This is a genomic window from Streptomyces sp. NPDC054765 (assembly GCF_053612065.1).
On the sequence record NZ_JBSHBP010000009.1, the window covers coordinates 1 to 57,304 of the forward strand.

General features: G+C 69.6%; 52 protein-coding genes (1 of these 52 cut by a window edge). 39 read left to right on the forward strand and 13 right to left on the reverse strand.

What is annotated here, in order from left to right:
- Nucleotides 1-88 precede the first annotated feature (88 nt).
- The 18 genes from ACWGJY_RS08375 (at nt 89) to ACWGJY_RS08460 (ending at nt 22,835) form a co-directional block, all read left to right on the forward strand.
- Nucleotides 89-805, forward strand: a complete 717-nt coding sequence (locus ACWGJY_RS08375; RefSeq protein ID WP_453259999.1) for a CPBP family intramembrane glutamic endopeptidase — start codon at nt 89-91, stop codon at nt 803-805.
- A gap of 190 nt (nt 806-995) precedes the next feature.
- Entirely contained in the window at nt 996-3,017 is a 2,022-nt protein-coding gene (locus ACWGJY_RS08380) for a glycoside hydrolase (protein ID WP_453260000.1), read from the forward strand.
- A 223-nt stretch (nt 3,018-3,240) separates the two neighbouring features.
- On the forward strand, nt 3,241-5,916 hold the full coding sequence (nirB, locus tag ACWGJY_RS08385; RefSeq protein WP_453260001.1) for a nitrite reductase large subunit NirB: 2,676 nt from the start codon (nt 3,241-3,243) through the stop codon (nt 5,914-5,916).
- An 86-nt stretch (nt 5,917-6,002) separates the two neighbouring features.
- The gene (gene nirD / locus ACWGJY_RS08390; protein WP_453260131.1) at nt 6,003-6,455 is read left to right on the forward strand and encodes a nitrite reductase small subunit NirD; all 453 of its coding nucleotides are present in this window, start codon (nt 6,003-6,005) and stop codon (nt 6,453-6,455) included.
- 147 nt (nt 6,456-6,602) lie between these two features.
- Entirely contained in the window at nt 6,603-7,133 is a 531-nt protein-coding gene (locus ACWGJY_RS08395; protein WP_453260002.1) for an SRPBCC family protein, read from the forward strand.
- A gap of 119 nt (nt 7,134-7,252) precedes the next feature.
- Entirely contained in the window at nt 7,253-7,558 is a 306-nt protein-coding gene (locus ACWGJY_RS08400) for an ArsR/SmtB family transcription factor (RefSeq protein ID WP_453260132.1), read from the forward strand.
- Nucleotides 7,559-7,677: 119 nt separating this feature from the next.
- A complete protein-coding gene (locus ACWGJY_RS08405) occupies nt 7,678-8,622 on the forward strand; it encodes an oxidoreductase (protein WP_453260003.1) in 945 nt (314 codons plus the stop codon).
- Nucleotides 8,623-8,828: 206 nt separating this feature from the next.
- Nucleotides 8,829-10,880, forward strand: coding sequence for an APC family permease (locus ACWGJY_RS08410; protein ID WP_453260004.1), 2,052 nt, complete (start codon nt 8,829-8,831; stop codon nt 10,878-10,880).
- 36 nt (nt 10,881-10,916) lie between these two features.
- Entirely contained in the window at nt 10,917-11,741 is an 825-nt protein-coding gene (locus tag ACWGJY_RS08415) for a maleylpyruvate isomerase family mycothiol-dependent enzyme (protein ID WP_453260005.1), read from the forward strand.
- 171 nt (nt 11,742-11,912) lie between these two features.
- A complete protein-coding gene (locus ACWGJY_RS08420) occupies nt 11,913-12,290 on the forward strand; it encodes a hypothetical protein (RefSeq protein WP_453260006.1) in 378 nt (125 codons plus the stop codon).
- Between the two features lie 133 nt (nt 12,291-12,423).
- A complete protein-coding gene (locus ACWGJY_RS08425) occupies nt 12,424-12,924 on the forward strand; it encodes a hypothetical protein (protein ID WP_453260007.1) in 501 nt (166 codons plus the stop codon).
- A gap of 129 nt (nt 12,925-13,053) precedes the next feature.
- On the forward strand, nt 13,054-16,110 hold the full coding sequence (locus tag ACWGJY_RS08430) for a toxin glutamine deamidase domain-containing protein (RefSeq protein WP_453260008.1): 3,057 nt from the start codon (nt 13,054-13,056) through the stop codon (nt 16,108-16,110).
- A gap of 144 nt (nt 16,111-16,254) precedes the next feature.
- Complete coding sequence (locus tag ACWGJY_RS08435; protein ID WP_453260009.1) at nt 16,255-17,253, forward strand: hypothetical protein; 999 nt, start codon at nt 16,255-16,257, stop codon at nt 17,251-17,253.
- Complete coding sequence (locus ACWGJY_RS08440) at nt 17,250-17,963, forward strand: hypothetical protein (protein ID WP_453260010.1); 714 nt, start codon at nt 17,250-17,252, stop codon at nt 17,961-17,963. The genes ACWGJY_RS08435 and ACWGJY_RS08440 overlap by 4 nt, the downstream gene beginning before the upstream one ends.
- Nucleotides 17,964-18,310: 347 nt before the next feature.
- Entirely contained in the window at nt 18,311-19,570 is a 1,260-nt protein-coding gene (locus ACWGJY_RS08445) for an ABC transporter substrate-binding protein (RefSeq protein ID WP_453260011.1), read from the forward strand.
- Between the two features lie 209 nt (nt 19,571-19,779).
- Complete coding sequence (locus tag ACWGJY_RS08450) at nt 19,780-20,664, forward strand: carbohydrate ABC transporter permease (RefSeq protein ID WP_453260133.1); 885 nt, start codon at nt 19,780-19,782, stop codon at nt 20,662-20,664.
- A gap of 6 nt (nt 20,665-20,670) precedes the next feature.
- Complete coding sequence (locus tag ACWGJY_RS08455) at nt 20,671-21,507, forward strand: carbohydrate ABC transporter permease (protein WP_453260012.1); 837 nt, start codon at nt 20,671-20,673, stop codon at nt 21,505-21,507.
- A gap of 374 nt (nt 21,508-21,881) precedes the next feature.
- On the forward strand, nt 21,882-22,835 hold the full coding sequence (locus ACWGJY_RS08460) for a TauD/TfdA dioxygenase family protein (RefSeq protein ID WP_453260013.1): 954 nt from the start codon (nt 21,882-21,884) through the stop codon (nt 22,833-22,835).
- A gap of 105 nt (nt 22,836-22,940) precedes the next feature.
- Here ACWGJY_RS08460 and ACWGJY_RS08465 read toward each other — a convergent pair whose 3' ends face one another.
- Nucleotides 22,941-23,786, reverse strand: coding sequence for an ArsR/SmtB family transcription factor (locus tag ACWGJY_RS08465; protein ID WP_453260014.1), 846 nt, complete (start codon nt 23,784-23,786; stop codon nt 22,941-22,943).
- A gap of 687 nt (nt 23,787-24,473) precedes the next feature.
- Between ACWGJY_RS08465 and ACWGJY_RS08470 the strand changes: the two genes are divergently transcribed.
- Nucleotides 24,474-26,120: an alpha/beta hydrolase gene (locus ACWGJY_RS08470; protein ID WP_453260015.1), complete on the forward strand. Its 1,647-nt coding sequence runs from the start codon at nt 24,474-24,476 to the stop codon at nt 26,118-26,120.
- A gap of 350 nt (nt 26,121-26,470) precedes the next feature.
- Here the strand turns inward: ACWGJY_RS08470 and ppdK are convergent, their stop codons facing one another.
- From ppdK to dusB, 3 genes are all read right to left on the reverse strand, one after another.
- Entirely contained in the window at nt 26,471-29,251 is a 2,781-nt protein-coding gene (gene ppdK, locus ACWGJY_RS08475) for a pyruvate, phosphate dikinase (RefSeq protein WP_453260134.1), read from the reverse strand.
- A gap of 763 nt (nt 29,252-30,014) precedes the next feature.
- Nucleotides 30,015-30,587, reverse strand: a complete 573-nt coding sequence (locus tag ACWGJY_RS08480; RefSeq protein ID WP_453260016.1) for a MarR family winged helix-turn-helix transcriptional regulator — start codon at nt 30,585-30,587, stop codon at nt 30,015-30,017.
- Between the two features lie 370 nt (nt 30,588-30,957).
- The gene (dusB, locus tag ACWGJY_RS08485) at nt 30,958-32,085 is read right to left on the reverse strand and encodes a tRNA dihydrouridine synthase DusB (protein WP_453260017.1); all 1,128 of its coding nucleotides are present in this window, start codon (nt 32,083-32,085) and stop codon (nt 30,958-30,960) included.
- A 154-nt stretch (nt 32,086-32,239) separates the two neighbouring features.
- On the opposite strand from dusB, the gene ACWGJY_RS08490 reads away from it, so the two are divergent.
- Complete coding sequence (locus ACWGJY_RS08490; protein ID WP_453260018.1) at nt 32,240-33,694, forward strand: MFS transporter; 1,455 nt, start codon at nt 32,240-32,242, stop codon at nt 33,692-33,694.
- Nucleotides 33,695-33,970: 276 nt separating this feature from the next.
- Here ACWGJY_RS08490 and ACWGJY_RS08495 read toward each other — a convergent pair whose 3' ends face one another.
- The gene (locus ACWGJY_RS08495; RefSeq protein WP_453260019.1) at nt 33,971-35,023 is read right to left on the reverse strand and encodes an MmyB family transcriptional regulator; all 1,053 of its coding nucleotides are present in this window, start codon (nt 35,021-35,023) and stop codon (nt 33,971-33,973) included.
- Nucleotides 35,024-35,145: 122 nt separating this feature from the next.
- Between ACWGJY_RS08495 and ACWGJY_RS08500 the strand changes: the two genes are divergently transcribed.
- The 3 genes from ACWGJY_RS08500 (at nt 35,146) to ACWGJY_RS08510 (ending at nt 38,954) form a co-directional block, all read left to right on the forward strand.
- On the forward strand, nt 35,146-36,660 hold the full coding sequence (locus tag ACWGJY_RS08500) for an MFS transporter (RefSeq protein ID WP_453260020.1): 1,515 nt from the start codon (nt 35,146-35,148) through the stop codon (nt 36,658-36,660).
- Between the two features lie 254 nt (nt 36,661-36,914).
- Complete coding sequence (locus ACWGJY_RS08505; protein ID WP_453260021.1) at nt 36,915-37,919, forward strand: aldo/keto reductase; 1,005 nt, start codon at nt 36,915-36,917, stop codon at nt 37,917-37,919.
- Between the two features lie 453 nt (nt 37,920-38,372).
- Nucleotides 38,373-38,954, forward strand: coding sequence for a TetR family transcriptional regulator (locus ACWGJY_RS08510; RefSeq protein WP_453260022.1), 582 nt, complete (start codon nt 38,373-38,375; stop codon nt 38,952-38,954).
- Between the two features lie 523 nt (nt 38,955-39,477).
- On the opposite strand, the gene ACWGJY_RS08515 is transcribed toward ACWGJY_RS08510, so the two are convergent.
- Both ACWGJY_RS08515 and ACWGJY_RS08520 read right to left on the reverse strand, forming a co-directional pair.
- On the reverse strand, nt 39,478-39,753 hold the full coding sequence (locus ACWGJY_RS08515) for a DUF2087 domain-containing protein (protein WP_453260023.1): 276 nt from the start codon (nt 39,751-39,753) through the stop codon (nt 39,478-39,480).
- 190 nt (nt 39,754-39,943) lie between these two features.
- Nucleotides 39,944-40,384 carry a MarR family winged helix-turn-helix transcriptional regulator gene (locus ACWGJY_RS08520; RefSeq protein ID WP_453260024.1) on the reverse strand — a complete coding sequence of 147 codons (441 nt, stop codon included), beginning with the start codon at nt 40,382-40,384 and terminating at the stop codon, nt 39,944-39,946.
- Between the two features lie 89 nt (nt 40,385-40,473).
- Between ACWGJY_RS08520 and ACWGJY_RS08525 the strand changes: the two genes are divergently transcribed.
- Nucleotides 40,474-40,848 (forward strand): cupin domain-containing protein, encoded by a 375-nt coding sequence (locus tag ACWGJY_RS08525; protein ID WP_453260135.1) that lies wholly within the window; start codon nt 40,474-40,476, stop codon nt 40,846-40,848.
- Nucleotides 40,849-41,040: 192 nt separating this feature from the next.
- On the opposite strand, the gene ACWGJY_RS08530 is transcribed toward ACWGJY_RS08525, so the two are convergent.
- Nucleotides 41,041-42,423: a glycine--tRNA ligase gene (locus ACWGJY_RS08530; RefSeq protein WP_453260025.1), complete on the reverse strand. Its 1,383-nt coding sequence runs from the start codon at nt 42,421-42,423 to the stop codon at nt 41,041-41,043.
- Between the two features lie 222 nt (nt 42,424-42,645).
- Here ACWGJY_RS08530 and ACWGJY_RS08535 point away from each other — a divergent pair, with 222 nt between their 5' ends.
- The 8 genes from ACWGJY_RS08535 (at nt 42,646) to ACWGJY_RS08570 (ending at nt 48,196) form a co-directional block, all read left to right on the forward strand.
- A complete protein-coding gene (locus tag ACWGJY_RS08535; RefSeq protein ID WP_453260026.1) occupies nt 42,646-43,608 on the forward strand; it encodes a metal ABC transporter substrate-binding protein in 963 nt (320 codons plus the stop codon).
- A 113-nt stretch (nt 43,609-43,721) separates the two neighbouring features.
- Nucleotides 43,722-44,501 carry a metal ABC transporter ATP-binding protein gene (locus ACWGJY_RS08540; protein ID WP_453260027.1) on the forward strand — a complete coding sequence of 260 codons (780 nt, stop codon included), beginning with the start codon at nt 43,722-43,724 and terminating at the stop codon, nt 44,499-44,501.
- Nucleotides 44,502-44,580: 79 nt separating this feature from the next.
- Nucleotides 44,581-45,480, forward strand: a complete 900-nt coding sequence (locus ACWGJY_RS08545) for a metal ABC transporter permease (RefSeq protein ID WP_453260028.1) — start codon at nt 44,581-44,583, stop codon at nt 45,478-45,480.
- 209 nt (nt 45,481-45,689) lie between these two features.
- Nucleotides 45,690-46,118, forward strand: a complete 429-nt coding sequence (locus ACWGJY_RS08550) for a Fur family transcriptional regulator (protein ID WP_453260029.1) — start codon at nt 45,690-45,692, stop codon at nt 46,116-46,118.
- 139 nt (nt 46,119-46,257) lie between these two features.
- Nucleotides 46,258-46,584 carry a WXG100 family type VII secretion target gene (locus ACWGJY_RS08555; protein WP_453260030.1) on the forward strand — a complete coding sequence of 109 codons (327 nt, stop codon included), beginning with the start codon at nt 46,258-46,260 and terminating at the stop codon, nt 46,582-46,584.
- Nucleotides 46,585-46,652: 68 nt separating this feature from the next.
- On the forward strand, nt 46,653-47,396 hold the full coding sequence (locus ACWGJY_RS08560) for a hypothetical protein (protein WP_453260031.1): 744 nt from the start codon (nt 46,653-46,655) through the stop codon (nt 47,394-47,396).
- Between the two features lie 27 nt (nt 47,397-47,423).
- On the forward strand, nt 47,424-47,825 hold the full coding sequence (locus tag ACWGJY_RS08565; protein WP_453260032.1) for a hypothetical protein: 402 nt from the start codon (nt 47,424-47,426) through the stop codon (nt 47,823-47,825).
- 62 nt (nt 47,826-47,887) lie between these two features.
- Nucleotides 47,888-48,196 carry a hypothetical protein gene (locus ACWGJY_RS08570; protein WP_453260033.1) on the forward strand — a complete coding sequence of 103 codons (309 nt, stop codon included), beginning with the start codon at nt 47,888-47,890 and terminating at the stop codon, nt 48,194-48,196.
- Nucleotides 48,197-48,327: 131 nt separating this feature from the next.
- On the opposite strand, the gene ACWGJY_RS08575 is transcribed toward ACWGJY_RS08570, so the two are convergent.
- The 3 genes from ACWGJY_RS08575 to ACWGJY_RS08585 form a co-directional block, all read right to left on the reverse strand.
- A complete protein-coding gene (locus ACWGJY_RS08575) occupies nt 48,328-49,146 on the reverse strand; it encodes an isoprenyl transferase (protein ID WP_453260034.1) in 819 nt (272 codons plus the stop codon).
- Nucleotides 49,147-49,196: 50 nt separating this feature from the next.
- The gene (gene recO / locus ACWGJY_RS08580; RefSeq protein ID WP_451441850.1) at nt 49,197-49,943 is read right to left on the reverse strand and encodes a DNA repair protein RecO; all 747 of its coding nucleotides are present in this window, start codon (nt 49,941-49,943) and stop codon (nt 49,197-49,199) included.
- A 115-nt stretch (nt 49,944-50,058) separates the two neighbouring features.
- On the reverse strand, nt 50,059-50,271 hold the full coding sequence (locus ACWGJY_RS08585; protein WP_453260035.1) for a hypothetical protein: 213 nt from the start codon (nt 50,269-50,271) through the stop codon (nt 50,059-50,061).
- 118 nt (nt 50,272-50,389) lie between these two features.
- Between ACWGJY_RS08585 and ACWGJY_RS08590 the strand changes: the two genes are divergently transcribed.
- The 7 genes from ACWGJY_RS08590 to ACWGJY_RS08620 all read left to right on the forward strand — a co-directional run bounded on the left by ACWGJY_RS08590 (nt 50,390) and on the right by ACWGJY_RS08620 (nt 56,010).
- Nucleotides 50,390-51,223 carry a helix-turn-helix domain-containing protein gene (locus ACWGJY_RS08590; protein ID WP_453260036.1) on the forward strand — a complete coding sequence of 278 codons (834 nt, stop codon included), beginning with the start codon at nt 50,390-50,392 and terminating at the stop codon, nt 51,221-51,223.
- Entirely contained in the window at nt 51,205-51,495 is a 291-nt protein-coding gene (locus ACWGJY_RS08595) for a DUF397 domain-containing protein (RefSeq protein WP_453260037.1), read from the forward strand. Before ACWGJY_RS08590 ends, ACWGJY_RS08595 begins: the two co-directional genes overlap by 19 nt.
- 239 nt (nt 51,496-51,734) lie before the next feature.
- On the forward strand, nt 51,735-53,204 hold the full coding sequence (locus ACWGJY_RS08600) for an ATP-binding protein (protein WP_453260038.1): 1,470 nt from the start codon (nt 51,735-51,737) through the stop codon (nt 53,202-53,204).
- Nucleotides 53,201-53,629: a roadblock/LC7 domain-containing protein gene (locus ACWGJY_RS08605; protein ID WP_453260039.1), complete on the forward strand. Its 429-nt coding sequence runs from the start codon at nt 53,201-53,203 to the stop codon at nt 53,627-53,629. Before ACWGJY_RS08600 ends, ACWGJY_RS08605 begins: the two co-directional genes overlap by 4 nt.
- Entirely contained in the window at nt 53,626-53,988 is a 363-nt protein-coding gene (locus tag ACWGJY_RS08610) for a DUF742 domain-containing protein (RefSeq protein WP_453260040.1), read from the forward strand. The genes ACWGJY_RS08605 and ACWGJY_RS08610 overlap by 4 nt, the downstream gene beginning before the upstream one ends.
- Complete coding sequence (locus ACWGJY_RS08615) at nt 53,963-54,595, forward strand: GTP-binding protein (protein ID WP_453260041.1); 633 nt, start codon at nt 53,963-53,965, stop codon at nt 54,593-54,595. The genes ACWGJY_RS08610 and ACWGJY_RS08615 overlap by 26 nt, the downstream gene beginning before the upstream one ends.
- Nucleotides 54,592-56,010: a cytochrome P450 gene (locus ACWGJY_RS08620; protein ID WP_453260042.1), complete on the forward strand. Its 1,419-nt coding sequence runs from the start codon at nt 54,592-54,594 to the stop codon at nt 56,008-56,010. The genes ACWGJY_RS08615 and ACWGJY_RS08620 overlap by 4 nt, the downstream gene beginning before the upstream one ends.
- A gap of 164 nt (nt 56,011-56,174) precedes the next feature.
- Here the strand turns inward: ACWGJY_RS08620 and ACWGJY_RS08625 are convergent, their stop codons facing one another.
- Both ACWGJY_RS08625 and leuA read right to left on the reverse strand, forming a co-directional pair.
- Nucleotides 56,175-56,882, reverse strand: coding sequence for a TerB family tellurite resistance protein (locus tag ACWGJY_RS08625; RefSeq protein WP_453260043.1), 708 nt, complete (start codon nt 56,880-56,882; stop codon nt 56,175-56,177).
- Nucleotides 56,883-57,189: 307 nt separating this feature from the next.
- Nucleotides 57,190-57,304, reverse strand: partial view of a 2-isopropylmalate synthase gene (gene leuA / locus ACWGJY_RS08630; RefSeq protein WP_453260044.1) — the 3' end only. Its footprint extends 1,664 nt past the window's final position; the window shows 115 of its 1,779 coding nt (coding positions 1,665-1,779); its start codon lies beyond the right edge, outside the window — the gene reads right to left on this strand; it ends in the stop codon at nt 57,190-57,192.

Consider the following 57,304-nt stretch of genomic DNA (forward strand, 5'->3'; position numbering starts at 1 on the left):
GTGTACTAGTACACCGTGCTAGGGTGATTTTAGTACAGCGTGCCAGCACGCTGTACTAATGCTACTTCTCGCTGATCAGGAGCATCGAATGCAGGAGACCCTCCGCCCCGTCCCGGCCGAAGCGCCCGTCGAGAAGCCGGCGCGCCCTGACTGGCCCGAGATCGTCGCCGGCCTGGCCGCCTATGCGGTCCTCTACGCGGCCGGGATCGTGTACCTGGACCACGCCGTCCTGTCGGACACCGTGGTGGGCGTCATCGGGTTCGTGCTCTCCGCGGTGATGGGGCTCGGCGCCTTCGCGGTCGCCGCCCTGCTGCGGATCCGCCGGCTCGCGCCGTTCGGCGTGCGGCGCACGAGCGGGCGGTCGCTGCTCGCCGCCGTCGGGTTCGGCGTCGTCGCCTACGTGCTCGCCACGATCGTCTCGCTGCTCTACCAGACCGTCACGGGCGATCACCAGAACATCCAGGGCGGCTACCACGCGGCCGCCGCGGGCGGCATCCTCTGGTACCTCGCGACCGCGGTGTCCGGGTTCGTCGCCACTCCGATCGGCGAGGAGCTCATCTTCCGCGGGGTGCTGGCCAACGCCCTGGGCCGCTACGGGGCCTGGGTCAGCGTGCTCGCCAGCGCTGCGGTCTTCGCGCTCGTGCACGGCTTCAACCCGGTGCTGCCCGTCGCGTTCGTGGTCGGCATCATCAACGCCCTGCTGCTGCGGCGTACCGGCTCGGTGTGGCCCGGCATCATCGTCCACGGCGTCAACAACGCGCTGGCCATGTCGGTGCCCATGGTCATCGCGCTGGCGAGCAGCTGAAGACGCCGGCTCCCGCCCGCGCACACCAGTCCCCTCAACGATGACCACCGCGCGTGGGAAAGCGAACTATGGGCGACGGTTGTGCCGTCGGCGCGATGTCGGGGGTTCGCCGCCACCACGCCGGAGGGCGATCTCACCGAAAGTCGAGACCTCTTAGAACCCTCTTAAAAGCCGGGACTATCCAGTCCACATGACATCTGACGTTTCCAGGTCCCCCCGGGGCACCGGCCGTGGCCGGACCGCCACCCGGGTACTCGCCGCCTCGCTCGCCCTCACCGCGACCACGCTCGGCGTCGCCGGATGTGACAGTGCCGCCGCCGGCACCCTGGAGGGCAGCAGGCTCGAACTGCCCGTCGCCGGCGGCACCACCGTCGTCGACACCACCTCGCTGGGGGTGACCGCGCACACCGACGACGGGCAGCAGCTGGTGCTGTCCGCGCCGGCCGGCGACGGGCTCGGAGCGCCGGGCCCGGTGACCCGTACGGCCGGCGGGGCGCGCTGGAGCTACCCCGCCAAGGGGCTGAGCGTCACGGCCCGTTCGGAGCACGGACGGCTGCGGATCACGCTGCGGGCGGACCGGGACGGGTCGGTCAGCTGGCCGGTGACCGGCACCGACCGCGCCGCCTCCGCCGTCCAGGTCCCGCGCGGTGAGGGACTGGACATCCCGGTGAAGGACGCGTTCTGGAACGGCGCCCCCGAGACGGGCGGGCTGGCCGGCAGCACCGTCGACGTGAGCGAGGGCCTCTCGATGCCCCTGTGGGGCTACTCCATGGGCGGTGCCGGCGGCAAGGGCGGCGGCAGCGGCGTCAGTTACTTCACCCCCACCGACATCGGCACCTCGCTGCGCTTCACCTCCACCGGGGGCCGGCTGCGCACCACGGCCGGGCATGCCTTCGACGCCGGGGAGGGCACCCGCGACTACGAGGTCTCCTTCGCCCTGACCGACGGCAACCCGGTCGCCCCCGCCTCCGACTATCGCTCCTACCTCTCCCAGCAGGGCCAACTCGGCAGTCTGCGCGAGAAGATCCGTAAGAACCCGGCCAACGGCAAGCTGCTGGGCGCCTTCCACGCCTATGTGTGGGGCGATGCGCGCACGGCCGCCGGGGTCGACAAGCTGAAGCGGCTGGGCGTGGACCGGATGTGGCTCGGTTACGACGCCGGGCCCGACCCGATGAAGGCGCCGGCGGTGCAGGCCGCCAAGAAGGCGGGCTATCTCGTCGGCCCGTACGACACCTTCGCCAACGGCCAGGACCCGAAGACCGCCGACAGCCCCACCTCGGCGTGGCCGGACCGGGTCTACCCCGACTTCTGTGTCCGCAAGGCGGACGGCACCCCGGAGACCGGCTTCGGCAACCGCGGCTGCTACCTCAGCTCGCGCGCCTTCGAGAAGGCCGAACCGGCCAGGCACTACCTCGCCGACCGCACCCGCTCGATGGTCGCCAACGGCGCGGACAGCTACTTCCTCGATGTGGATGCGACGGGCGAGCTGTTCCGCGACCACGGCACGGGCCATGAGATGACCAAGGCCGGCGACCGTGCGAACCGCCTGGCCCGGATGGACCGGCTGTCGAAGGACCTCGTGCTCGGCTCGGAGGCCGCGCAGTCGTGGGCCAACAAGGCCGTCGCCTTCAACCACGGCTCGGGCACCCCGGTCGCCGACGGCCTGTGGAAGCTGGAGCGCGACAGGGAGACGTGGGGCGGCTACTTCCCGGAGAAGGCCCCGGGCATCTTCTTCAAGCCGGTGCAACTGCCCCGCGAGCTGGCCACCGCCATGTATGACCCGAAGTACCGCGTACCGCTCTACGAGACCGCGCTGCACGGCTCGCTGGTGAACGTGGAGCGCTGGGAGCTGTCGTACGAGAAGCTGCCGGCCCAGAAGACCACCCGGGCGCTGCTCGCGATGCTCTACAACACCCCGCTGAACTACGTTCTCGACGGCCCGGCGCTGGAGAAGAACGGGCCGGAGCTCGCCGCGCTGCAGAAGTACTTCTCGCCGCTGCACCGCGCCGCGGGGACCGAGCGGATGACCTCGTTCCGGTGGCTGACCGGCGACCGTACGGTCCAGCGGACGGTCTTCGGCAACGGGAAGCTGACCGTGACCGCCAACTTCGGCACCACGGCCCATGACGGCCTGCCGGGCGGCTGTGTGGACGCCAGGCTCGACGGCGACAAGCAGGCGCGGCGGCTGTGCCCGGCGCAGCTGAACGGCTGAGCGACTGAACGGCTGAACCCGGCACCCCGGCTGCGCGGCTGTCCTCACTGAGCGGCTGGACGGCCGCCCGTCCGGCGGGGCCGCGGCCCGTCCGGCGGGGCCGCGGCCCGTCCGGCGGGGCCGCGGCCCTCACACGGCGGCCGCCCCGCCACTGAGGGCAGCGTTCCGCCCGGGAAACAGCACAGATGCCGGCGGGTAACAGCCGGACCGCAGGCTGACGGCCATGACCTCGATGCCGCCGCACCCGGATGCCGCCTCCCCCGCCGCACCCGGCGCCCCCACCCTCGTCCTCATCGGCCACGGCATGGTCGGCCAGCGCTTCCTGGAGGAGCTGGCCGACCGCGGCGTCACCGGGCGGGCGCGGGTGGTCGTGCTGTGCGAGGAGCCCCGCCCGGCCTACGACCGCGTCCAGCTGACGTCGTACTTCGCCGGCCGCACCCCGGACGAGCTGAGCCTCGCCGATCCGGACTTCCTGGCCCGGCACGGCATCGAACTGCACCTCGGCGACCCGGCCACGGCCGTCGACCGCCCCACCCGCACGGTCACCGCCCGCTCCGGCCGGACCCTCCACTACGACGCCCTGGTGCTGGCCACCGGCTCCGCCCCGTTCGTGCCGCCGGTGCCCGGCAAGGACAGCACGGGCTGTTTCGTCTACCGCACCCTCGACGACCTGTTCGCCATCGAGGAGTACGCCAAGAACGCCCGCACCGGCGTGGTGATCGGCGGCGGGCTGCTCGGCCTGGAGGCGGCCGGGGCACTCAACGGGCTCGGACTGCGCACCCACATCGTGGAGTTCGGCCCGCGGCTGATGGCGCTCCAGGTCGACGAGGGCGGCGGCCGCGCGCTGCGCCGTACCGTCGAGGGGATGGGGCTGGAGGTGCACACCGGGGTCGGCGGCAAGGAGATCGTCGCGGACCGGGCGGGTGCGGTGACCGCCACGGTCCTGACGGACGACTCCCGGATCGACACCGATCTGGTCGTCTTCTCGGCCGGTGTCCGGCCCCGCGACCAGCTCGCCCGGGACTGCGGGCTGGCGGTCGGCGAGCGGGGCGGCATCGTCGTCGACGAGCAGTGCCGCACCGGCGACCCGGGCGTGTACGCGATCGGCGAATGCGCGCTGGCCGCGGACGGCCGGGTCTACGGCCTGGTCGCACCGGGCTATGACATGGCCCGGGTCGCGGCCGACGCCCTCGCCGGGCAGCTCGGCGGCGCCGCCGGGGCGCTCACCGGTTTCACCGGCGCGGACCTGTCCACCAAGCTGAAGCTGCTCGGCGTGGACGTCGCGTCCTTCGGGGACGCGCACGGCACCACCGACGGCTCTCTGGACGTGGTCTACGCCGACTCCCGCAGCGGCGTGTACAAGAAGCTGGTGATCGGCGCCTCCGGTGAGCTGCTGGGCGGGGTGCTGGTCGGCGACGCCGAGGCGTACGGCCTGCTGCGCCCGCTGACCGGCACGGTTCCCCCGCTGGCGCCGGAGCGGCTGGTGCTGCCCGCCGGGGTCGCGGCGGAGGGCGGCGGCGCGGCGGAGGGCGGCGGTGTGCTCGGGGCGTCCGCGCTGCCGGACAGTGCGGTGCTGTGCAACTGCCACAACGTGACCAAGGGGACGGTGCGGGCCGCGGTCACCGAGCACTCCTGCGGCACTCTCCCCGAGATCAAGAAGTGCACCAAGGCCGGTACCGGCTGCGGCAGTTGCGTCACATCGCTGACCGCCGTGATGAACGACGCGCTGGCCGCGTCCGGCGCCACCGTCGACACCGGTCTGTGCGGATGCTTCCCGCACACCCGCGCCGAGCTCTACGAGATCGTCCGTACGCTGCGGCTGACGACCTTCGCCGCGCTGCTGGACTCGCACGGCCGCTCGGAGGCCAGGAACGGCGACGGCTGCGAGATCTGCAAACCCACCGTCGGCTCGATCATCGCCTCCCTCGCGCCCGCCGTCGGCGCCGGGGGCTATGTCCTCGACGGTGAGCAGGCCGCACTCCAGGACACCAACGACCACTTCCTCGCGAACCTCCAGCGCAATGGCTCGTACTCGGTCGTGCCGCGCATCCCCGGCGGGGAGATCACCCCGGAGAAACTGATCGTGATCGGCGAGGTGGCCCGCGACTTCGGCCTCTACACCAAGATCACCGGAGGTCAGCGGATCGATCTGTTCGGCGCCCGGGTCGATCAACTCCCCCGGGTGTGGGCCAGGTTGGTGGCGGCCGGCTTCGAGTCGGGCCATGCGTACGGCAAGGCGCTGCGCACCGTGAAGTCGTGCGTCGGGCAGACCTGGTGCCGCTACGGCGTCCAGGACTCGGTCCGTATGGCCATCGAGCTGGAGCTGCGCTACCGGGGCCTGCGCTCCCCGCACAAGCTGAAGTCGGCGGTCTCCGGCTGCGCGAGGGAGTGCGCGGAGGCCCGCGGCAAGGATTTCGGCGTCATCGCCACCGCCCAGGGCTGGAACCTGTACGTGGGCGGCAACGGCGGCGCGGACCCGCGCCACGCCGACCTGCTCGCCCAGGACGTGAGCGACGCCGAGCTGATCCGCCTGATCGACCGCTTCCTGATGTTCTACATCCGCACCGCCGACCGGCTGGAGCGCACCTCCGCCTGGCTGGAGCGGATCGAGGGCGGCCTCGACCACGTGCGGGATGTCGTCGTCGATGACTCCCTGGGGTTGTGCGGCGAACTGGAAGCCCTGATGGCCGCCCATGTCACCCACTACCGCGACGAATGGGCCGAGACCCTCGCCGACCCCGAACGCCTTGCCCGCTTCGTCTCCTTCGTCAACGCGCCCGGCGCACCGGACCCGTCCGTCCGCTTCGTACCGGAGCGCGACCAGATCAAGCCGGATCTGACGCTGCTGGCCGGGCCGACGCTGCCCGTTCGCACCCTGGAAGGGACCGCTGTCCGATGACTGCTGCCGCCGCACCGCTCACCCACCCCGGGGCCGTCGCCACGGCCTCCACGGCCTCCACGGCCTCGACGACCGCCCCGACCGCCATGACCGCCCCGACTGCCCCGACCTCCAAGAGCGCCACGGCCTCCAAGAGCGCCACGGCTTTCCCTGCCACCGCCGCCACGGTCGAGATCCACTGCACCCAGGGCTGGGTCGCCGTCTGCACGCCGGCTGACCTCACCCCGGGGCGCGGGGTCGCCGCCCTCCTCCCGGACGGCACCCAGGCCGCCCTGTTCGTCGACCGCGCCGGCCAGGCGCACGCCATCGCCAACCGCGACCCGTTCACCGGCGCCCAGGTGCTCTCCCGCGGCCTGACCGGCTCGGCGGACGGCCGTGCGTTCGTGGCATCACCGCTGCTCAAGCAGCGTTTCGACCTGGTATCGGGGAGCTGTCTGGACGACCCGGCGGTCTCGGTGGCGACCTATCGCGTACGGACGCGGGGCGGGGAGCGCGAGCACGACCGCGGTCGCGGCCGCGAGCACGACCGCGACCGCTGACATCATCCGGCCGGGCCGGGCAGGCCGGGCCGCCCGGGAACTGACACGCAACCCATGGGTTGCACCTCTTCCCCTTACGTGCAACCCTGAGGTGGCACGTAAGGGCTTGAGCACGAGCCGATCAGGGAACGGCAGGAGGCGCACCCCATGAGCACCGACAGTGATCAGAGCAACCCGAGCAACCCGAGTAATCAGAGCAACGACAGCGGCAAGGGCGCGGGCGACACCAAGGACCGCATCGAGCGGGAGATCAGCATCGCCGCGCCCGTGGAGCGGGTCTGGGCCGTGCTCACCGAGCCGGAGCACGTCGGCTCGTGGTTCGGCCAGGGCGAGCCGACACCGGTCGACCTGCGGCCGGGCGGCATCATGGAGCTCGACCACGGCGAGTACGGCCAGTTCCCGACCAAAATCGTGAAGGTGGACCCGCCGCACCACTTCTCGTACCGCTGGGCCGCCGCGTACCCCGGCGAGGTGGCGGTCGTGGGCAACTCCACCCTCGTCGAATTCACCCTCACCCCGGAGGGCGACGGCACCCGTCTGCGCGTCGTGGAGAGCGGATTCGCCGACCTCGTCATCCCCGAGGACCGGAAGAAGACCGCAGGGTACGAGAGCCACTCCGAGGGCTGGTCCGGCCAGGCGGAGAACATCCGGCGGTACGCGGAGCAGCTCGCGGCATGACGATGACTGCAGGAGTGGGCGCGGACGGGGGCCGGGGCCAGGGCCAGGGCCTGGACACAGGCCAGGGCACAGGTGCGGGCGCCGGTCCGGGCACGGGCGCGGGCGCCGGCTCTGACACCATGGCGGAGGTGTTCTCCGCACTGGCGGACCCGACCCGCCGCCGGATACTCGACGCCCTCGCCGCACACGGCGAGGCGACCGCCACGGTCCTGGCGGCCGAACTGCCGGTCAGCCGCCAGGCCATCGTCAAACACCTGGGGGTCCTGGACCGGGCCGGTCTGGTCGTCGGCCACCGGGAGGGCCGGGAGGCGCGCTACCGGGTCATACCGGAGCGGCTGGGGGTGACCGCGCGGTGGATGGACCGGGTGGCCGCCACCTGGGACACCCGTCTCTCGGCGATCAAGCGCCTCGCCGAGGGCGAGTGAACCACGGGCCGCGGGCCACAGGCCCCTCACCCGCCGTCCCCCGCCGTCCCCCTCCGGTCCCGCCGGTCCCGCCGGCCCCGCCCACGTACTCTGGTCGCCCCCTACGGAGGAGCGCAGGCGTGACGCGCTGGAACACCGACCACATCCCCGACCAGACCGGCCGCTCGGCAGTCATCACGGGCGCCAACAGCGGTCTCGGCTACGCCACCGCACGCGAGCTGGCGCGGCACGGCGCCCGCGTGCTGCTGGCCTGCCGCAATGAGGCGCGGGGCCTCGTCGCCCTGGACCGGCTGCGCTCCGAAGTCCCCACCGCCGAGGCGGAGTTCCGCCCGCTCGACCTGGCCGATCTGTCCTCCGTACGGGACTTCGCCGCCGCCCTCGACGATTTCGACGGCGACCGCCTCGACCTGCTCATCAACAACGCGGGCGTGATGGCGCTGCCGTACCGCACCACCGCCGACGGCTTCGAGATGCAGTTCGGCACCAACCACCTCGGCCACTTCGCGCTGACCGGGCTGCTGCTGCCCAAGCTCCTCGCCACGCCCGGCGCCCGGGTCGTCACCGTCTCCAGCATGCTGCACGCCCTGGCCGACCTCGATCACACCGACCTCAACAGCGAGCGCTCCTACCGCCGCTGGGTCGCGTATGCCCGTTCCAAGAGCGCCAACCTGCTCTTCGTCCACGAGCTGGCCCGGCGGCTGGCCGCGGCCGGCTCCCAGGTCGTCGCGGCCGCCGCGCACCCCGGATACGCCTCCACCAACCTGATGACCGCGGGCGTCCGGATGGAGGGCCGCAGCTCCGCCGAGCGGGTCGTCGACCTCGCCACCCGCCTCATCGCCCAGCCCCCGGACGGCGGCGCCCTGGGCACCCTCTGCGCGGCCACCGCCCCGCACATGCGGCCGGACTCCTTCATCGGCCCGCGCAACGGACTGCGCGGCGCTCTCGTCCAGTCCTTCCGCGCCCCCTGGACGAAGAAGGACGCCAACGGCGAGCGCCTGTGGGCCGCCTCGGAGGAGCTCACCGGCGTCCGCTACGACTTCTCCCGGCCGGCCACGGCGCTCTGATATCCCGCGACGGCGCTCCGGCATGCCCGAGGGTCCCCGGTCCTCCGGTCCTCCGGTTTCTCCGGTTTCTCCGGTTCTCCGCGTCAAGGCCCCGTGAAGAACACGCCCTCGCCCGCCAAGAGGCCGCCAAGGCCTGCAGACGGCGGCCGTCGTACCCCGCACGCTGAGCTGGTCCAGCACGGCGTTGCACGGAGGTACGACGAGAGATGTCGAGGGTGTCCCCACCTGATGGCCGGCCCGAGGAACCGCCGGATACCGCCACCGGTGCCGTCACCACCCGGCCGGGCGGCACCGGCGTCGCGGGCCACAGTTCCGGCCACGGCTCGGGGGACGGCTCGGGCCGCAGCTCCGGCCACGGCCCGGACGACGCCACCGCCCGCGGACCCGCCAACGGCCCCGACAGCGCCACCCTTTCCGAATCCGACACCCGTTCCGAACCCGACACCCGTTCCGAACCCGACACCCGCCACCGGCTCACCACCCTCCAGGGCCTGGCCGCCCTCTCGCTCGATGCCATGGCGTCCGTCGCCTACGGCCCCGAGTCGATCGTGCTGGTGCTGGCCGCGGCGGGCGGCTACGGTCTCGGCTTCACCCTCCCTGTCACGCTCGCCATCGCCGCGCTGCTGGCCGTCCTGGTCGCCTCGTACCGCCAGGTGATCGCGGCCTTCCCCCATGGCGGTGGCTCGTACGCGGTGGCCAGGACCCACCTCGGCCGCCGCACCGCCCTGGTCGCCGCCGCCTCCCTCATCCTCGACTACGTCCTCAACGTCGCGGTCTCCGTGACGGCCGGCGTAGCGGCCCTGACCTCGGCGTTCCCTGCCCTCTACGACCACCGGGCGGGCATCTGCCTGGCGGTGCTCGTGCTCATCACCGGCATCAACCTGCGGGGCATCGTCGACTCGGCGAAGGCCTTCCTCCTCCCCACCGCCGTCTTCATCGGCGCCATCCTGACGATGATCGTCGCCGGCCTTCTCCGCGACACCCCCGCCTCCACCGTCACCGCCGACGGACACCCTTCCGGCCTCGCCCACCACGCCACCTCCGTCGGCGCCCTGCTCCTGCTCAAGGCCTTCGCGTCCGGCTGCTCGGCGCTGACGGGGGTCGAGGCGGTCGCCAACGCGGTGCCGTCCTTCCGGGCCCCGGCGGCCAAGCGCGCCCAGCGCACCGAGGTCGTGCTCGGCGCCCTGCTCGGCGTGATGCTGATCGGCCTGTCCGTACTGATCGGCCGCTTCCACCTCCAGCCGGTCGAGGGCGTCACCGTCCTCGCCCAGCTCGCGGACGCTTCGCTCGGCCACAACGGGGCCTTCTACGTCGTCCAGTTCGCCACCATGATCCTTCTCGCCCTGGCCGCGAACACCTCCTTCGGCGGTCTGCCCGTCCTGATGAGCCTGCTCGCCCGGGACAACTACCTGCCGCACGTCTTCGGTCTCAAGGCGGACCGCCAGGTCCACCGGCACGGTGTGCTGGCCCTCGCCGCCGTCGCCGCGGTCCTGTTGGTCTTCTCCGGCGGCGATGTCAACACCCTCGTCCCGCTGTTCGCCATCGGTGTCTTCGTCGGCTTCACCCTCTGCCAGATCGGCATGGTCCGGCACTGGTACCTCGGCCGTTCCCCCGGATGGCGCGGCAAGGCCCTGCTGAACGGCTTGGGCGCGGTGCTCACCGGCGTCTCGGCGCTCGTCGTCACCGCCACCAAATTCACCGAGGGCGCCTGGCTCCTCGTCATCGCCCTGCCGCTGCTGGTGCTCGCCTTCGAAGCCGTGCACCGCGCCTACCGCCGGATCGGCGAGCGGCTCGGCCTGGGCCGGATCCCCGAACCCCCGCACCGCGCCCCCTCCCTGGTCATCGTCCCCGTCTCGCATCTCTCCCGGCTGACCTGCGAGGCCTTGAACGCGGCGGTCTCCCTGGGCGATGAGGTGGTCGCGGTCACCGTCACCCACCAGACCCCCGAGGACCGCCCGGCCACCGAGGCGCTGCGCCGCGACTGGGAACTGTGGAACCCCGGCGTGGAACTCCTCGAACTGCCCTCGGCCACCCGCTCCCTGGGCCGCCCCATAGCCGCCTACGTCACCGACCTGACGGCGCGGCACCCCACCACCCGCGTCACCGTCCTGATCCCGGAGGCCGAACCCGCCCACCTCTGGCAGCGCCTGCTGCAGAACCAGCGCGGCGCGGTCGTCGCGCACGCGGTCCGCCGGGACACCGACGCGGTCATCTGCCGGCTGCGGTTCCGGCTGGAGGCGGGCGCCCGCACGTGGTGACGCGTGATTGTCAGTGGCGCGCCCTACCGTGAACCCATGAACTCCGCCATGGATCACGAGATGAACCCCGCCATGGATTACGCCGACCACTGCGCCGAAATCGTCAACCAGACCGGCCTGCTGGCGTCCTGCCTCACGGAGCGGCACACCGACCTGACGGCCTCCGTCCCCTCCTGCCCCGACTGGAACCTCGCCCAGCTGCTCCGGCATCTGGGCGAGGCCCATCGCTGGGCCGGGGAAGTCGTACGGACCCGGGCGACCGCACCCCCGCCCGACACCGCCCTCCGCGTCCTCCCCCGTGACACCGCCCGGACCCCGGCCGAACTCGCCGACTGGCTCCTCGAAGGCGCCCGTCTCCTGGCGGACACGCTGCGCGCCACGGGCCCCGACGCCCGGATCTGGACCCCGCTCCCCTCCGGCTCCCCGCGCTTCTTCGCCCGCCGCATGGCCCACGAGACGGTCATGCACCGGGCCGACGCGGCCCTGGCCCTCGGCAGGGTCTTCTCCGTCGACCAGACCGTCGCCCTCGACACCCTCGACGAGTGGATGGAACTCGGCTCCCTGCCCGAGATGCTCGACTTCCACCCCGACCGGCGCGCCCTCCTCGGCCCCGGCCGCACCCTCCACTTCCGCGCCACGGACACCCCGCCGGAAACGGCTGCCGACTGGCTCGTCGACCTCACCGGCGACACCCTCGCCTGGCGCCGCACCCGGGAACCGGCCGCGGTCTCCGTCCACGCCCCGCTCACCGACCTCCTGCTCCTCATCTACGGCCGGGTCCCCGCCGACCACGACACCTTCGAGATCACCGGCGACGCGGAACTGCTGGAGTTCTGGCTGGCGCGGGTGCTCTTCGGGTGAGCACGGACACTCTCCGGGTGAGCACGGACGCTCTCCGGGCGAGCACGGACGCTCTCCGGGCGAGCACGGACGCTCTCCCGGCCTGCATCGGAGGTGAACCAGCCGGGCCGCCGGAGCGTGAGTTAGCTTGACCACCATCCACAAGACCAGCAGCCAAAGGGAGACCGCACCATGACCGATTCGCACCCGACGGGCAGCACTCCCGGCCTGCCTCCTACACCTCCCCCGCTCCCCCCGGAGCCGGCGGACGCCGGACCGCGGCCGGTGCCGGCCACCGAGGCCGAGGCACTGGAGATCGGCCGGCAGCACTTCCCCGAGGTCGGCTCGCCCGGCGGCCCCAGCGGGCTGTTCGTCCACGAATTCGACATCGGCTACCTGATCCACGCGAGCTGGCCGCGCACCGAGGACCCCATTGCCCCTCCCGCCGAGCCCGGGGGCAGCAACGTCATCGTCTCCAAGCTGGACGGCGAGGTGTCGTTCGTGCCCAACTTCCCCCCGGAGTCGGCAGTTGAGCTCTACCACAGCGCCCGCAACCGAAGGCGCTCCTGAAGCGCCCGGCCAGGGCTCCCCCGCCATGCGGAGCGTGACCCCTGCCCTCTAGCACCTGGTGAGCGGTCAGCACGGCAGCTAGGCTTTGGCTTGAACATCTCATTGGACAACCATTACGCACACGGGGGACGTTGTGGCCGGCGCTGGTGGGTTCCAGACCGACGTGGAGGGCCTCAAGGCCGAGGGCACGAACTTCGTCAAACTGGGCGAGGACTTCTCCTCCTCGGTGGCGCGACTGATGGACGGCCTGCACGCGCAGGGGGCGGGTCCGCCCAGCAAGGGCCAGGACGCGGCGCCGCCGGAGAAATCGTTCGGCCAGCAGTTCATGAGCGGTCTGACGACGTTCGACAGCAAGGACGGGGCTCCGCCGTGGGGGGATGACGACATCGGCGAGAAGTTCGGTGTCGCCTACGAGGGCGTACGAGACGGTATGTACGAATCGATGGGCCATCTCTCCGCGAAGCTTCAGGAAATCGGCAAGGCACTGACCTCGATGTCCAAGAACCATGCGGAGAACGAGGACTTCAACGACTCGCTGATGAAGCAGCACGTCAAGAACGAGCGGGCATGGCAGGACCCGACGGCCGAGGACGACGTCGCCGTCCGCACCGCGTGGAGACCCGCACAGCACTGAGCCCGCCCTGATCCGAAAGGCACGCCTTACGGGACAGCCCTTGGGTGACGCGGCGGCCTTTCCGCGCGCCCTGTGTCCGTAATACGTATGCATGCACGTTTTTCACGGGGGAGTTCCATCTTGTCTGTCATGCTGCCGGATCCTCTTGAGTGGGTCCTGGACATGCTCGGCTTCAACTGGCCGCACGCGGACGAAGACAAACTGATGGAGTGCGCCCAGGTCTGGCGCACTTTCGCGGCGGAGGTCGCAGGGCACCAGGCCCGCGGCAACACCTACGCGAGCAAGGTCCTCAGCGAGAACTCCGGCGACGCCATCGAGGGTTTCGGCAAGGCCTGGGAGAAGTTCTCGGGAGGTTCGGGGTATCTGAACGATGCCCGTGAAGCGGCCGAGGTCATCGCCTTCACACTGGAGGCCGCTGCCGTCCTGGTCATCGGCATGAAGGTCGCCGTTATTGTCCAGTTGGCGATTCTGGCCGCGGAAATCATCGCGGCACAGGCGGCCGCCCCCTTCACCCTCGGGCTTTCCGAAATCGGTGGTGCGGCCGCCACGTTGGCCACTCGCGAGATGGTCCGCAAGATCCTCAAGGAGGTCGCCGAGCAGCTGCTTGACGCGATCGTGGAGGCGGCCAAGGAACCGGTGATCTCCGCGCTGGAGGCGATGGTCTCCGACCTCATCGCCCAGACCGTCAACCAGAACTTCGGCGCCCAGAAGGGCTACGACCTGGGCCGCACGGCCAAGGAAGGCTACGCAGCCGGCAAGGACGCACTGAAGAACACCGGCGAGAGCCTCAGTGAGAGCCTCCGCGACGGCGCCGGCGGCCGCGCGGGCCACCGAGCCCGTGGCGGGCTGGACCACGCGGCCGGCCGCGGCGGCGAACACGGTGACGGGGACGGGGACGGCGGCGGAGACGACAGCAGCTCCGGCAGCTCAGGCAACGGCTCCAGCGGCTCGGGCAGCGGCTCCGGCAGTGGTCCGCGCAGCGGCAGCGGGGACGGCGGTGGCTCCACCACCCACAGCTCCCGCGCCTCGGACAGCACGGGTGCGGCGGGTGGACCGGACAACGGTGGTGCGGACACCCACCCGGACTCCTCCGACGGCCCCTCCAACGGCTCGGACCCTGCGTACAAAGCCCCCGCAGCGCAGCCCCTGCCGTCTCCGGAACAGCGCTCCCCCTTCGACGAGGGCTTTCAGGGCGGCAATGACAGCCCGTACGGGGACTCCCACACCCGCGACTCCGGGTACACCCCCGACTCGGGCCCCACCTCCGACTCCGGGCACACCCCCGGCTCAGGCCCCACCCCCGACTCCGGGCACGCCCCGGACTCAGGCCCCACCCCGGACACCTCCCGCCCGGAGCCGGGCCCGGACTCGCCGAACACCCGGCCCCTCCCCGACAACACCGCGGACGCCACCCGCCCCGGCCCCGACTCGGTCAGCACCCAGCCGGCGCCGGACCACACCCCCGATGCCGGGCGCCCGGACGCGGGCCGCCCCGCCCCCGTACCGGACCCCGTCGGCACCCAGCCCGCACCGGACCAGTCCCCCCAGCAGGGCGGGCCCGAGACGGGCGGGCCGTCACATCCCGACGCCCACCGGCCGTCCCTGGCTCCCTCGCCGGCCTCGGACCCCGTGGCCGGCCCGCCGCCCTCCTACGGCGACACCTCCCATGGCTCCCACGACGGGACCGGCAACGGCTCCCCCAACGGGGACAGCTCCGCCGGCGCCGGGCGTCCCTCGATGCCGCACGTCGGCCCGCCGCCCCAGGGCGCCCCCGTGCAGCACACCCCGTCGACCGGGCAGCCCGTCCAGCCGCGCGATCCGGCACCCGGCGCACCCATGCCCACCGTGAACGACGTCAACGACACCACCGTCACCACCCAGTCCGCGGACACGGCAACTCTCCCCCCGCCCACCCAGCACACCCACGACACCAGCAGTGCGCCCTCCACTCCCTCGCCCCAGCAGCCCCAGCCCAGCACCGTGCAGGCCAACGGCCCGATGATGACGGGCGCCGTCCCACCCCAGGGCAGCCCCGGCACGACCACACCCCGCGGCGGCACCCCGCCCCACGGCACCGGGACCCCTGGCGCACGTCCCAGCCGTCGCCCCGACGGCTCCCGGGCGATTCGCGACGTCACCCAGCAGCCCCATCCCGAGCGCCCCGCGTACAACCCCCGCCTCGACGGCCCCAACCAGCCCCCGTCGCGCCCTGGCCTCCAGACCCCTGGCGCACCAAGCCCGAACTTCCCGCACCCGCAACAGCAGCCCGTTCAGCAACAACCGGCCCCGCACCAGCAACCTGTGCCGCAGCACCAGCACCAGGCCCCCCATCAGACCCATCTCATCCCGCCCCAGCACCAACAGCAACACCAACAGGCACCGGTCCCACAGCCGCCGAACCTGCAAAGTCACACCGATGTACGGATCGGCCTCAACGTCCAGCCGAACGGCCTGTACTCGCCGTTCCCGCACGACCAGCAGGCGCTGGAGGCGAGCTTCCCGCGCAACCAGGACGGCACTCCGCGGGCGTTCAACGACCCGTTCCAGCCCTGGGCCCAGCTCCAGAACGACGGCGGCCACACCGTCCTCGGCCGGTCCAACAACTGCGCCGACTGCACCCGCTCCTTCATGGAGTCCTGGTACGGCAATCCACAGGTGTCCGCGGTCCGCACCTACGACCCGGATGGCCAGGGCGGCGTCGACCGCGCATCCGGCGAACGGAACGGCACCGCCAATATCGAGCAGTATGCGGGCACTTCTTTCCGCAGCTCCGGCCCGAATGCGCACGACGGCTACACCCGAATAGCCGACGATCTCCGCCAGGCCGGCCACGGCGCGGCGGCAGCAGTCCTGGTCACCTGGCCGGACAAGCCCAACGGTGACCCCGGTGGCGCGCATGTCTTCAACGCCGTCAACCACAACGGCAAGGTCATCTGGGTCGACAGCCAGACCGGCCAGGTCAGCGAACAGCCCCTCAACACCCAGGCCCAGCACGTCTGGCACCTCGTCCTGGACGCCAACCGCAAACCGTTCGACCCCGCCACGGTCCAGACGCAGAACCCCCAGCAACAAACCCCGCAGAACCATCCTCAGAACCAGCCCCAGAACCAGCCCCAGAACCAACAGCAGCAGACCCAGACCCAGCAGACCCACCCGCACGCCCAGCAGCAACAACCGGACCCCTAAGCGCAGCAGCAGCAACAGCAACACCCTTACCAGCAGCAGCCGGGGCCCTCCGCGCAACCGCACCACCAGCAGCCGTCCTCCCGGCCCGGCCCCTCACCCACCGATCAGCAGAAGCCCCTCCCCTCCTCGGGCGATCCCGACAGCGTGTCCCAGCACGGCGGTGCGAAGATCTCGCAGCACCTGGCCGATGCGCTCCGCGAGGACCACAACCCGCTGATCTACGGCAGGCCCACCCCCGCGGCGCCGGACTCGTCCAACAGCCGGTCCGCCACACAGGAGTCGCCTCACCGGCACGGAGCCGCGGAACCTGGCACCGGCCACCCGCCCCGGACTTCCGAGGCCGGTTCCGTCACCTCCACAACAGATCACTCCGCCAACCAGGACACCTCGCACGCGCCACACCACGACGGGGTGGAACACCCTGCTCCCAAGGAGCCGGGCGGCGCCCCGGAAGACGCCTCCGAAGAACGATCGAGCATTGCCGAACGCCGCAGCCAGGCTGAGGACATACTCGGCCCCACCGCTTCGAGAGTCCTTGACCTGGATTCCTGGCTGGACTTTCACCAGAAGAAAGCCAACGCCGAGTTTGACCAAACACTCAATGAAATGCGCGAGGCAAGGCGTCTCCTCGAGGAGAACCCGGAGCACGTTCTGCACACAGCTTTGGAGTTGAACGCACCCGTCTCACCCTCCAATGAGGCACTGGCCGAATTCGACCTAGGTCTTTCCGAGCCCAACGGCCCCATAATTCGCCGCGTAGAGGTCACGACCGTCGAAAGGGAAATCGAGAAGCCGAGCGACATCAGAAACGCCGTTGCGCATGGTTTCGATAAAATCAACAAACGAGAGGCACACGGCTTCCCGCTTCCGCGGCCACGCGATGTCAGCATTTACCTCAGGGTAAAGGAAGAGGAAAAGTCCAAGAAGGGCCTCACGACCGAGAGGAGTCGCGATGGAAACGTCAAGCTCAGCAGGCCTGACGGAACCCTGATCAAAGAAAGGAATCTCTTCGACGACATCCTCGAAAATTTGAATAAGACACCCGACGCCAGTAAACTGGACCGCATCATTTGCTCGGACCCATACATGGGCGTACTTGCGGAATACATTCACAACGGTACTTCATGGGAGCGGATTCGATGACAGACGCCAGATTGCTTGACTTTCCAGGGTCGTCGATCCGCCTGGTGAAGGACGTGGAAGATTCCCCCCTGGACCACCACCACTTGGCCAGGGAAGCAATTTCTGCAGCCTTTGGGATGTCGCACAATCTGTGCATCCCACTCTCCATGGAAATTTCGACGGCTTACTGGGAGAATGAGTTCGATCTACCGGTCGATTCTCCGGCTCCGCCACGGGAATTCGGGATGCTGCGGCGCTCCCCCCTCCCGGCGGGAGTATCCTCCAAGCCACGTCTGCAGAACGAGCTGGTGGTCACAACTGACGAAATCAGCGAGACCTCCACCATTGAATTCCTAGATGACCATCTCACCGGCCCTCGGAACGAGATGAGCGGGCGTGCTATTGGCTGGCAGGAGCTTCAATTCAATGCAACAATGGCGCGCCTGCCCGACGACTACCCCAGGGAAGATCCTCACATGATCCAGCTTGAGGTCGCAAAGGGGTTCGTGATCCAGCCCATCGAAAGCCACCATGGCGCGGACTGGATTTACGGTCCGATGGGGGCGTCTGTCGTGCATGCGCCGTTCGAGTATCGCATCCACAGAAACCCAGGCGAGATCGTATTCGACTTCTCCACCTACTGGTCCATCTGGGCGCCCGGCGGTCCAGGGAGGCCCGCGGTCGAGAAGGGGGTCGAAGTTCTTCTGGAGAGCGGATGGGAACTGGAGTAATCCGCTCCGGATCAATCAGCCAAGGACTCTCCCGTAGTGGAGAGTCCGCTGCCCCGGTGCGGCACCCCCAGGGGCAGCGGACTTTCTCGGCGCAACGTCAGCGGGACGAGTCCCCGCCGGGCGGAGACCGGTCACCGCACGCAGCGCCAGGCGCATACGTAGCAGCCGCCACGACCGGGACGATGCGCCACCACTGACACGGCCTGGCCGATGCCTGTCCATGGGTTGGCCCGCGCCCGGTTCAGTACAGATGCCATGCGCTCTTCACGCTCGTACGGCAGAGTGGACGGTCGCACCGTCGGTGATCGACGACCACCGGTAGGTTACGAGACAGCCAGGGGACGAGCATGACGGAGATCGGCAGGCGGAGACTGTTGGCGGCCGGCGGCGGGATCGCCCTGGCCGCGGGGCCGGCGACGGCGTGCGGCTCCAACACCGGGCGGGGCAGCGGTGGTTCGGGGCCCGAGATCCGGCAGTGGTACCACCAGTACGGCGAGAGCGGCACCGAGCAGGCCGTGAAGCGGTATGCCGCCGCGTACCAGAAGGCCGAGGTGCGGGTGCAGTGGCGGCCGGGGGATTACGACCGGCAGACGGCGGCCGCGCTGCTCACCGACTCGGGGCCGGACGTCTTCGAGGTCAACGGGCCGCTGCTGGACCAGATCCAGAGCGGGCAGGTCGTCGATCTGACCGCCGAGGTCGAGCCGGTCAAGGACGACTTCCACCAGGCCGTGCTGGCACCGAAGATCTGGCAGGACAAGATCTGGGGCATCCCGCAGGCCGTGGACATGCAGTTGCTCTACTACCGCAAGAGTCTGCTGAAGAGGGCCGGGGTGCAGCCGCCGCAGACGCTCGATGAACTGGTGGACGGGGCGAAGAAGCTCAGCGACCAGAAGACCAAGGGGCTGTTCCTCGGGAACGACGGCGGGGTCGGGGTGCTCGGCGGGACTCCGTTGTTCGCCGCCGGGCTGAGTCTGATCAGCCCGGACGGCAAGGCCGGGTTCGACGATCCGGCTGCGGCTCGTGCGCTCGGGAAGATCCGGCAGTTGTACGCGGACAAGTCGCTGCTGCTGGGGGCGCCTACGGACTGGTCCGATCCCGCCGCCTTCATCCAGGGCCTGACCGCGATGCAGTGGTCGGGACTGTGGGCGCTGCCGCAGATCAAGAAGGCGCTGGGGGACGACTTCGGGGTGCTGCCGTTCCCGAAGGACGGGAGCGGAGGAAAGCCTTCCGTTCCGGTGGGGGCGTACGGCTCGGCGGTCAGCGCGCGGAGCAGGCGCAAGACGGAGGCGAAGGCCTTCGCGAAGTGGCTGTGGGTGGACCGCACCGACTTCCAGCAGGACTTTGCGCTGTCGTACGGGTTCCATATCCCGGCCCGGATCTCACTGGCCAAGAAGGCCCGGCAGCTGCAGACCGGACCGGCGGCGGACGCGGTCCGGTTCGCGAGCGATCACGGCTATGCCGAACCGCTGTTGTGGACGACAACGGACCGCAGCGCCTATCAGGACGCGCTGAGCCGGATCATCAAGGACGGCGCCAACCCGGAGAGCGAGCTGAAGGCCGTGGTACGCAAGGTCAACGCCGAGCTTCAGCGGGCCAGGAAGAAGTGACCGCGGAAGGGACCGAAGAGGCGGCCGAAGGGACCGCCGAGGGGAACCTCCAAGGGACGACCCAAGGGACCGCCGAGGGGAACCCCCAAGGAACGGCCCCGAGGACGGCCGACGACGTAACGGCGCGGCAGGCCGTAGAAGGGGCCGGCGCCCGGGTCCCCGCCCCCGGCCGGCCGGGTGCCCGGTGGCTCGGTCCACAACGGCGGAATCTGTGGTTCTGGATCTTCGTCGGACCGTTCGCGATCGGGCTGGGGCTGTTCACCTACGTCCCGTTGGTGTGGAGCGTCTACCTGAGCTTCTTCGACGCGCACAACACGGTCAGTCCGGCCGGTTCGGACTTCGTCGGGCTGGGCAACTACGGGGCGATGCTGACCGACGGCGCGTTCCTCGGCAGCCTCGGCACCTTTGCGCTGTTCACCGCCTTCATCGTGCCCGCCACCTACGCGCTCTCCCTCGCGCTCGCGCTGATGGTCAACCGGCTGCGCATCGCACGGGCGTTCTTCCGGTCGGTGTTCTTTCTGCCGACGGCCTGCTCGTATGTCGTCGCGGCGGTGATCTGGAAGCTTTCGCTCTTCAACGGGGTGCGGTTCGGGCTGGCCAACACCGTGCTGGGGTGGTTCGGCGCGGAGCCGACCGCCTGGCTGTCGACGACCGATCCGCCCTGGTACTGGCTGGTCATCGTGACCGTACGGCTGTGGCTGCAGGCCGGGTTCTACATGATCCTGTTTCTGGCCGGGCTGCAGCGGATCTCGCCGCAGTTGTACGAGGCGGCGGCGGTGGACGGGGCGCGGCCCGGCTGGCAGGTCTTCCGGCACCTCACCTTTCCGCAGTTGCGTGCCACCTCCGTCGCCGTCGTGCTGCTGCTGGTGATCAATGCGTTCCAGGCGTTCGACGAGTTCTACAACCTGCTGAGCGATGCGCGCGGCTATCCGCCGTATGCGCGGCCGCCGTTGGTCTATCTCTATTACACGGCGCTGGGACGGGACCAGAACCTCGGGCTGGGGAGTGCGGGCGCGGTGCTCCTCGCGCTGATCATCGCGCTGGCGACGGTGGTGCAGGCCCGCTGGTTCGGCCTCGGCCGCAAGGAGGAGTGAGCACCGATGCATGATGCGCTGACCAGAGCCGGGCGCGCCCTGCGGGTGGTCGTCCTGATCACCCTCGCGCTGCTGTTCCTGATCCCGTTCTATCTGCTGGTGCGCAACGGGCTGGCCACGGACGGGGACATCACGGCGCCCGGCTGGACGTTCTTCCCGCACGAGCTGCAGTGGTCGAATCTCACCGAGGTCTTCCGGGACCCGAACCTCCCCCTGGGGCGGGCGCTGCTCAACTCCACACTGATCGCGGTGTCGACGACCGTCGGGACGGTGGTGCCGGCCTCGCTCGCGGGGTACGGCCTGGCCCGGATCCCGTACCGGCACGCCCAGGTCGTCTTCTACGCGATCCTGGGGACGCTGATGGTGCCGGCGGCGGTGACGTTCGTGCCGAGCTTCGTTCTGGTGTCGACCCTCGGATGGATCTCCACCCTGCGGGGACTGGTCATTCCGACGCTGTTCAGCGCGTTCGCCTGCTTCATCTTCCGGCAGTACTTCCTGGGCTTCCCCAGGGAACTGGAGGACGCGGCGCGGGTCGACGGGCTCGGCTACTGGCGGACGTACTGGCGCATCGTGGTCCCCAACGCCCGGCCGGTCTTCGCCGCCGTCGGCACCATCGTCTTCATCGGGGCCTGGAACGCCTTCCTGTGGCCGCTGGTGATCGGGCAGGACCAGGAGGCCTGGACGGTGCAGGTGGCGCTGTCGACGTTCACCACCGCGCAGAACCTCAATCTGCATGAGCTGTTCGTGGCCTCGGCGGTCTCGATCGCTCCGCTGGTGGTGGTCTTCCTGCTGCTCCAGCGGTACATCGTCGCCGGGGTGGAACGCAGTGGAATCGACGACTGAGCATTGAGGACGTCTGCGGGAGGAGGTACGGTGCGTGGCATGAGCACGCACCCGTATGCCCGTGAGACGGAGCCGCGCGACCGCGGCCCCCACGGCGAGTGCGCGCCCCGCGGCCTGAGCTTTCTGCGCCGCCGCGGCCGGGTGGGGTCTCCCCCGGCCGGCTGTTCCTGTCCGGCCTGACGGCTTCGCGCGCCGAGGTCCGGCTGACGGTTGAGGGTTGAGGATTGACGGTGGGCCGGACGGCCTCGTCCGTCTCATCCCCCGCGTTCTCCTCGCCTCCCGCACCCACCGCGTGTATCCCTCGCCCGCCGCTCCGCACGACGGATTCCACCCGCCATGAGCACGGCTTCCCCTCTCGCCTTCAGGAGGACCAGTTGACGACTCTCACCGATTCCGCGGCTCCCCCCGCCCCGGCCCCCGCCCTGCGCCCCCACCGCATCCCCGCCGACGGGCTGTACGAAGGGCACCGCGTCCTGCACCGGACTCCTGACGGCTGGGACGACCGGCCGTACGAACGCTTCGAGGTGGTGCCGCAGGCGGCCACCATCGGGGCCGAAATCCGTGGGTTGGACCTCTCCCGGCCCCTGTCCGACGGCCTGCGCGCGGAGCTGAACCGAGCGTTGCTGGAGTGGAAGGTGCTCTTCTTCCGCGGGCAGCATCTGACCTCCGCGGCACAGCGCGAATTCGCCGGTAATTGGGGTGAGCTGGAGACCAACCCGTTGCTGACGCGGGGTGATTCGAAGGAGGTGGTGCGGTTCGACAAGACGGCCGGCGGGGTCCCGACGTTCGAGAACGTATGGCACACGGATGTCACCTTCCGGGAACGGCCCGCGCTGGGTGCGGTGTTGCAACTGCGTGAGGTCCCACCTGCGGGCGGGGACACGATGTGGGCCGATATGGCGGCGGCATACGACAATTTGCCGCCGGAAATCCGGGCCCGGATCGCGGGGACGCGGGCGGTGCACGACTATCTTCCGGGTTTCGCGCGCTTCTACTCTCCGGCCCAACTGGCGCCATTTCAGCAGGAGTTCCCACCGGTCGAACATCCAGTGGTGCGCCGGCACCCGGAGACCGGGCGGCGGACCCTGTTCGTCAACGCCTCTTTCACCACCCGGATCGTGGGTCTGGCGGAGGCGGAGAGCGACCGGCTGTTGCGGCTGTTGTTCCAGCAGGCGCAGGTGCCGGAGTTTCAGGTGCGGTGGCGGTGGCAGGCGGGGGACCTCGCGTTCTGGGACAACCGCGCCACCCAGCACTACGCGGTGAACGACTACGGGACGCACCGCCGGGTCGCCGAACGGGTCGCCATCGCGGGCGATCGCCCCCGCTGAGACCGGCGAACCCGGCGAGCCGCACATCGATCCCGGTGCGCGGCGGAAGGTGCCCGGCGCGCGGCACGCCGTGCCCCACACGCCCGAAGGCGTCCCCGGCGCCGCTCACCCCAGACGTTCGTACGCCGCCGCTTCCGCCGGGCGCGCGCCGCGCAGCAGGGCCGCGCCCAGCGGGGTGAGGGTGTGCAGCACCGCATTGCCCTGCCGCAGGGTGACCAGCAGGCCGGCATCGCGGAGCACTGTCGCATGCTGGCTGGCGGAGGCCAGCGAGACATCGGCGCGGCGGGCGAGTTCGCTGGTGGTGCAGCCGACGCCGATGCCCTGGAGTATCGCGGAGCGGGTCTGGCCGACGAGCCGGCCGAGGGAACGTTCCGGCGGGACCTGCGGTGTGAGCCTCGGTACCTGGTGTTCCACGGGGTAGACCAGCACGGGCGTGAGTTCCGTGTTGTGGTAGGTGACGGGGGTGCGGCGGCAGAAGTACGAGGGCAGCAGCAACAGCCCCCGGCCGCCGAGGTGGAGGTCACGGTCCACCGGATAGTCGGCCTCCAGGACGGGCGGGCGCCAGCGCATCATCGGCGGCAGCGAGGCGAGCAGCCGGTCCGCGCCGCCGTCGAGCAACGCCCGGCCGCGGGCGGCCCGGTCGGCCTCGATACGGCTCTGGACGCGCGGCCAGTACGGGGCGACGGCCGCCTCGTAATAGCGCTGGAGAATCCCGGTGAGCCGGCCGAGGGCACGGGTGTCGCCCTCGGCCATCGCCCGTATCCACGACGGGAACGGGCGGGCGGCCGTGGAGAGCCGGGCGAGTTCCTCGCGCAGCCGGCCGGCGGGCGTCTCGCGCAGCGCGGCGAGCGCATCGTCCATGCCCAGGAGCCCCTCGGCGGGCGTCAGGAAATCGGGGAAATAGCCTCGGGTGGGCACAAGCGGCGCCAGCAGCCGAGCTTCGCCATTCAACTTTCCGCGTGTTTCCGATCGCCATTTGCCGAACGCCGAATCGTCCCGTCGGTCGCGCAGCCGGTGAAAGCTTAAGACGGTCTCCCACAGTGCGTCCGGGCGTGCCGCAATGCGCACACGGGCCAGATCGAGTCCACTGAAATGGACGCGTAACACCGAACCCCCACCCCTGGTTTCCTCAGTCGGCCCCCGGCACGCCTGAGTATGCACGCCAACACGCGCGGTCACCATGCCCTTTTGGCCACACTTGAAAGTGGTCGCGCCACCCGGCCGGCGGGAGGAATGCTTGTACTCAATTCGGCGGCGGCGCGAACGGACCGGATTGCTCGATCCCGTGGGGGGTGATGGGCAACCAACCGGCCGCTCGGCAGACCCGCTGAAGGCCGCACCCCGCGCCGACCGGGGTGACGGCAGCTCCCGAGGGGGGAGTCCGGAGAAAACGAGGGCGGCACCTCCGCACAGGTGCCGCCCTCGCGGGTATGACGTGCGCAGATGATCGAACTGTGGGGCCCGTAGGGCACTCTGGGGGCACACAGGGTGGTCCGACCCCTACAACTCGGGTACTACTCACGGCTGTTGCGTCAATCCCAGGGGGGACGGGAGGTGCAGCCCGGCGAGGGATCCATATACGTGGCCGGTCCTGAAAGATCTTCCCTGTCCTCACATGTGACCGGAAGGATCGATATCGTGCGCAGACGACGTCTCGCGCCCCTGTTGGCCGTGGGTGTCACGGCAACGCTGGCTCCCACGCTCGCCACCTCGACGGCCACCGCCGCTCCGGCCGCCGCCCCGTCGACCGCCTCCTCGTCCGCCGCCAAGGGCGCGCTGGACCGTTATGTGCAGCAGAAGCCGCAGTGGAAGCGGTGCAAAGCCGACTCTCCGGCGGAGTTCCAGTGCGCCACGGTCAAGGTCCCGCTGGACTACCGGGCTCCCGCGGGCAAGCAGATCGACTTGGCCATATCCCGGATCAAGAGCACCGCGCCCGACAAGCGGCACGGTGTCCTGTTCTCCAACCCCGGCGGCCCCGGAGGGGAGGGGCTCTACATGCCGCTGGCGATGCAGGGGAAACTCCCCAAGTCCGCACAGCAGAAGTACGACCTCATCGGCTTCGACCCGCGCGGTGTGGGACAGAGCAGCCCGGTTTCCTGCGCTCTGGAGCCGAAGGAGGAGATCTGGCTGCGGCCGTACAAGGAGAAGACGTTCGACAAGGACGTCGCCTGGGCACGCGACGTCGCGAACAAGTGCAAGGACAAAGCGGGCGACACGCTCCCGCACATCACCACGCGCAACACCGCGCGCGATATGGATCTGCTCCGGGCGATCCTCGGTGAGAAGAAGATCTCGTACGTGGGTACTTCGTACGGCACCTACCTGGGCACCGTCTACACCCAGCTCTTCCCGGGCCGGGCCGACCGGTTCGTGCTGGACAGCGCGGTCGATCCGGCGCGCGCCTGGCGAGGGATGATCCAGTGGTGGGCGGAGGGCGCCGAGCCCGCGTTCGACCGGTGGACCGAGTGGGCCGCCAAGCGTTCGCAGAAGTACGGGCTCGGTGACACCCCGAAGGAGGTCGACCGGACCTTCTGGGGCCTGGTCGCGCAGGCCGACGAGAAGCCCATCGAGGTAGAGGGGAAGCCGACCACCGGTGATGACATCCGCAGCGGTATGCGCGGGGCGGTCTTCACCCCGAAGGACGCCACCGAGGCGGTCGTGGAGTTGAAGAAGGCCGCGGCCGGCAAGCCCGCCTCCGCGAAGAAGCTCGCCGCGTTCGCCGGATCCGAGGGGACCAGGACGGCAGGCGCCGCCGCCGATGCCGCCGAGGCGCCGTCCGACAACATGACGGCGAGCTTCTGGGCCGTGGTGTGCGGCGACAACTCGGCCGCGTGGTCCCGCGATCCTGAGAGCTACCGGCAGGACGCCATCAAGGACAGGGGCCGATACCCGCTCTACGGTGACTTCGCATCCAGCATCAAGCCCTGTGCGTTCTGGGACAAGTCCGCGGAACCGGCAACCAAGGTGAACAACAAGGTCGGCTCCCTGATCGTCCAGAACGAGTGGGACCCGCAGACCCCGCTGCCCAGCGGTCAGGCCCTGCACACCGACCTGAAGGGCTCGAAAATGGTCACCGTCCTCGGCGGCGAGGGCCATGGCGTCTACCCGAACGGCAACGCGTGCACGGACGGCACGGTCAACGACTATCTGCTCACCGGCAAGCTCCCGGCGAAGGACGTGACCTGCGAGGCGACGGCCGACTCGAACGCGAAGGCACGGAAGAACCAGAAGCGGGACGTGCTCCCCGGGTCTCCGCTCCCCGAGCGTGCCCCGGACCGCTTCTGAGCCCGGTCGTAAGGCTCATTGCCGCATGGTTCCTTGCCGCATGACCCCAGCCACGTCGCCGAAGACGACGGCAATTACCACACGTCGTTTCTGCACGTAGTTTCTGCACGTGGTTTCTGCACGTGGTTTCTGCACGTCAGACGGGCTATCCGAGAATCGTCGCTGATCAAAAAACCGAGGGCGGCACCTCCGCACAGGTGCCGCCCTCGTGGGGTGCCGGAGCCGACAGCCGGGCGGCTGAGGGTCAAGGTGCCATGCCGCCGGCTCCGGTGGGCTTTCCGGTCACCGCAGGCGCACCCGGCGCCCGCGGTGACCGGTGGGGGTCGGCGGTGATCGCCGCCCCGGTGGGGTCAGCGGCTGTCGCTGCCCTTCGACTCGGCCGCCGCGCGGCCCGCCTCCAGTCGTGCGACCGGGATGCGGAACGGGGAGCAGGAGACGTAGTCCAGACCCACCTCGTGGAAGAAGTGGACGGACTCCGGGTCGCCGCCGTGCTCACCGCAGACGCCGAGCTTGAGGTCCGGGCGGGTGGCCCGGCCGGCCGCGGCGGCGTTGCGGACCAGGGAGCCCACCCCGTCCTTGTCGATGGTCTCGAACGGGCTGACGCCGAAGATGCCCTTCTCCAGGTACGCGGTGAAGAAGCTGGCCTCGACGTCGTCGCGGCTGAAGCCCCAGACCGTCTGCGTCAGGTCGTTCGTACCGAACGAGAAGAAGTCGGCGGACTCGGCGATCTGACCGGCCGTGAGGGCGGCGCGGGGCAGCTCGATCATCGTGCCGAGGGTGAGCTTGAGGCTGACGCCGTGGGCCTTCTCGACCTCGGCGATGACCTGCTCGGCCTCCTCGCGGACGATCTCCAGCTCCTGGACGGTGCCCACCAGCGGAATCATGATCTCCGCACGCGGGTCGCCCTTGGCGTTCTTGCGCTCGGCGGACGCCTCGGCGATCGCGCGCACCTGCATCGCGAACAGACCGGGGATGACCAGACCGAGGCGCACACCGCGCAGACCCAGCATCGGGTTCTGCTCGTGCAGCTTGTGCACGGCCTGCAGCAGCCGCAGGTCGTTCTCGTTGGCGTCCTTGCGGGCCTCGGCGAGCGCGACCCGGACCGACAGCTCGGTGATGTCGGGCAGGAACTCGTGCAGCGGCGGGTCCAGCAGCCGTACGGTCACCGGCAGCCCGTCCATCGACTCGAACAGCTCGATGAAGTCGGCCTTCTGGAGCGGCAGCAGCTGGCTGAGCGCGGCGTCCCGGTCGGTCTCGGTGTCGGCCAGGATGAGGCGCTCGACCATCTCGCGGCGCTCACCGAGGAACATGTGCTCGGTGCGGCACAGGCCGATGCCCTGGGCACCGAACCGGCGGGCGCGGGCGGCGTCCTCGGCGTTGTCGGCGTTGGCCCGTACGCGCAGCCGGCGCACCCGGTCCGCGTACGCCATGATCCGGTGGACGGCCTTGACCAGTTCGTCGGCGTCGTCGGCGCCGGCGTGCATCCGGCCCTCGAAGTACTCCACGACCGGGGACGGCACGACGGGCACCTCGCCGGCGTAGACCTTGCCGCTGGAGCCGTCGATGGAGACGACGTCGCCCTCCTCGATGACGGTCCCGTCCTGGGTCGTCATCTTGCGGGCCTTGGTGTCGACCTCCAGCTCCTCGGCGCCGCAGACACAGGTCTTGCCCATGCCGCGGGCGACGACGGCGGCGTGCGAGGTCTTGCCGCCGCGGGAGGTGAGGATGCCCTCGGCGGCGATCATGCCGTTGAGGTCGTCGGGGTTGGTCTCGCGGCGGATCAGGATGACCTTTTCGCCCGAGCGCGACCACTTGACGGCGGTGTACGAGTCGAAGACGGCCTTGCCGACGGCCGCGCCCGGGGACGCGGCGATACCGCGGCCGATCATCTCGGACTTCGCACCGAGGTCGAAGCGGGGGAACATCAGCTGCGCCAGCTGTGCGCCGTTGACCCGCTGGAGGGCCTCGGCCTCGTCGATCAGGCCCTGGTCGACGAGCTGGGTGGCGATCCGGAAGGCGGCACCGGCGGTGCGCTTGCCGACCCGGGTCTGCAGCATCCACAGCTTGCCGCGCTCGATGGTGAACTCGATGTCGCACAGGTCCTTGTAGTGCGTTTCGAGCGTCTCCATGATCTGCATCAGCTGGTCGTACGACGCCTTGTCGATGCCTTCGAGGTCGGCGAGCGGCACGGTGTTGCGGATACCGGCGACGACGTCCTCGCCCTGCGCGTTCTGCAGGTAGTCGCCGTAGACGCCCTGGTGGCCGCTGGCGGGGTCGCGGGTGAAGGCGACGCCGGTGCCGGAGTCGGGGCCGAGGTTGCCGAAGACCATGGAGCAGACGTTGACGGCCGTGCCGAGGTCGCCGGGGATGCGCTCCTGACGGCGGTAGAGCTTGGCACGGTCGGTGTTCCACGAGTCGAAGACCGCGCGCACCGCGAGGTCCATCTGCTCGCGGGGCTCCTGCGGGAAGTCGCGGCCGGTCTCCTTGGAGACGATGTCCTTGAAGTGCGCGACCAGGGTCTCGAGGTCGGCCGCGTCCAGCTCGATGTCGACGCGGACGCCCTTGGCCTGCTTGGCCTCCTCCAGCGCCTCCTCGAAGAGCTCGCCGTCGACACCCAGCACGGTCTTGCCGAACATCTGGATGAGGCGGCGGTAGGAGTCCCACGCGAAGCGCTCGTCACCGGCCTGCGCGGCAAGGCCGGAAACCGATGCATCGGAGAGGCCGATGTTGAGGACGGTGTCCATCATGCCGGGCATGGAGAACTTCGCCCCGGAACGCACCGATACGAGCAGCGGGTCGTCGGCCTGGCCGAGCTTCTTGCCCATCTTCTGCTCAAGGGCGTCGAGGTGCTCGGAGACCTCGGCACGCAGTGCCGCAGGCTCGGTACCGCTGTCGAGGTAGACCTTGCAGGCTTCAGTGGTGATCGTGAAGCCGGGAGGGACGGGGAGTCCCAGGTTGGTCATCTCGGCAAGGTTCGCACCCTTGCCACCCAAGAGGTCCTTGAGGTCCTTGTTGCCCTCGGTGAAGTCGTACACGAACTTCGCGGAAGAAGGCTGGGTTACGTGGGGATCTTGTGTTTCCGGCACGGCACTGACTCCTCGCCGACGGGCTGCCCTGACGGCGAGGAACATACCCAGATCGAAGGCGTATGGGTACGTCCACTTGGTCGACATACGCGCGTAACCAGTCGTCGGCCAGCAGATCGAAAGTAATCACGCGTTCAGCGGTACCTTCATTACCTGAATGCATCACTGCGCTACGCATCCGAAAATGGCAAGTTGTGCTACTCACTGCGACGAATGGAGTAATAAGTCGAACACATGAAGCGTGGCACCCGGTGCCGTCATTGGAGAGATGGAGCCCCACGCGAGACGCTCATCTGAGCGCACCCCCTATCAGAGGTGGCGAGAATCACGCGCTCATGTGTGACCCGGTCCCATCATTTGGACCCTCTTCGGCCGCTCGACCGACCACCTGATCACGGAATGCGTCCACCAAGACGCCCGCCCACACCCGTACGGCGGGCAGATCGGCCCGCAATTCGGCCACCCACCGCGCCGGGTCGGCCCCGGAGGGAACTGCACCCCCAGGGCCGCAGACGAAGGCCTGCGAGGCGACGTCATCGCGCGCCCGCTCCCGCGCGCCCGGGGTCGGCTTCGCCTCGATCCAGGCGTTCCTCCGCACCACCGACCGACGACCACCGAGCACCGACCACCGAGCACCGAGCACCGAGCGTCAGGAGCAGGATCAGGTCATAGTTCTCGGCCGCCGGGAAGGCCACTTCGCCCTCCGGGCTCGTATACCGCTCGGCCGGCCGTTCGCCCGCGTGGCCCGTGGTGGGCAGCTGGTCGTGGACGACGGCCAAGGCCCCCGTAAGGGACCTTCTGCCCTCTCTCACCCCTTGGCGCGTCGTCCGCTCCGCCGTGGCCGGGGGTCCTGGCCGTCCAGCAGTTCCAGGCGCCGGTCCGCACCGTGGGTCTCGACCTGCACCACGACCCGGCGCAGCAGATCCGCCAGGTCCAGCGCCTCGTCGTCGCTCAACCCCTGGGTGACAAAGACTTCTTCGGCGTTGAACTCCGGGAAGACCCGGATCATCAGCCGCTCGCCCTCGGGGGTCAGGGTGAGCAGCGCGAGCCGGCCGTCGTCCGGGTGGCCCTTGCGCTCCATCAGGCCGCGGGCCTGGAGGGTGCGGGCGACGCCGGTGAGCGTGCCCTTGGAGATGCCGGCCTCCTCGGCGACCCGGCGGGTCTCCTTCTCGCCGCCGATCCACACCACCCACAGCACGACGAAGGAGGTCCAGGTCAGCTCGGCGTCGCGCAGCACCGAGTTCTCGAAGTGCTGCCGTACGGCGGCCGCGGCGCGGTAGATGCTCGCGACCGCGGCCATCTGCTCATGGCGGACGGGGGTATCGCCGAGCTTGGCCTGCACGGCCTTCTCCGTGTCCCCGGGGGAACGGTGTCCGCTCACCACAGCATCTCCCTCAGCGTCGCTCCGGTCCCCGCCTGCCGGCCCTTGCCGCCCGCCGCGTTGCGGAACGCCGGAACGCCGGATCGCTAGATCGCCGGATCGCCGGATCCGTGACCAGCGCGGCGAGCTGCCGCGCCCGCATCCCGTACACCGCACCCATACCCCGTACGGACTCAAACGGTATCGCCGTCCCTGCCGACGCGCCCCCACGCGTGCGCCGACACGCCCTATGACGTACCGACGACGTACCTACGACATGCCTACGGCGCGCCTATGACGCTGCTGCGGCGCTGCTATGGCGCACCTGCGGGATGCGCGGCGGCTCGGCCCGGCCGACGGGTCCCGGCCGAGGCGCTCCGACGGGCCCGGCTCAGCCGCCCGACGTGTCCAGCTCCGCGTCCGCGTCCACGCCCGCGCAGTCGTAGGGGTCGTCCAGCCAGCCGTCCGGCAGGACCACCCGGTTACGGCCCGACGTACGACCGCGGGGGCCGTCCGCACCCACCGGCCACGGCTGGTCGAGGTCCAGCTCCGACAGCAGCGCATCCAGCTCGTCGAGGGAGGAGGTGACCGCGAGGCTGCGGCGCATCTCGGAGCCGATCGAGAAGCCCTTGGTGTACCAGGCGACATGCTTACGGAAGTCGATCACGCCGCGTGCCTCGTCACCGATCCACTCGCCGAGCAGGGTGGCATGCCGCAGCATCACGGCGGCGACCTCCTTGAGGGTGGGCTGCGCGTAGGTCCCCGTCCCCTCGAAAGCCGCCACCAGGTCCCCGAACAGCCACGGCCGCCCGAGACAGCCGCGCCCGACGACCACCCCGTCGCAGCCGGTCTCGCGCATCATCCGCTGTGCGTCCCCGGCCGACCAGATGTCGCCGTTGCCGAGCACCGGGATCTCCGGAACATGCTCCTTGAGGCGTGCGATGGCGTCCCAGTCGGCGGTACCGCCGTAGTGCTGGGCCGCGGTCCGCCCGTGCAGCGCGATCGCCGTGACGCCCTCCTCTGCCGCGATCCGCCCGGCGTCCAGGTAGGTGATGTGGTCGTCGTCGATGCCCTTGCGCATCTTCATCGTCACCGGCAGCGCGCCCGCGTTCGCCACCGCCTCGCGCAGGATCGAGCGCAGCAGGTTCCGCTTGTACGGCAGCGCCGAGCCGCCGCCCTTACGGGTCACCTTCGGGACCGGGCAGCCGAAGTTCAGATCGATGTGGTCGGCGAGGTCCTCTTCCGCGATCATGCGGGCGGCCTTGCCGACGGTGTCCGGGTCGACGCCGTACAGCTGGATCGAGCGCGGCTTCTCGGTCTCGTCGAAGTGGATCAGCTGCATGGTCTTCTCGTTGCGCTCGACCAGCGCCCGCGTCGTGATCATCTCGCTGACGAACAGGCCCTTGCCGCCGCTGAACTCCCGGCACAGCGTTCGGAACGGGGCATTGGTGATTCCGGCCATGGGCGCGAGCACCACGGGCGGCTGCACCGCATGCGGACCGATCTGCAGCAGAGTCATGACGGCAATACCTTCGGCTTTCTTCGGCTTCCTTCGACGGGGCGGACGGGCCGCGGCCGTACAGGCAGTCCGGCCGCTGCGATCTCCCATTGTCCCGCACCGCGCGAGTGGCCCGGCCAGGGCCGGGCACCAAGGATCGTTGTAGCGTTCAACCATGCCTGATCTCAGCCGTCGACGGCGTCTCCTGGTGCTGGCGATCTGCTGTATGAGCCTGCTGATCGTCAGCCTCGACAACACCATCCTCAACGTCGCCCTGCCGTCCATTCAGCGCGAACTGCACGCCTCGGTCTCCGGCATGCAGTGGACGATCGACGCCTACACCCTGGTCCTGGCGTCGCTGCTGATGCTGGCCGGCTCCACCGCCGACCGGCTCGGCCGGCGCCGGATCTTCCTGGTCGGTCTGGTGGTCTTCGCCGTCGGCTCGCTGCTGTGCAGCCTGGCGCCCGGCCTGGAGTGGCTGGTGGTCTTCCGGATGGTGCAGGCGGTCGGCGGCTCGATGCTCAACCCCGTCGCGATGTCGCTCATCACCAACACCTTCACCGAACCACGGGAGCGCGCCCGTGCGATCGGGGTGTGGGGCGGGGTCGTCGGCATCAGCATGGCGGCCGGGCCGGTGATCGGCGGGCTGCTGGTGCAGACCGTCGGCTGGCGCTCGATCTTCTGGATCAACGTCCCGATCGGCGCGCTCGCCTTCTTCCTGACCCTGCACTACGTCCCGGAATCCCGCGCCCCCAGGCCGCGCCGCGTCGACCCGGTCGGCCAGCTGCTGGTGATCGCGCTGCTCGGCTCGCTGACATACGCGATCATCGAGGCCCCGAACGCGGGCTGGACGTCCCCCGAGATCCTGACGTTCACGCTGGTGGCGGTGGCATCCCTGGCCGCTCTGATCGGCTATGAGCGACGGCGGCGTGAACCCCTCATCGACCTGCGGTTCTTCCACAGCGCGCCGTTCAGCGGGGCCACGATCGTGGCGGTCTGCGCCTTTGCGGCGCTGGCCGGCTTCCTCTTCATCAACACGCTGTATCTGCAGAACATCCGCGGCCTGTCCGCTTTGGCCGCCGGGCTCTACATGCTTCCCATGGCCGGGATGACGCTGGTCTTCGCGCCGTTGTCGGGGCGGCTGGTCGGCAGCCGGGGGCCCCGGCTGCCGCTGCTGCTGGCCGGTACGGCGATGGGGGCGAGCGGGCTGCTGTTCGCGGCGTTCGACGCACAGTCGAGGAACCCGCTGCTGTTCACCGGCTATGTCCTGTTCGGCATCGGATTCGGCCTGGTCAACGCGCCGATCACCAACACCGCGGTGTCCGGTATGCCGCGCGCCCAGGCGGGGGTGGCCGCCGCCGTCGCCTCCACCAGCCGGCAGGTCGGGCAGTCGCTGGGCGTCGCGGTGATCGGCGCCGTACTGGCCGGCGGGGCCCATGCCGCCGCCACTGCGGACGAGTTCCTCGCGGCGGGCCGCCCGGCGTGGTGGATCATCGCCGGCTGTGGCGCGGCCGTCCTGGTGCTCGGCGCCCTGACCACGGGCCGCTGGGCGAAGGCCACGGCGGACCGTACGGCGACGCTGTTCGAGGACGAGGCACCCGGGTACCGGGCGACGGGGGTGGGGTCGTAGGGGTGGGGGCGTGGGGGCATACGGGTGGCGTCGCAGGGGCGCGGTCGTACGGGCGCGGTCGTGGGGGTGGGGTCGTGGGGGTGGGGTCGCAGGGGGCTGCGTCGGGGGTGGGGCTCCACCGCAGGCAGACTTCGGCTCCCCCCACCCCCGAACCCACCCCCCGCCCCCTCCCCCGAAGGGGGAGAGGGGGAGGGGGCGGGGGACGCGCTGCGGAGGGCTCCCCGCCGTCTGCTCCTGGCTGCTCCCCGCCACTCCCCGCCCAATCCGGCCGTACGGTCACACCGCGACCAGCGCCGACGCTTCCGCTCCCGCCTCCGCCTCCGCTTCTGCCGCCAACTGCTCCAGCCGTTCCCGGGACGTCTCGTCCACGGGTGTGTAGGACAGCAGCTTGGGGCCGGGGTTGGGGCCCGTCCACAGGCTGGCGGAGGACAGTTGCAGCACCCCCACCCGCGGATGCCGGAAGAGCTTGACGGAACTCATGGGGCGGATGACCTCATGCTGCGCCCAGATCTCACGGAACTCGGACGATGCCTCCATCAGCCGCGCGACCAGCGCCTTCCAGGCGGGCTCCGCGACATGCTCGGCCATCGACGCCCTGAACTTGGCGGCCATCACCCGCATCGTGGCGTCCAGATCGATCACGCTCGACCGCCACCCGGGATGGGTGAACGCCAGCCACATGCAATTGCGGTCCCCTTCGGGCAGCGCATCGAGATCGCACATCAAACGGCCGTACGTGCTGTTGTAGGCGAGGATGTCGAACCGGCTGTTCTGGACGACCGCGGGGAACGGCTCCAACTGGCGAAGTATCAGGCGCAGTTCGCGCGTGACGCCCGCGCACTCCGTACCCGGCATCGGGTCTACCGCCCCGGCCAGCGCGAACAGATGGCTGCGCTCGGCCCGGTCGAGCAGCAGCGCACGGGCGACCGCGTCCAGGACCTGCGGCGATACGTGGATGTCCCGGGCCTGTTCCAGCCAGGTGTACCAGGTGACCCCGACCGCGCCCAGGTGCGCGACCTCCTCGCGGCGCAGACCGGGGGTACGGCGTCGGGCGCCCCGTGGGAGCCCGACCTGCTCGGGCGTGATCCGCTCCCGCCGGCTGCGCAGAAAGGCGGCCAGCTCGGCCCGGCGGGCGGCATCATCGCGCGGGGCGGAACCGGGCCGTGGAGTGGTGCCGGACTGCGGGGCAGTACCGGGCCGTGGGGCAGTACCGGCCTGTGGGGCAGTACCGGTCTGTGGGGTGGTGTCCCGCGGGGCGGTGCCGGGCCGCGGGGCGGCGGGGCCACCACGGCCTGTGGCAGTCTGCGTCAGGGGCATGTCCACGGTCATGCCTCCAGCGTGCCGCAGACCGGAGCCGGTTGCCAGGTAGCGCCGGTACCAGGATAAGAACACTCTGGTACCAGCCTGAGCGGTCGACGATCGTCGAGTCCGTGAGCGATACCCGAGCACAGATGACCACCACGGAAGCCACGGCCGCGATCCTCGAGACCCCGGGCATCCTTCCGGATGCCGCGACCCCGAAAGCCCCGGCGAACCCGGCGGCCCCGGCCGCATCCGGCCCCGCCCCGCAACGGCACCCGGCGACGACCGTCCTGACCCCGCTCGGCCTGCTGACCGTACTGCTGGGCGCGGCCCTCCCCATGATCGACTTCTTTATCGTCAATGTCGCACTGCCGACCATCGACCACGATCTGCACGCGGGGCCCGCGACGCTGGAGATGGTGGTGGCCGGTTATGGCGTCGCCTACGCCATGCTGCTGGTGCTCGGCGGCCGGCTCGGCGACATGATCGGCCGGCGCCGGCTGTTCCTGTGGGGGCTGGCCACCTTCGGTCTGACCTCGCTGGCCTGCGGCCTCGCTCCGGATGCCGGGACGCTGGTGGCCGCCCGGGTCGCCCAGGGCGCCGCAGCCGCGCTGCTGCTGCCGCAGGTGCTGGCCACCATCCAGGCCACGACCACCGGCAAGCGGCGCGCCAAGGCCGTCAGCCTCTACGGCGGCACGGCCGGTGTCGCCAGCGCCGTCGGCCAGGTGCTGGGCGGGCTGCTGGTCTCCGCCGACCTGGCAGGCACCGGCTGGCGCGCGGTCTTCCTGGTGAACGTCCCGTTCTCCGTCGCGGCCTGGCTGCTGGCCGCCCGTACGGTCCCCGAGACCCGCTCCCCGCACCCGAGCCGGGTGGACGGCCCCGGGACCGCGCTGCTCGCCGCCACCCTGATCACCCTGCTGCTGCCGCTGACCGAGGGCCGGGCGGCAGGCTGGCCCGTGTGGTCCTGGATCCTTCTGGCCGTCTTCCCCTTTGCCGCCACCGCGTTCATCCTCATCGAGCACCGGGCCGAACGCGCCGGCCGTACCCCGCTCGTCCCGCCCTCGCTTCTGCGCATCCCTTCCGTGAACAGCGGACTCACCATGATCGTCCCGTTCACGCTGGGCTTCGGCGGCTTCATGTTCGTGGTCGCCGTCGCTCTCCAGAACGGCCTCCACTACGGTCCGCTCGCGGCCGGGCTGTCCCTGGCGCCGCTGTGCGTCACGTTCTTCCTCGCCTCGCTCGCCGGTCCGCGGCTGGTGATGCGGTTCGGGCGGCGGGTGGTGGTCGCCGGTTCACTGATCCAGGGCACCGGCCTGCTCGGCCTGGCGCTGACCGTGCACACGGGCTGGCCCGGGATATCGGTGGCCGGACTCGCGTCGAGCATGGCGGTCCTGGGCTTCGGGCAGGGCATGGTGCTGCCGGTACTGATGCGCATCGTGCTGAGCGAACTGCCGGTGGCGCAGGCGGGCGCGGGCGGTGGCGTCATGGTCACCACCCAGCAGTCCGGCCTCGCCCTGGGCGTGGCCACCCTCGGCACCCTGTTCCTCGCGCTGATGCCGTCCATCGGCATCCGCGACGCACTGCTCGCGGCCCTGCTGACGCAACTGGCCATCGTCGCGGGCACCACGGCACTCGCACTGCGCCTGCCCCGCACCGTGCGCTGACCTGCGCTGACCTGCGCTGACCTGCGCTGACCTGCGCTGACCTGCGCTGACCTGCGCTGACCTGCGCTGACCTGCGGGAGAACGACAGGAGAATCGAAGGGATCAGGGGTCAGCTCACACATGACGACTGACAGATATTGAAATCTGTCAGTCGTCATGCCATAGTGAATGCGGGGCAACCTCCCTGCCCCATCCCCTCCCTGCCCCATCCCCTCCCTCTCTCCCCTCCCCCTCCCGTCCGTCAGGAGCACGCAGTGCAGACCCGTACCCTCGGCACCACCGGCCCACAGACCTCCGCCCTCGGCCTCGGCTGCATGGGCATGTCCGCCCTCTACGGCGACAGCGACCGCAGCGAGTCCCTCGCCACCCTCCACGCCGCCCTCGATGCGGACATCACCCTGCTCGACACCGGCGACTTCTACGGCATGGGCCACAACGAACTCCTGATCAACGAGGCCCTGCGCACCGCGCCCGCGGCGGCCCGTGAGAAGGCGCAGATCAGCGTCAAGTTCGGTGCCCTGCGCACGGCCGAAGGCGGCTTCACCGGCTATGACGGCCGGCCGAACGCGGTGAAGAACTTCGCCGCGTACTCCCTCCGGCGCCTGGGCACCGACCTCATCGACATCTACCGGATCGCCCGGATCGACCCGGACGTGCCCATCGAGGAGACCGTCGGCGCCATCGCCGAGCTGGTCGAGGCCGGGCACGTCCGGCACATCGGCCTCTCCGAGGTGGGTGCGGAGACCCTGCGCCGGGCCGCCGCCGTCGCCCCGATCTCCGACCTCCAGATCGAGTACTCCCTCATCTCCCGCGGCATCGAGGAGGCGATCCTGCCGGCCGCCCGCGAACTGGGCATCGGCATCACCGCCTACGGCGTCCTGTCCCGCGGCCTGATCAGCGGCCACTTCAGCCGCGACCGCAAGCTCGCCGCGAACGACTTCCGCGGTATGAGCCCGCGCTTTCAGGGCAAGAACCTCGACCGCAACCTCGACCTGGTGGACGCGCTGCGCAAGATCGCCGAGCAGAAGGGCGCTTCGGTCGCCCAGACCGCCATCGCATGGGTGCTCTCCCGCGGCGAGGACATCGTCCCGCTGGTCGGCGCCCGTAGCCGCGACCGGCTGACCGAGGCGCTCGGCGCCCTGGACGTCACCCTGGATGCCGACGATCTGGCCGCGATCGAGCGCGCGGTCCCGGCCGATGCCGCCGCCGGCGACCGTTACCCCGCCGACCAGATGGCCCATCTGGACAGCGAGCGCTGACCGCAGAGCCCGTGGGCACGACGGCCCCGTGCACACCGCGCTCCTGTGACCACCGTGGCCCCGTGAGCACCCTGAGGCCGGGTGACCACCGCGGCCCGGATCTCACCATGGCGCGGTGACCGCTTGAGGCCCGGTGACCACTTGAGACCCGATGCCCACTTGATGTCCGCCGACCACCGAGGCCCGGTGAGCACCATGGCCCAGTAACCACCATGGCCCAGTAACCACCATGGTCCAGTAACCACCATGGTCCGGTAACCATCGAAGCGGATGCGGGGAACGGCCAGGTACCGTCCGTACGTACCCGCGCACGGATCCGGCGTACGTACACACCGGCGACCGCCACCGGCACCCACCGGCACAGCGCCACCGGCACCCACCGGTTGTGCCACCCGGAACCGGAGCCCCGCGCCGGTCCCGTTCCGCCCTCTCTCCGAAAGGCCGACCCGCCCCATGCCGCCCGAGACGTTGACCCCTGAGCGCATCCTCGAAGCCACCGAGGAGGTACTGCGCCGCTACGGCCCGGCCAAGGCCACGGTGGTGGATGTGGCGCGCGCCCTGGGCGTCAGCCATGGCAGCGTCTACCGTCACTTCCGTACGAAGGCGGCACTGCGGGACGCCGTCACGGAGCGCTGGCTGGACCGTACGAGCAAGGAGCTGTCGGTCATCGTCACGGCCGAAGGACCGGCTCCGGAGCGTCTGGACCGCTGGCTGACCGCCCTCTTCGAGGCCAAGCGCCACAAGGCCGGCGGCGATCCCGAACTGTTCGCCACCTATATGACGTTGATAGGCGAAAGCGGCGGCGTGGTCGACCGCCACGTCACCGATCTGGAAGCCCAGCTCACCACCATCATCGAAGCCGGCGTCAGCGAGGGCGCCTTCCACACCCCCTCCCCCACCACCACCGCCCGCGCCGTCTTCAACGCCACCGGCCGCTTCCACGACCCGTGTTACGCCCCCGAGTGGACCCGCCCCGAGATCACCACCGACTTCGAAGCCGTCCGCGGCCTGGTCCTGCGGGGCCTGCGGGGCTAGAGCGTGCGGACTCCACCGCGTGCTGTGCTCTCACCAGCGTGCTGTGCTCTCACCAACACGCTGCCGGCGCACGCAAGCACAGGCGACGCGAAAGGGCCGGCAAGCGCACCCCTGTCCGTAGCCGGCACCGGTGTCCCCGATAGGGACGGTGGTGTGCATCTGGGCGCGCTGGGCCGCCGGGAGGAGGCGACCGGCGAGGAGCGCGGTGAAGAACCGGTCCCCGCCCTGACTCACCCCTCTTCCTCCCCTTCCTCCCCTTCCCCCCTCTTCACCCCTCGACCTCGTCGGCGGTGCGCGTGAGCGGCTATTGATCGCCGCGCAGATAACGAGTGATCATGTCCACCAGTTCGTTCTCGAACGTCTCGACCGGGATGGTCCTCGGGTCGGCCATGAGCTTGTGCGTGTTCAACTCCACTGTCGTCACGAGCAGCTCGGCGTACGCCTCGTACCGCGGCAGGCGCCGCCGGGACGGTCGGAGCGGCGCCCTGGCAACCGGGGACGGGCCGGGGCCGGCGAATTCGCGCTACCCGGCCCTCCGATAGCTGCTGCCGTCCCTGGGCCGGGTCAGCAACCCCGCCACGACGAGGTGGCGGCGCAGCGCCGAGCAGTCTTCGTACACCGTCAGCAGCGCCTCGTTGACGTCGCGTTCGCTGTACGCTCGGTCCCGCTCGAACAGGGTCTCCGCGAGATGTACGAGCAACTGCTCGCGGCGGGCGGTCTTTCGCGGGATCGCGGTCAGCCGTCCCCGGGAGAACAGGGCGGCCACCCCCTGTGTACCGCTGGATTCATGGTCAGTCATGCGAGAAGCCTCCCGTGCCGCCCGCTCCCGGACAACGGATTTTCCCGGCGCCCCGGCACCCCGGCACCCCGGCGGCGACGGCGAGCGGGCCCCGCCCGCGCCCTCTCGGGACTCGTCACCCGCCCTCTCGGGACACGTCACCCACCCCCAAGTCACCCCCTGCCAGAATTCGCCAATCAGCTCAATCAGCTCACCAGACGGGCCGGATCGGCCCGTTCGGTGCGAGGCGGGCGAGGTCGGCGGCGAGCGCGCCGAAGCGTTCGGCGCCGAGGGTCTCCTGCCACGGGACGACAGCCGCTCGGGCCGCCTCGTCGGCGGCGCGGGTCGCGGCCCAGCCGCGCTCGGTCAGCTCCAGGAGCCGGGCGCGGGCGTCCTGGGGGTGCGGCCGGCGCAGCACATATCCCTTGTGGACCAGCTCCCCGACCAGTTGGGCCGCGGCCTGCTTGGTGAATCCCAGGTGTTCGGCCAGATCGGCGGTGGTGACGCCGCCCCGGGAGATCCGGACGAAGGCGAAGCCGTGCACGGGGCGCAGGTCCGCGAATCCCTGCTCGGACACACGGGTGTGAATCTCCTGCACCAACTGTCCGGACAGCGCAAGCACGAGGGTGGAGAAGGACAGGGCGTCATCCATGCCTTGACTATAACTGGGCAAGGCGCTTGTCTATATAGACAAGCAGCTTGTCCATCAGGGGCGAGATGCACCTCTTCGGGGAGTCCGGCATGCCCTTTGTCCGCAGCAACGAAGCCGTCGTCCACGAGGTCCACGGGGCCCGCTTCGTCTCCTACGTCCACCCGGCCACCGGCAGCCGGGATCTCGCGGCATGGCGTTGCGAGGTTCCGGTGGGGTCGGTGCCCCCGGCCCATGTGATCAGCCACGAGGAAACCTTCTATGTCCTGTCCGGCCGGCTGCGGTTCTCCATCGACGGTGAGACCGCCGAACTCGGCCCCGGCGATGCGGCGGTGGCCCCCGTGGGCTCCGCACTCGCGGTGGCCAATCGGACCGACGAGCCGGCGCAGATGTGGGTCACCACCCGCACGGGGCTGACCGCCGAGCTGCCCGACGGCAGCAGGATGGCGCCGCCGTGGGCCAACTAGGCCAGTTCGCACGCCGGTTGACGCATCTCGGTTGACGCATCTCGGTTGACGCACCTCGGTTGACGCACCTCGGTTGAAACACCCCGGCTGAAGCCAAAAGCGCCGGCCCGGCCCGGAAAGAAATCCGGGCCCGACCGGCGCTTGAGGTCTCACCCGGGGCACCACCGGGAACCGGCGCCGCCCCGCGAAGGACTAGCAGCCGAGCAGCCGCGCCCCCAGGTAGGCCTGGATCTGGTCCAGGCTGACCCGCTCCTGCTTCATGGTGTCGCGCTCGCGCACGGTCACCGCGTTGTCGTCGAGGGTGTCGAAGTCGACCGTGACGCAGAACGGCGTGCCGATCTCGTCCTGGCGGCGGTAGCGGCGGCCGATCGCGCCCGCGTCGTCGAACTCGATGTTCCAGTTCTTGCGCAGGTCCGTGGCCAGCCCCTTCGCCTTCGGCGACAGCTGCGGGTTACGGGACAGCGGCAGCACCGCAACCTTGACCGGCGCCAGGCGCGGGTCGAGCTGCATGACGGTGCGCTTCTCCATCTTGCCCTTGGCGTTGGGCGCCTCGTCCTCGATGTACGCGTCGAGCATGAAGGCGAGCATCGCGCGGTTCACACCGGCCGCCGGCTCGATGACGTACGGAGTCCAGCGCTCGCCGGCCTCCTGGTCGAAGTAGGAGAGGTCCTGGCCGGACGCCTTGGCGTGCGCGGACAGGTCGTAGTCGGTGCGGTTGGCCACGCCCTCCAGCTCGGAGAACTCGGTGCCGCCGAAGTTGAAGCGGTACTCGATGTCAGCGGTGCGCTTGGAGTAGTGCGAGAGCTTCTCGGCCGGGTGCTCGTACCAGCGGATGTTCTCCTCGCGGATGCCGAGGTCGCGGTACCAGTTCCACCGCTCGGCCATCCAGTACTCCTGCCACTTCTCGTCCTCGCCCGGCTTGACGAAGAACTCCATCTCCATCTGCTCGAACTCACGGGTCCGGAAGATGAAGTTGCCGGGAGTGATCTCGTTGCGGAAGGACTTGCCCATCTGCGCGATGCCGAACGGCGGCTTCTTGCGGGAAGTCTGCTGCACCTGGGCGAAGTTGGTGAAGATGCCCTGGGCGGTCTCGGGGCGCAGGTAGGCGACCGAGGCGGTGTCCTGGGACGGGCCGAGGTGGGTGGAGAGCAGGCCGGAGAACTGCTTGGGCTCGGTGAAGCCGCCCTTGTTGCCGCAGTGCGGGCAGTTCACGTCGGCGAGGCCGTTCGCCGGGAGCCTGCCGTGCTTGGCCTCGTACGCCTCTTCCAGGTGGTCCGCGCGGAAGCGCTTGTGGCAGGAGGTGCACTCGGTGAGCGGGTCGCTGAAGGTGGCGACGTGGCCGGACGCCTGCCAGACCTCGGGGGCCAGGATCACCGACGAGTCGAGGCCGACCACGTCTTCGCGCGAGGTGACCATGGCACGCCACCACTGGCGCTTGATGTTCTCCTTGAGCTCGACGCCCAGCGGACCGTAGTCCCAGGCAGCGCGGGAGCCACCGTAGATCTCACTGCAGGGGTATACGAAGCCACGGCGCTTGCTCAGGCTGACGATGGTATCGATCTTGTCGGCGGCCACGGTGCTCTCTTCATTACGACGACGAACGATGGACGGGCGGCGCCCTGACGCCTCAACGAGGGGTGGTGACCGGGAGACGGGTGGGCGAATAGTTCAGGGTACCGGCGGCCGTACCCCCCGGATCAAATCGGTTCCGGATCAAATCCGGCCCACTGTCGCCCCGCTCACACCCACCCCACCCCTTGTTGACAATCGTTTCCAACTTTGTTGAAAATGAGTGTCATGAACATACGCCGTCACATATCCACCGCGGCCCTCGCCGGAGTCTCGGTGATCGCGCTGCTGGCCCTCTCCGCCTGCTCCCCCGCCGGCGGGGTCCGCACCGAGGACGGCAAGCTGCGAGTGACAGCGTCCTTCTACCCCATGGAATTCCTCGCCCGGCAGATCGGCGGGGGGCACGTCGAGGTGACCGACCTCACCAAGCCCGGCGTCGAGCCGCACGACCTGGAGCTCACCCCACGGCAGACCGGCGAGCTCGGCGAGTCCGGCGCGATCGTCTACCTCAAGGGCCTGCAGCCCGCCGTGGACGCCGCCGTCGCACAGTCCGGCAACAAGAACGTCGCCGACGCCGCCTCGTTCACCTCCCTCGAAAAGCACGGCACCGAGGTCGACGGCCACCACCACACCACCGGCGACAACCACTCGCACTCCGAGGCCGAGGGCGGCAACGACCCCCACATCTGGCTCGACCCCGTGAAGTACGCCGAGGTCGCCAGGGGCGTGAACAAGACCCTCGCCAAGGCGGACCCGGGCCACCGGGCGGACTACCAGAAGAACACCGATGCCCTGGTGACGAAGCTGGACGGACTGGACAAGGACTTCCGCAACGGGCTGAAGAAGCGGTCCTCGGACACCTTCCTCACCACCCACGCGGCCTTCGGCTACCTCGCCGAGCGCTACGGGCTGACCGAGGAGGCCATCAGCGGCCTCGACCCCGAGTCCGAGCCCAGCGCCCACCGCATCAAGGACCTGCACACCCTCGCGAAGGAACACCACGTCTCCACGGTCTTCTTCGAGACGATCGCCAACCCGGCCACCGCCAAGGCCCTGGCCGGTGACCTGCACCTGAAGACCGATGTCCTCGACCCGCTGGAAGGGATCAACGACAAGTCCCGCGGCCGGGACTACTTCGGCGTGCAGCGCTCCAACCTCGCCGCGCTCCAGAAGGCGCTCGGCAGCAAGTGACGGCACCAACAAATGACGGCACGAGCAAGTCACGGCACGAGCAAGTGACGGCACCAACAAATGACGGACACCAGTAAGTGACGGACACCGCACAGCACGTGACGGAGGTCACCATGAATCACTCGCCCGCCCAGCCGGTCATCGACCTGCGCGGGGCCACCGCCTCCCTGGGCGGCCGCCCCGTGCTGCGCGGCATCGACCTGACGGTGCACACCGGCGAGGTCGTCGCGCTGCTCGGCGCCAACGGCTCCGGCAAGTCCACCGCCGTCCGCTCCGTGATCGGTCAGGTCCCGCTCACCGGCGGCGAGCTGGCCCTCTTCGGCACACCGTTCCGGCGGTTCAGGCAGTGGGCGCGGGTCGGGTACGTACCGCAGCGCACCACCGCGGCCGGCGGCGTCCCCGCCACCGTCCGCGAGGTCGTCACGGCCGGCCGGCTGGCCCGTACGAAGCTGGGCCTGCTGCGCAAGGCCGACCGGGCCGCGGTGCACCGCGCCCTGGAGCTGGTCGGCATGGCGGACCGCGCCCAGGACTCCGTGAACGCGCTCTCCGGCGGACAGCACCAGCGGGTACTGATCGCCCGCGCGCTGGCCGGCGAGCCCGAACTGCTGATCATGGACGAGCCGATGGCCGGCGTCGACCTGGCCAGTCAGGAGGTGCTCGCCTCCGCACTGCGCGAGCAGGTCGGCCGCGGCAGCACGGTGCTGCTGGTGCTGCACGAGCTGGGCCCGCTGGAGCCGCTGATCGACCGCGCGGTGGTACTGCGGGACGGCTGTGTCGTCCACGACGGCCCGCCGCCCGAGGCCGTGGGCCAGCATGCGCTGCCCGGCCATGACCATGTCCACCCACACGCCGGTGTGGCCGCGGAACCGATCCGGACGGGGCTGCTGAGCTGATGCCGCGATCTTCGGGGGACGACCCCCGCATCCCCAGCCGACACCCGAGCACCGGCTCACTTTCGCGAGGTCGACCGACATGGAAATCCTGAACTACGCCTTTATGCAGCGGGCCTTGATCGCCGCCCTGATCGTCGGCGTCACCGCCCCCGCCATCGGCATCTACCTCGTCCAGCGCCGCCAGGCCCTGATGGGCGACGGCATCGGCCATGTCGCGCTCACCGGCGTCGGCCTGGGCTTTCTGCTCAACACCAGCCCGGTGTGGGTGGCCACCGCCGTCGCCATCGCCGGCTCCGTGGTCATGGAGCTGATCCGCTGGTACGGCAAGACCCGCGGTGACCTCGCGCTGGCCATGCTGTTCTACGGCGGTATGGCGGGCGGTGTGATGCTGATGAACCTCTCCGACGCCGGCTCCAACGCCAACCTCGGCACCTACCTCTTCGGCTCGATCACCACCGTCTCGCCGCAGGACATGACGACGATCTACGTCCTGGCCGCGCTGGTGCTGGCGATCACGATCGGGCTGCGCCGTCAGCTGTTCGCCGTCTGCCAGGACGAGGAGTTCGCTCGGGTGACGGGCCTGCCGGTGCGGCTGCTCAATCTGCTGGTCGCCGTCACCGCCGCGGTCACCGTCACCGTCGCCATGCGCGTCGTCGGTCTGCTGCTGGTCAGCGCCCTGATGGTGATCCCGGTTGCGGCCGCCCAGCAGATCAGCCGCAGCTTCGCGGTCACCTTTGCGGTGGCCGTCGCGATCGGTGTCGCGGTCACCCTTACGGGCACCGCCACCTCGTACTACGTGGACGTGCCGTCCGGCGCCACGATCGTGCTCTTCGCCATCGCCCTGTTCGTGATCTTCACGGCGCTCGCCGCACCCCTCGCGAAAAAGCGCGCCAGGGCTGCCGCTGAGGACGCCAAGGGGTGCACTCTGGAGGTACCCCACGGCCGCTCCGCCACGGACGAGGTGAGCGTGGCCGGATGAGTACGGGTGGAGAGGTGCGGGCCGATAGCTTTCGGCAGACGGAGGTAACGGATGTAGGTGCCGGAGTCCGTGCAGAGGTAGGTGCCGGAGTCCGTGCAGAGGTACGTGTAGATGTACGGGTAAGCGTTCCACCGGTGGTCCGGTCATCACCTGGCACAATGGCGGGACGCACGTGCAGGGGGAAGTCCTGACGTCCTAGGGAGGCAACGGTGGCGACGAGCGCGGGATCTCCGGTACGCGGCCGGTCGACGCGGCAGCGGACCGCGGTGTCGGCCGCACTCGACGAGGTCGACGAGTTCCGCAGTGCACAAGAGCTGCACGACATGCTCAAGCACCGCGGCGACTCGGTCGGACTGACGACCGTCTACCGCACGTTGCAGTCGCTCGCCGACGCCGGCGAGGTCGATGTGCTGCGCACCAGCGAGGGCGAGGCGGTCTACCGCCGGTGCAGCACCGACGATCATCACCACCACCTCGTGTGCCGCGCCTGCGGCAAGGCCGTCGAGGTCGAGGGCCCCGCCGTCGAGAAGTGGGCCGACCAGATCGCCAGCGAGCACGGCTTCCAGGACGTGGCGCACACCATCGAGATCTTCGGGACCTGCGGCGAGTGCGCGGCTCAGGCCGCAGTCGAGCAATAGCGGTCAAGAATGCTGCATAAGAACGGGCTGCTCCGACCACGAGGCAGCCCGTTCATCATATGTACGCCATTGTGATCCTGTAGGGTTCACGGCCGGACTGCACCACCCTGGTGTTCCTCTCTATTTCCGTGGGGGCCGTGTGTCTTTTGAAGTTCAGCCAGCCGACCTTTCTGCATTTTCCAAGCAGCTGGAAAGGGCTGCGGCCGATGCGAATCACGCCTTGGACTACACGCGGCGTGAATGCTCGATCGGCACTTTCGACAAGGGGCCGATCTCGGCTTTGGCGAGCACCTTCGGAGGCGGCCATGACGGCGTCATGGCCAACGTGGAGTCCGCACTGAAGAAGGTGCATCACATTCTGGAGTCCTCGCAGCGGGAGATGGCGCGCAGCTCGTCCTACTACGAGCACACCGATCGCAGTGAAGCTTCGGAGCTGGACTCCACTTATCCGGCCTCCAAGCGATGACCGAGGATTCCATTTCTTCACCATACGCATAGTCGACTGCACGCAGCAGAAGCTCACAGGGGACCGGTTTGAGTTTTCAGGATGTGTCAGAGCCGACCAGCAGGCTCGTCAAGCCCCAGGTTGACGGAGACAAGGAGGAGCCGGGGTCCCTCTATCGCGATCTGACGTCCTACGGCGATGCACTCAGTCCGTCTGCGATGATCAGCAAGGGGCTGGAGCTTGCCTTCGATTTCAATCCGGTGGATGAGGCGAAGAAGCTACTCGGGGGAAATTGGGAAGAGTACGCACAGTGCGCCAAGGCATGGGGGGCGTTGGGGAATTTCTGTGCCGATCTCTCGGAGAACCTGGAGTCCGGCAACAAGGCACTCGATGCCACCTGGTCGGGGAATGCCGCAGACTCGGCATATACCTACGTCGACACGCTGGCCAAGGACATCTCCGCCATGAAGGAGTCCTTCGACGGGCTCAAGGAGCAATATCAGCAGGTGACGGAGGCCGTGTGGCATGCCGCGGAAGCCTGCGGCGATCTACTGAGCGGAATTCTCGACCTTGCGCTGGTTGCGGCCATTACGGCTGCTGCCGGAGCTGCCACCAGCTTCACGTTGTTCGGGCCAGTCATCGCGGCAGGTGCTGTCGCCGCCGAGGTCGTAGCAATGATCAATCTCTGGGGAAAGCTGACAGTGCTGGTAACCGAGGTGCAGAGCATTGTCAGCGGCTCGGTGGGAACGGTGGTTCAGCTGACCCGCTTCCACGCGGCGAATATGGAGAAATTTCCCCTGCCCGGAAAGGGATACGACAACCCGGCGGTCTGAACGAGCCGAGTGAGGATGGGAAAGCCGATGAGCAAAAATGACGATGAACCCCGCGTAGGCGATGACGAGTTCGTGCCTCTCACCCGCGATCCCGCCATGGCTCGCGTCCTGAGGAAGCAGCTGGAGGTGCTGGCCGACGGCAAGGGCGGCCAAGTACTGGCGGAGATGGCCCGAGAGGTCCTGTCGGGGCGGATTGGACTCCGCGAAGCAGTACAGGTCGGCGCCTACGAAGAAGAACTCGTACGAAACGTCGGCACGTTCCAGCAGAAGTGGGACGAGATGTCGGCTGAGGAGCGCGCACACGCCGAGAAGGAGGGCACCAAGTTTCTGGAGGAGCAGCGTGCGGAAATTGAGCAGGAGCGCCGTGAACGCGGGCGTGAGACGCAGGCCAAGAGCCGGCACAGTGCGGGTACGTTCAGCGCGTACTAGCGCGGCCCTTCCCCGTATGACGACCCCGGTATGACGACTGCGCGGCGAAGCTGGAGGATTTGATGAGTTCGGAGCTGCCGGATCTCGACCCGTCGTCCGCGGCGGACGAAATGGCACTGCGGGAGCGAGGGCAATTCACGTCCTTGCTTCTGGGAGCCGGCGTACTGATCCCCTTGGGACTTGTCGTCATGGCGGTGATGACGGGGAGGCATCTGTGGGTGGTCCTGCTCAATCTGGTGGGCATGTACGGCGGCCTGTTCGTCATGGTGCGAGGCTGGCGGCACGATCGCGCGCGGCTGGTCAACGTGGGCGGCTGGCTCATGGCCGGGTCGCTCGCGTTGTGTCTGGTGGTGTTGTCCCTGTTGGCGTGAGGGACAACACCACGACCAAGAGATGACGTCGCCCAACGGCGTACGCACGGAACGGGCCGCCCCGGTGACTGGGGGCGGCCCGTTTCGCGCGTACGGACACCTCTGCGCGCGGGCGCGCGCCCGCGGACGCCTTATGTGGCCGACTGCCCATTCGGCTCCGGAGCGGCGCCGAAGCGGCGGTCCCGCTTTGCGTACTCCAGGCACGCGTCCCACAGGTTCCGGCGGTCGAAGTCCGGCCAGAGGATGTCCTGGAACACCATCTCGGCGTAGGCGCTCTGCCAGATCAGGTAGTTCGAGGTCCGCTGCTCACCCGACGGCCGGACGAAGAGGTCCACATCCGGCATGTCCGGGTAGTACATGTACTTCGCGATGGTCTTCTCGTTGACCTTCGACGGGTCCAGCTTTCCGGCCCGTACGTCCGCGGCGATCGCCGCGGCCGCGTCCGCGATCTCCGCACGACCGCCGTAATTCACGCAGAAATACAGCGTCATTGCGTCATTGTTCTTGGTCTGCTCCTGGGCGACCTGGAGCTCCTGCACCACGGACTTCCACAGCTTCGGCATCCGGCCGACCCACCGGATACGGATACCGAGCGCATCCATTTCGTCCCGGCGCCGCCGGATCACATCGCGGTTGAAGTTCATCAGGAAGCGGACCTCGTCGGGCGAGCGCTTCCAGTTCTCCGTCGAGAAGGCGTACAGCGAAAGGTTCTTCACGCCCATCTCGATGCAGCCCTTGAGGACGTCCATGACGACGCCCTCGCCGACCTTGTGGCCCTCCGTGCGCGGCAGCCCGCGCTCCTTGGCCCACCGGCCGTTGCCGTCCATGACCACGGCCACATGGTTCGGGACGAGCTCACCGGGGATCTTCGGCGGCCGTGCACCGGAGGGGTGCGGCTCGGGCGTCTCGTACTCGCGCCGATTGCGGCCCAGAATCCCGCGTCGTGCCATGCGGCCCACTTCTCCTATGTGTCGCTTCGGGGGGTCGGTGTGTGATTGCTCTATTGCTCTACGTACCGGAGGGAGCGCAGGCCCCGCTCCAGATGCCAGTGCAGATACGCCGTGACCAGCCCGCTGCCCTCCCGGGCATGGCGGGCCTCGCAGGCGTCCGCGGTCTCCCAGTCGCCGGTCAGCAGCGCGCTGAGGAGCCCGATGGCCTCTGAGGAGGGTACGACGCTTCCGGGCACCCGGCAGTCGCCGCATATCACCCCGCCCGACGCGACCGAGAAGAACCGGTTGGGGCCGGGCAGCCCGCACCGCGCGCAACTGTCGAAGCTCGGCGCGTAGCCGTTGACGGCGAGCGAGCGCAGCAGGAACGCATCGAGGACGAGGTGCGGTGCGTGCTCGCCGCGGGAGAGCGTCCGCAGACCGCCCACCAGCAGCAGGTACTGCTGTACGGCCGGCTCGCCCTCGTGGTCGGTGAACCGCTCGGCGGTCTCCAGCATGGCCGTGCCGGCCGTGTAGCGGGCGTAGTCGGTGACGATCCCGCCACCGTACGCGGCGATCGTCTCGCTCTGCGTACACAGCGGGAGCCCGCGCCCGACGAGCTCGCTGCCGCGGGCGTAGAACTGCACATCGACGTGCGAGAACGGTTCCAGCCGCGCCCCGAACTTCGACTTGGTGCGCCGTACGCCACGGGCCACGGCACGGACCCGGCCGTGGCCGCGGGTGAGCAGCGTGATGATCCGGTCCGCCTCACCCAGCTTCTGGGTGCGCAGCACGATGCCGTCGTCGCGGAACAGACTCATGCGGCCATTGTTCCGCATGGCGGGGGCTCCGACGCTGTCGGCTGTCCTTGGGGACACTGTCGGCTGCCCTTGCGGACACTGTCGGCTGAGTTTTGTCGGGTGCGGTGCCGCTCCGCTAGGGCCGTTCGCCCCGCGTCTGCTCCGCCAGCGCCGTGGTCAGCTGGCGGGCGACCTCCATCGAGCAGCGGCCCAGCTCGACGAGCGGCGGCATATAGCGATGCGCGATCGATACGGGGTCGGGGCGGAGGGACGGCAGGACGACCCCGGCCCGGGCGAGCGCCTCCCGCAATTCCGTCGTGACGGTTTCTACTTCTTTGAACTGGTGCATGGTCGCCTGCGCCTTTCGCGAGGGGTTTCACTGTTCGCATGCAGAGCGTGACGCTGCGGAACTACGCTGCGCAATGGGAAAGGCACTACAACTGCCGTGCAGGCACAGGGAGTTAGCCATGGCCAATGGCTCACGGATGGCGGCATGGGAACACTGGGGCGCGGAGCTCAAGTACCGCCGGGAGCTCGCCGGTATGACGCAGGGCGAACTGGGAGGGCGGGTGTTCGTCTCCGGCGGCTACATCGGTCAGTTCGAGCAGGCGATCCGCAAACCGCAGCTCGATGTGGCGATCCGGATCGACGAGGTTCTACAAACCGACGGCTTTTTCGAACGGGCCTGGCGCAAGCTGATCGATGACAAGCGGTACCCGGATTACTTCACGGCGGTGGCGGATCTGGAGCGGCTGGCGACGAAGATCTGCGAGTTCGCACCGGCGATCGTGCCTGGGCTGCTCCAGAAGGCGCCGTACACACGGGCAGTCATGCGCGCGGGCGATCCGTTCGCGGGGGACGAGCAGATCGAGGAAGCGGTACGCAACCGACTGGATCGGGCCGTCATCTTCAAGGGCGCTACACGACCCGTGTATTGGGCGGTACTGCATGAGGCTGCCCTCCGGGTCCCCGTAGGCGGCCCGAGCGCTATGACCGAGCAACTGAATCACATCGCGCAGCTCGTTCGCGAGCACACGATCCTCGTGCAGATTCTCCCGTTCGCTGCGGGTCCATACCCTTCCATGGGCAAGATGCTGCGGCTCCTTGAGTTCGATGACGCCCCACCAACCGCCTATACAGAAGGCGTTCATTCAGGGAATTTGCTGGACGATCCGGCCGTAGTGAAGCGCGTACAGGCGGACTACGATCTGGTCAGGGCCGCCGCACTGTCGCCAGAGGCGTCCCTGGCCCTGATCGAATCGGCGGTGGAGGACTACAGACGATGCACGAGTGCGACCTGAGTAACGCTCGGTGGCGTAAGAGCAGCTACAGCGACGACAAGGGTGGCGAATGCGTCGAGGTCGCCCACGACTTCCCGGGCGCCGCCACTTGGCGCAAGAGCAGCTACAGCGACCAGAACGGCGGCAGCTGCATCGAGGTCGCCGACGGCCACCCCGGCCTCGTCCCCGTCCGCGACAGCAAGGACCCCCACGGGCCCGCCGTGACTTTCCTGGCGCCCGGCTGGTCCGCATTCATCGGGGCCGTCAAGAACGCGCATTTCCGAACCACCTGACCGGGTTTCACGAACCGATCACAACAGGCACACACCGGCCCCTTCATCTGCCCTAGATGAAGGGGGCCACATCAGGCTATGGTCCGGGCATCACGGGCGGAAGGCGACCTTCCGCTCTTCTCAGTCTCCCTTGAAAACTGCATCTCACAGCACGTCAGCTCCCCGGTAGCATCCTGCGGTAATCGGCATTGTGTAGCCAGGGCCGGCCGACCCTGTCAGTACCCCAATTGAGGATCTCGATGACATCCATACCGGAGGCGTTGCTTTGGTGCCTGAGCGCAGGTACGGCCGCCGCCGTGGTCCTGGCGGCGATATCGATCCGGGCGAGCGGCCAGCGCAGAGCCCTGACGGCTCGGCTGTCAGCCGCTGAGGAACAGAGCAGCGCCACGCTCCACAGCAATACGGAGCTTTCGGCTCGGCTGCGCGCCACCGATGCCGAGATCCGGCATCTGGCCGGGACTCGGCTCCCCGACCTGGCGATGGCGCTGGCCCACCCGCATGTGCGGGAGCGGGGGCTGCAGGACGCGCGGTTCGCCGGGTCGGAGACCGACCAGGCGCTCAACGCCGTACTGGAGCAGGCCGGCGAGGCCATCACCAAGGAGCGGACCCGCGTCGACGCGGCCGCCCAGTCCACCCTCCGGGGCGCGACCACCACCATCCAGGCGCTGCTCTACCAGCTTCAGTCGGCGCTGCAGGAGATGCAGCACCGTTACGACGATCCGGCCCTCGCCCAGGGCCTGTTGAACGCCGACTTCCTCAACGAGCAAGCGCTGCGGCGTATTCAGGTCACCGGTGTCGTGTGCGGCGCCTGGCCGGGGCTGACCCGGGAGGACTCCTACCTCGCCGAGCTGGTCGTCGGCGCCAGCTCCCGGCTGCGCGGCTACGAGCGCGTCACGATCAGCAATCAACTTCGTGACCCGGTCGCCGTCGTCGCGCGGGCCGTCGAGCCGATCGCGATCACGATCACCGAGCTGCTGGCCAACGCACTACACCACTCGCACCGTGAACTGCCCGTCACCGTCACCCTCCAGCAGGGCAACCGCGGTGCCTCGGTCATCATCGACGACTACGGCGTCGGTATGCACGACGACGAGATCAAGGCGGCGATGGAGCTGTTGGCGGGCGATGACGACCTGCTGCTGACCCAGCTCGGTGACCCGCCGCGGTCCGGGTTCGCGGCGGCCGGTCGGCTGGTGCGCCAGTACGGCTACGGCGTGCACGTCGAGCCGTCGCCGTACGGCGGTGTGCGGGCAGTCGTGCACATCCCGGGTGACCCCCTCCTCACCGTCCTTGACGAGAGCGCCCAGCCCATGTCCGTGATGGCTCCTCTGCCGCATCGTTCCGCGGTGCCGGACCGGTCCGCCTCGGTGCTGTCGGCCGGCGGCACAGCACCGTCTCCGGCCGCGGGCGAAGCACCCGCCGCGGCCACTGCACCGGGTCCGCGCCATGGCGACCGGCTCGATGCCGCACTGTCTGCCGAACCGGCCGCCGAACCGGCCGCCCCGACCGAGGGTGAACTCCCGCGCCGGCGCCGCCGTAAGCCCGTATCCGAGCTTGACGAGAGCGCCTCGCACGCCGAATCGGTTCCCCCCCTCTCCCCGGAGGAGACCGGAACCCGCTGGGCCGCGCTCCAGCAGGGCACCGAATCCGGCCGAGCCGCCGCGCAGTCAGCCACCCCTCACAGTCCCGAAGGGAACGCCCAGTCATGAAAAGCCCCACCCGCCGCCGTGTTGCCGAGGACAAGTCCTGGGTGCTGGCGCCGCTCCTGGAGTTGCCGCATGTGATCCACGCTGCCGTCATCTCCGGCGACGGATTCATCGAGGGCTGCTCGCCCGGCCTGGAGCGTGACTCCGCCGAGGGTGTCGCCGCGATGATGTCCGCGCTGCAGGGCGCGGGGCGGGCCGTCACCGCGGCGTTCGCCGGGAAGGGCGACACCCGGCTGCGGCAGACCGTCATCGAGTCCAACGACGGCTTCGTCTTCGCGATACCGGCCGGCGAGAACACCTGCCTGGCCGTCTTCGCCGCCCCGGAGGTGAACATGGGAGTCGTCGCACACCATATGCAGGTCCAGGTGACGACCCTGGGCAACAAGGTCATGAACAGCCCGGCTCGGGACCTCGGTAAGCCGGCATGACCCCGCGCCAGAACAGCGGGCGGCGCCTCGTGCCGGCCTATCTCGCGACCGGCGGGCGCGCCCAGCCCAGCCGTAACACGTTGGACCGGCTCACCCTGCTGCACAGCGCGGGGATGCCGACCACCAGTGAGGTACGCCCCGAGGAGCGCCGCATCCTGGAGCTCCTGGAACCCGGTGCGCTGTCTCTGGCCGAGGTCGCCGCCCATCTTCAGCTGCCCGTCAGCGTGGTGAACGTGCTGGTGGCCGACCTTGTCGATGCCGGGCGGCTGCACGCCCGTGTCCCCATTCCCGAAGCCGAGCAATTCGACCGGCACTTCCTGGAGAGGGTTCTCGATGGACTCCGCTCTCTCAAGTGCTAGCGCCGCCACCGGCGCGAGCACCGGCAACAAGTACCTCTCCGGCGAGCACCAGACACTGGTCAAGCTGCTGGTCGCGGGGCCGTTCGGGGTCGGCAAGACCACGCTCATCCGCGCGCTGTCGGAGACCCCGCCGCTGCACACCGAAGAGGTCATGACCCAGACCGGTGCGATCGTCGACGATCTCGCCGGTGTCCGGGAGAAGACCACCACCACCGTCGCCATCGACTTCGGGCGGCTGACCCTGCCCGGGGACCTGGTGCTGTATCTGTTCGGCACGCCCGGACAGAAGCGTTTCCGTCCCCTGTGGCAGGACATCGCCCGCGGCGCGCTGGGCGCCCTGGTCCTCGCGGACACCCGCCGGCTCGCGGACTCCTTCGAGGTGATGGACATCGTGGAGGAGGCCGGACTGCGTTATGCGGTGGCGGTCAATGTCTTTCCCGACGCGCCCCAGTACGACATCGAAAAGCTCCGCGAGGCGCTCGATCTGCATCCCGGGACGCCGCTGGTGCTGTGCGATGTCCGCGACCGGCGGCAGTCCGTTGATGCGCTGATCGCGCTCGTCGGACATGTCCTGGCCCACACCCCCGAGGAGAACCCGAACCCGTGACTTCCCCGCACCAGCCGCAAGGTGCGCTGCGGCAGCCAGGTAACACGCCGCAGCAGCAGGGCGCCACGCCGCCACCGGGCTGCCCGGCACACGCCGCCGCACCACCGCAGCAGCAGGCACCGGGCCGGCTCGACGCGCAGACGCCGGTGAAGTTCTACGGACCGGACTTCGCCGCCGACCCGCACCGCTTCTACGCGCATCTGCGGCAGTACGGCGCGCTGGCGCCCATCGAGATCGCGCCCGAGGTGACCGCGATGCTGGTCACCGACTACCGGGCGGCGCTCGACCTGCTGCACGACGACACCACCTGGTCCAAGGACTCCCGCGGGTGGATGCAGACCATCCCGGCGGACTCGCCGATCCTGCCGGTGCTGGGCTGGCGGCCCAATGCGCTCTACAGCGACGGCCCCGCGCACGTCCGCTACCGGGACGTCATCGTCGACAGCTTCCGGCTCGTCGAACCGCATGAGCTGCGCGCCCGTGTCCAGCACGCCGCGGACACCCTCATCCAGCAGTTCGGCGCACGCGGCGAAGTAGAACTGATCGCCGGCTACGCGCGGCTGCTCCCGGTGCTGATGTTCAACAACCTTTTCGGGCTGCCCGACTCCTACAGCGACCGGCTCGTCGAGGCCCTCGGCACAGCGGTCGACGGCAATTCGCCCGAGGAAGCCACCGCGGCCAACGAGACGTTCACCCAATACATGATGGAGCTGGTCGACTCGAAGAAGGCCGCGCGCGGGCCGGACCTGACCTCCTGGTTCATGGATCACCCCAACGCGCTCAGCGACGAGGAAGTGATCCACAGCATCGTCCTCACGTTGGCTTCCGGCCACGAACCGCTCGTCGGCCTCATCGGCAATGCGCTCTCGCGGATGCTCTCCGACGACCGCTACTACAACACCCTGTCCGGCGGCGCGCTGACCGTGCACGACGCGATCAGCGAGGTGTTGTGGAACGACCCGCCGCTGACCAACATCTCCGCCCACTTCCCGGTCCGCGATGTCTTCTTCCACGGCACCTGGGTGCGCGCCGGACAGCTGGTGATGGTGTCCTACGCGGCCGCCAACAGCCAGTTCGACACCCCATCGCCGGGGACGCTCGGCTCGGGTGGCGGCTCGCACCTCTCGTGGGCGGCCGGCCCGCACGCCTGTCCCGTGCAGCGGCATGCGCTGCTGATCGCCACGACGGCTATCGAGCGGCTCACCGCCTGGCTCTCTGACATCGAACTCGCCGTGGACGTCAGCGAGTTGAAGTGGCGCAACGGCCCGTTCCAGCGGTCCCTCACCGCGCTCCCTGCTCGCTTCACCCCCATCACCCCCGACCAGGCAGGAGCCACCCCATGGGACACCCGCTCGTCGCCCTCGACCCCGGGGGATCCGACATCTACGCAGAGGCAGAGCGCCTCCGTGCACTAGGGCCGGTCAGCCGGTTCGTCACGGGCGGCCTGGCGAGCCTGCCGATCCGGCTGATGTCGCACTGATCCACCCGCGCGGCGCGCTTGCCGAACGCCCCCGTCCCCCTTGGGGGAGGCGGGGGCGTTCGCTTGCCCGGGCGGCCGGTCAGCCGCGGGTCACTGCGCTCAGGACGGTGTGCGGGCCGCCGCCAGCAGCCGTTCCGTATCGCCCGTGCTGAGCATCAGGGCGCTGCCGACCGTAGCGAGTACTTCGTGTTCGGCGGGGCTGTAGGAGCCGTCGGCGAGGGCGATCCGGGCGCCCTGGAGGAGCAGCGATTCGCGGCCCGCGGGCGCGAGGTGCGGGGCGAGCGGCTCCAGGGACTCATGGAGCTCTATGGCCAGCGCGGTGCCGCAGGGGTCGAGGCCGTGGTGGCCGAAGTGGCCGCCGGTGACCGCGTCGTAGGTGCCGGACAGCCGACCGGTTTCGGCGGCGAGGGCGGCGAGGAGGGTGAGGAGGTGGTCCTCGGAGCAGTCCGCGAAGCCGGCCGCGCGGACCGTCTCGACGGCGGCGTCGCGGACCGCGCGGGAGGACGTACCGCCGGCGGCCAGCACGGCGAGAGTGACGGTGTGGACGGCGTCCCGGAGCATCGCGGAGAAGCGGACGGTGGTGGGGTGGTCGAGGGCGTCCAGACCGAAGTGGCCGTGGCAGGCGGAGCACTCCACGACGGGGCCGGTGACCCCGCGGGAGAGGACCGGGATGCCGAGGACGGTGAGGCGGCGCTGGCCGCTCCGGCGCCGGTAGTTGCGGTCCCCGCCGCAGTCCGGGCAGAAGAATTCACCGTCGGCGACGGTACGCCAGGACGTGCGCACGCCCATCACACACATCTTGTGCATCGCGTCAGCCCTCCGTAGTCACCCGTAGCCCTCACGGCACGGGAAGTGCCCCCATGACCCCGCCCCCTAGTGGACGTGATGTTAGCCACATCCTTGATGCGGCGTCAGCCTCTCGTACCGGACATTGGCCGGAAGGTGAACGGCTCCGCCCGTCCGAGGGGAGCGGGGCGGAGCCCGTGGTACGCGCTACGGGGACCGGGGCTCGGCGGGCTTGCGAGGTCGGCGCCGCGGGCTCGGGGGCACGCAGTGCGCCCCCGCAGCTCCGTGTGAGCTACGGGGGCGCCGTGCGCAGTGGGCTGCGGCCGGGTCAGCGACCTGCGCGGTTGACCGCGGAGACGACCGCCTTCAGCGAGGCACGGGTGGTGTTCGGGTCGATGCCGATGCCCCACAGCACCTTGTCGCCGATCGCGCACTCGATGTAC

Excerpts from the sequence above, each read along its gene's own strand:
- ACWGJY_RS08375 (WP_453259999.1), top strand. The coding sequence starts at position 89 with ATGCAGGAGACCCTCCGCCCCGTCCCGGCCGAAGCGCCCGTCGAGAAG.
- ACWGJY_RS08380 (WP_453260000.1), top strand. The coding sequence starts at position 996 with ATGACATCTGACGTTTCCAGGTCCCCCCGGGGCACCGGCCGTGGCCGG.
- nirB (WP_453260001.1), top strand. The coding sequence starts at position 3,241 with ATGACCTCGATGCCGCCGCACCCGGATGCCGCCTCCCCCGCCGCACCC.
- nirD (WP_453260131.1), top strand. The coding sequence starts at position 6,003 with ATGACCGCCCCGACTGCCCCGACCTCCAAGAGCGCCACGGCCTCCAAG.
- ACWGJY_RS08395 (WP_453260002.1), top strand. The coding sequence starts at position 6,603 with ATGAGCACCGACAGTGATCAGAGCAACCCGAGCAACCCGAGTAATCAG.
- ACWGJY_RS08400 (WP_453260132.1), top strand. The coding sequence starts at position 7,253 with ATGGCGGAGGTGTTCTCCGCACTGGCGGACCCGACCCGCCGCCGGATA.
- ACWGJY_RS08410 (WP_453260004.1), top strand. The coding sequence starts at position 8,829 with ATGTCGAGGGTGTCCCCACCTGATGGCCGGCCCGAGGAACCGCCGGAT.
- ACWGJY_RS08415 (WP_453260005.1), top strand. The coding sequence starts at position 10,917 with ATGAACTCCGCCATGGATCACGAGATGAACCCCGCCATGGATTACGCC.
- ACWGJY_RS08420 (WP_453260006.1), top strand. The coding sequence starts at position 11,913 with ATGACCGATTCGCACCCGACGGGCAGCACTCCCGGCCTGCCTCCTACA.
- ACWGJY_RS08430 (WP_453260008.1), top strand. The coding sequence starts at position 13,054 with ATGCTGCCGGATCCTCTTGAGTGGGTCCTGGACATGCTCGGCTTCAAC.
- ACWGJY_RS08440 (WP_453260010.1), top strand. The coding sequence starts at position 17,250 with ATGACAGACGCCAGATTGCTTGACTTTCCAGGGTCGTCGATCCGCCTG.
- ACWGJY_RS08445 (WP_453260011.1), top strand. The coding sequence starts at position 18,311 with ATGACGGAGATCGGCAGGCGGAGACTGTTGGCGGCCGGCGGCGGGATC.
- ACWGJY_RS08455 (WP_453260012.1), top strand. The coding sequence starts at position 20,671 with ATGCATGATGCGCTGACCAGAGCCGGGCGCGCCCTGCGGGTGGTCGTC.
- ppdK (WP_453260134.1), bottom strand. The coding sequence starts at position 29,251 with ATGTTCCTCGCCGTCAGGGCAGCCCGTCGGCGAGGAGTCAGTGCCGTG.
- dusB (WP_453260017.1), bottom strand. The coding sequence starts at position 32,085 with ATGACTCTGCTGCAGATCGGTCCGCATGCGGTGCAGCCGCCCGTGGTG.
- ACWGJY_RS08490 (WP_453260018.1), top strand. The coding sequence starts at position 32,240 with ATGCCTGATCTCAGCCGTCGACGGCGTCTCCTGGTGCTGGCGATCTGC.
- ACWGJY_RS08495 (WP_453260019.1), bottom strand. The coding sequence starts at position 35,023 with ATGACCGTGGACATGCCCCTGACGCAGACTGCCACAGGCCGTGGTGGC.
- ACWGJY_RS08500 (WP_453260020.1), top strand. The coding sequence starts at position 35,146 with ATGACCACCACGGAAGCCACGGCCGCGATCCTCGAGACCCCGGGCATC.
- ACWGJY_RS08510 (WP_453260022.1), top strand. The coding sequence starts at position 38,373 with ATGCCGCCCGAGACGTTGACCCCTGAGCGCATCCTCGAAGCCACCGAG.
- ACWGJY_RS08515 (WP_453260023.1), bottom strand. The coding sequence starts at position 39,753 with ATGACTGACCATGAATCCAGCGGTACACAGGGGGTGGCCGCCCTGTTC.
- ACWGJY_RS08520 (WP_453260024.1), bottom strand. The coding sequence starts at position 40,384 with ATGGATGACGCCCTGTCCTTCTCCACCCTCGTGCTTGCGCTGTCCGGA.
- ACWGJY_RS08525 (WP_453260135.1), top strand. The coding sequence starts at position 40,474 with ATGCCCTTTGTCCGCAGCAACGAAGCCGTCGTCCACGAGGTCCACGGG.
- ACWGJY_RS08535 (WP_453260026.1), top strand. The coding sequence starts at position 42,646 with ATGAACATACGCCGTCACATATCCACCGCGGCCCTCGCCGGAGTCTCG.
- ACWGJY_RS08540 (WP_453260027.1), top strand. The coding sequence starts at position 43,722 with ATGAATCACTCGCCCGCCCAGCCGGTCATCGACCTGCGCGGGGCCACC.
- ACWGJY_RS08545 (WP_453260028.1), top strand. The coding sequence starts at position 44,581 with ATGGAAATCCTGAACTACGCCTTTATGCAGCGGGCCTTGATCGCCGCC.
- ACWGJY_RS08565 (WP_453260032.1), top strand. The coding sequence starts at position 47,424 with ATGAGCAAAAATGACGATGAACCCCGCGTAGGCGATGACGAGTTCGTG.
- ACWGJY_RS08570 (WP_453260033.1), top strand. The coding sequence starts at position 47,888 with ATGAGTTCGGAGCTGCCGGATCTCGACCCGTCGTCCGCGGCGGACGAA.
- ACWGJY_RS08575 (WP_453260034.1), bottom strand. The coding sequence starts at position 49,146 with ATGGCACGACGCGGGATTCTGGGCCGCAATCGGCGCGAGTACGAGACG.
- recO (WP_451441850.1), bottom strand. The coding sequence starts at position 49,943 with ATGAGTCTGTTCCGCGACGACGGCATCGTGCTGCGCACCCAGAAGCTG.
- ACWGJY_RS08585 (WP_453260035.1), bottom strand. The coding sequence starts at position 50,271 with ATGCACCAGTTCAAAGAAGTAGAAACCGTCACGACGGAATTGCGGGAG.
- ACWGJY_RS08590 (WP_453260036.1), top strand. The coding sequence starts at position 50,390 with ATGGCCAATGGCTCACGGATGGCGGCATGGGAACACTGGGGCGCGGAG.
- ACWGJY_RS08595 (WP_453260037.1), top strand. The coding sequence starts at position 51,205 with ATGCACGAGTGCGACCTGAGTAACGCTCGGTGGCGTAAGAGCAGCTAC.
- ACWGJY_RS08600 (WP_453260038.1), top strand. The coding sequence starts at position 51,735 with ATGACATCCATACCGGAGGCGTTGCTTTGGTGCCTGAGCGCAGGTACG.
- ACWGJY_RS08605 (WP_453260039.1), top strand. The coding sequence starts at position 53,201 with ATGAAAAGCCCCACCCGCCGCCGTGTTGCCGAGGACAAGTCCTGGGTG.
- ACWGJY_RS08610 (WP_453260040.1), top strand. The coding sequence starts at position 53,626 with ATGACCCCGCGCCAGAACAGCGGGCGGCGCCTCGTGCCGGCCTATCTC.
- ACWGJY_RS08615 (WP_453260041.1), top strand. The coding sequence starts at position 53,963 with ATGGACTCCGCTCTCTCAAGTGCTAGCGCCGCCACCGGCGCGAGCACC.
- ACWGJY_RS08625 (WP_453260043.1), bottom strand. The coding sequence starts at position 56,882 with ATGCACAAGATGTGTGTGATGGGCGTGCGCACGTCCTGGCGTACCGTC.